Source organism: Shinella sp. HZN7, assembly GCF_001652565.1.
Lineage (GTDB): Bacteria > Pseudomonadota > Alphaproteobacteria > Rhizobiales > Rhizobiaceae > Shinella > Shinella granuli.
Window position 1 is genome coordinate 3,662,501 of sequence record NZ_CP015736.1, and the last position, 55,404, is coordinate 3,717,904.

Annotated in this window: 59 protein-coding genes, 1 tRNA gene and 1 pseudogene (2 of these 61 only partly in view); 24 read left to right on the forward strand and 37 right to left on the reverse strand. The window is 64.9% G+C overall.

The window, feature by feature from the left end; genetic code table 11:
* A protein-coding gene (locus tag shn_RS17600) for a M23 family metallopeptidase (protein ID WP_064331560.1) crosses the window boundary here: on the forward strand, positions 1-1,186 show its 3' portion. 770 nt of this gene lie to the left of the window's left edge; only the last 1,186 of its 1,956 coding nucleotides appear in the window; the start codon falls outside the window, past its left edge; the stop codon is at positions 1,184-1,186.
* A gap of 93 nt (positions 1,187-1,279) precedes the next feature.
* On the opposite strand, the gene shn_RS17605 is transcribed toward shn_RS17600, so the two are convergent.
* The 5 genes from shn_RS17605 to shn_RS35890 all read right to left on the reverse strand — a co-directional run bounded on the left by shn_RS17605 (position 1,280) and on the right by shn_RS35890 (position 5,353).
* A complete protein-coding gene (locus tag shn_RS17605; protein ID WP_064331561.1) occupies positions 1,280-1,528 on the reverse strand; it encodes a sulfurtransferase TusA family protein in 249 nt (82 codons plus the stop codon).
* Positions 1,525-3,027, reverse strand: a complete 1,503-nt coding sequence (locus shn_RS17610) for a murein L,D-transpeptidase family protein (protein WP_064331562.1) — start codon at positions 3,025-3,027, stop codon at positions 1,525-1,527. The genes shn_RS17605 and shn_RS17610 overlap by 4 nt, the downstream gene beginning before the upstream one ends.
* Before the next feature lie 203 nt (positions 3,028-3,230).
* Entirely contained in the window at positions 3,231-4,184 is a 954-nt protein-coding gene (locus shn_RS17615) for an acetyl-CoA carboxylase carboxyltransferase subunit alpha (protein ID WP_064331563.1), read from the reverse strand.
* Between the two features lie 75 nt (positions 4,185-4,259).
* Positions 4,260-5,207, reverse strand: a complete 948-nt coding sequence (locus tag shn_RS17620) for a site-specific tyrosine recombinase XerD (protein WP_064331564.1) — start codon at positions 5,205-5,207, stop codon at positions 4,260-4,262.
* A complete protein-coding gene (locus shn_RS35890) occupies positions 5,204-5,353 on the reverse strand; it encodes a hypothetical protein (RefSeq protein WP_133034593.1) in 150 nt (49 codons plus the stop codon). The genes shn_RS17620 and shn_RS35890 overlap by 4 nt, the downstream gene beginning before the upstream one ends.
* A gap of 153 nt (positions 5,354-5,506) precedes the next feature.
* Between shn_RS35890 and shn_RS17625 the strand changes: the two genes are divergently transcribed.
* The 3 genes and pseudogenes from shn_RS17625 to shn_RS17635 form a co-directional block, all read left to right on the forward strand.
* On the forward strand, positions 5,507-6,088 hold the full coding sequence (locus tag shn_RS17625) for a shikimate kinase (RefSeq protein WP_064331565.1): 582 nt from the start codon (positions 5,507-5,509) through the stop codon (positions 6,086-6,088).
* Between the two features lie 10 nt (positions 6,089-6,098).
* The gene (gene aroB, locus shn_RS17630) at positions 6,099-7,226 is read left to right on the forward strand and encodes a 3-dehydroquinate synthase (protein ID WP_206362184.1); all 1,128 of its coding nucleotides are present in this window, start codon (positions 6,099-6,101) and stop codon (positions 7,224-7,226) included.
* Positions 7,227-7,444: 218 nt separating this feature from the next.
* Positions 7,445-8,143: pseudogene (locus shn_RS17635) on the forward strand (transporter associated domain-containing protein); the annotation flags it as partial.
* On the opposite strand, the gene shn_RS17640 reads toward shn_RS17635, so the two are convergent.
* Complete coding sequence (locus shn_RS17640; protein WP_064331567.1) at positions 8,144-8,425, reverse strand: BolA family transcriptional regulator; 282 nt, start codon at positions 8,423-8,425, stop codon at positions 8,144-8,146.
* A gap of 118 nt (positions 8,426-8,543) precedes the next feature.
* Between shn_RS17640 and shn_RS17645 the strand changes: the two genes are divergently transcribed.
* The 4 genes from shn_RS17645 (at position 8,544) to shn_RS17660 (ending at position 13,237) form a co-directional block, all read left to right on the forward strand.
* Positions 8,544-9,167, forward strand: a complete 624-nt coding sequence (locus shn_RS17645) for a DnaJ domain-containing protein (RefSeq protein WP_064331568.1) — start codon at positions 8,544-8,546, stop codon at positions 9,165-9,167.
* A 120-nt stretch (positions 9,168-9,287) separates the two neighbouring features.
* Complete coding sequence (cobS, locus tag shn_RS17650; protein ID WP_064331569.1) at positions 9,288-10,286, forward strand: cobaltochelatase subunit CobS; 999 nt, start codon at positions 9,288-9,290, stop codon at positions 10,284-10,286.
* A 16-nt stretch (positions 10,287-10,302) separates the two neighbouring features.
* Positions 10,303-12,204: a cobaltochelatase subunit CobT gene (gene cobT / locus shn_RS17655; RefSeq protein WP_064331570.1), complete on the forward strand. Its 1,902-nt coding sequence runs from the start codon at positions 10,303-10,305 to the stop codon at positions 12,202-12,204.
* A gap of 31 nt (positions 12,205-12,235) precedes the next feature.
* The gene (locus shn_RS17660; RefSeq protein WP_168168953.1) at positions 12,236-13,237 is read left to right on the forward strand and encodes an esterase-like activity of phytase family protein; all 1,002 of its coding nucleotides are present in this window, start codon (positions 12,236-12,238) and stop codon (positions 13,235-13,237) included.
* 158 nt (positions 13,238-13,395) lie between these two features.
* Here shn_RS17660 and shn_RS17665 read toward each other — a convergent pair whose 3' ends face one another.
* Together shn_RS17665 and rpmB are read right to left on the reverse strand one after the other, a co-directional pair.
* On the reverse strand, positions 13,396-14,034 hold the full coding sequence (locus tag shn_RS17665) for a VUT family protein (protein WP_064331572.1): 639 nt from the start codon (positions 14,032-14,034) through the stop codon (positions 13,396-13,398).
* A gap of 151 nt (positions 14,035-14,185) precedes the next feature.
* Positions 14,186-14,476, reverse strand: a complete 291-nt coding sequence (rpmB, locus tag shn_RS17670) for a 50S ribosomal protein L28 (protein ID WP_064331573.1) — start codon at positions 14,474-14,476, stop codon at positions 14,186-14,188.
* Between the two features lie 241 nt (positions 14,477-14,717).
* Here rpmB and shn_RS17675 point away from each other — a divergent pair, with 241 nt between their 5' ends.
* Both shn_RS17675 and shn_RS17680 read left to right on the forward strand, forming a co-directional pair.
* Complete coding sequence (locus shn_RS17675; RefSeq protein WP_371328569.1) at positions 14,718-15,509, forward strand: DUF3108 domain-containing protein; 792 nt, start codon at positions 14,718-14,720, stop codon at positions 15,507-15,509.
* A 40-nt stretch (positions 15,510-15,549) separates the two neighbouring features.
* Complete coding sequence (locus shn_RS17680) at positions 15,550-16,431, forward strand: DMT family transporter (protein ID WP_064331574.1); 882 nt, start codon at positions 15,550-15,552, stop codon at positions 16,429-16,431.
* Here shn_RS17680 and shn_RS17685 read toward each other — a convergent pair whose 3' ends face one another.
* Together shn_RS17685 and gloB are read right to left on the reverse strand one after the other, a co-directional pair.
* On the reverse strand, positions 16,432-16,854 hold the full coding sequence (locus shn_RS17685; protein ID WP_064331575.1) for a cupin domain-containing protein: 423 nt from the start codon (positions 16,852-16,854) through the stop codon (positions 16,432-16,434).
* On the reverse strand, positions 16,854-17,618 hold the full coding sequence (gene gloB / locus shn_RS17690) for a hydroxyacylglutathione hydrolase (RefSeq protein WP_064332682.1): 765 nt from the start codon (positions 17,616-17,618) through the stop codon (positions 16,854-16,856). The genes shn_RS17685 and gloB overlap by 1 nt, the downstream gene beginning before the upstream one ends.
* 90 nt (positions 17,619-17,708) lie before the next feature.
* Between gloB and shn_RS17695 the strand changes: the two genes are divergently transcribed.
* Together shn_RS17695 and shn_RS17700 are read left to right on the forward strand one after the other, a co-directional pair.
* Complete coding sequence (locus shn_RS17695; protein WP_064331576.1) at positions 17,709-18,458, forward strand: class I SAM-dependent methyltransferase; 750 nt, start codon at positions 17,709-17,711, stop codon at positions 18,456-18,458.
* A 64-nt stretch (positions 18,459-18,522) separates the two neighbouring features.
* On the forward strand, positions 18,523-19,452 hold the full coding sequence (locus tag shn_RS17700) for a prephenate/arogenate dehydrogenase family protein (RefSeq protein ID WP_064331577.1): 930 nt from the start codon (positions 18,523-18,525) through the stop codon (positions 19,450-19,452).
* 2 nt (positions 19,453-19,454) lie between these two features.
* Here shn_RS17700 and shn_RS17705 read toward each other — a convergent pair whose 3' ends face one another.
* Positions 19,455-20,462: a DUF2125 domain-containing protein gene (locus tag shn_RS17705; RefSeq protein WP_064331578.1), complete on the reverse strand. Its 1,008-nt coding sequence runs from the start codon at positions 20,460-20,462 to the stop codon at positions 19,455-19,457.
* An 85-nt stretch (positions 20,463-20,547) separates the two neighbouring features.
* Between shn_RS17705 and shn_RS17710 the strand changes: the two genes are divergently transcribed.
* Positions 20,548-21,099, forward strand: a complete 552-nt coding sequence (locus shn_RS17710) for a gamma-glutamylcyclotransferase (RefSeq protein ID WP_064332683.1) — start codon at positions 20,548-20,550, stop codon at positions 21,097-21,099.
* Here the strand turns inward: shn_RS17710 and shn_RS17715 are convergent, their stop codons facing one another.
* The 4 genes from shn_RS17715 to ftsE form a co-directional block, all read right to left on the reverse strand.
* A complete protein-coding gene (locus shn_RS17715) occupies positions 21,100-21,888 on the reverse strand; it encodes a 1-acyl-sn-glycerol-3-phosphate acyltransferase (RefSeq protein WP_064331579.1) in 789 nt (262 codons plus the stop codon). It abuts the gene before it with no gap.
* Between the two features lie 135 nt (positions 21,889-22,023).
* Complete coding sequence (locus shn_RS17720; RefSeq protein WP_064332684.1) at positions 22,024-22,737, reverse strand: YdcF family protein; 714 nt, start codon at positions 22,735-22,737, stop codon at positions 22,024-22,026.
* Between the two features lie 70 nt (positions 22,738-22,807).
* Positions 22,808-23,815: an ABC transporter permease gene (locus shn_RS17725; protein WP_064331580.1), complete on the reverse strand. Its 1,008-nt coding sequence runs from the start codon at positions 23,813-23,815 to the stop codon at positions 22,808-22,810.
* Entirely contained in the window at positions 23,808-24,467 is a 660-nt protein-coding gene (ftsE, locus tag shn_RS17730; protein WP_064331581.1) for a cell division ATP-binding protein FtsE, read from the reverse strand. Before ftsE ends, shn_RS17725 begins: the two co-directional genes overlap by 8 nt.
* Positions 24,468-24,670: 203 nt before the next feature.
* On the opposite strand from ftsE, the gene shn_RS17735 reads away from it, so the two are divergent.
* The 3 genes from shn_RS17735 (at position 24,671) to shn_RS17745 (ending at position 26,522) form a co-directional block, all read left to right on the forward strand.
* Entirely contained in the window at positions 24,671-25,345 is a 675-nt protein-coding gene (locus shn_RS17735) for a hypothetical protein (RefSeq protein WP_064331582.1), read from the forward strand.
* A 91-nt stretch (positions 25,346-25,436) separates the two neighbouring features.
* Positions 25,437-25,985, forward strand: coding sequence for a hypoxanthine phosphoribosyltransferase (gene hpt / locus shn_RS17740; protein ID WP_064331583.1), 549 nt, complete (start codon positions 25,437-25,439; stop codon positions 25,983-25,985).
* 177 nt (positions 25,986-26,162) lie between these two features.
* On the forward strand, positions 26,163-26,522 hold the full coding sequence (locus tag shn_RS17745) for a response regulator (protein WP_064331584.1): 360 nt from the start codon (positions 26,163-26,165) through the stop codon (positions 26,520-26,522).
* Positions 26,523-26,529: 7 nt separating this feature from the next.
* On the opposite strand, the gene shn_RS17750 is transcribed toward shn_RS17745, so the two are convergent.
* The 4 genes from shn_RS17750 to argH form a co-directional block, all read right to left on the reverse strand.
* The gene (locus shn_RS17750) at positions 26,530-29,154 is read right to left on the reverse strand and encodes a TIGR02302 family protein (protein ID WP_064331585.1); all 2,625 of its coding nucleotides are present in this window, start codon (positions 29,152-29,154) and stop codon (positions 26,530-26,532) included.
* A gap of 118 nt (positions 29,155-29,272) precedes the next feature.
* On the reverse strand, positions 29,273-30,541 hold the full coding sequence (lysA, locus tag shn_RS17755) for a diaminopimelate decarboxylase (RefSeq protein WP_064331586.1): 1,269 nt from the start codon (positions 30,539-30,541) through the stop codon (positions 29,273-29,275).
* A 12-nt stretch (positions 30,542-30,553) separates the two neighbouring features.
* Positions 30,554-30,739 (reverse strand): lipoprotein, encoded by a 186-nt coding sequence (locus shn_RS17760; protein WP_064331587.1) that lies wholly within the window; start codon positions 30,737-30,739, stop codon positions 30,554-30,556.
* Positions 30,740-30,843: 104 nt separating this feature from the next.
* Positions 30,844-32,247: an argininosuccinate lyase gene (argH, locus tag shn_RS17765; protein ID WP_064331588.1), complete on the reverse strand. Its 1,404-nt coding sequence runs from the start codon at positions 32,245-32,247 to the stop codon at positions 30,844-30,846.
* Between the two features lie 22 nt (positions 32,248-32,269).
* Here argH and shn_RS17770 point away from each other — a divergent pair, with 22 nt between their 5' ends.
* The gene (locus tag shn_RS17770; protein WP_064331589.1) at positions 32,270-32,944 is read left to right on the forward strand and encodes a TlpA disulfide reductase family protein; all 675 of its coding nucleotides are present in this window, start codon (positions 32,270-32,272) and stop codon (positions 32,942-32,944) included.
* Between the two features lie 59 nt (positions 32,945-33,003).
* Here the strand turns inward: shn_RS17770 and shn_RS17775 are convergent, their stop codons facing one another.
* The 11 genes from shn_RS17775 to shn_RS17825 form a co-directional block, all read right to left on the reverse strand.
* Positions 33,004-34,026 (reverse strand): sulfate/molybdate ABC transporter ATP-binding protein, encoded by a 1,023-nt coding sequence (locus tag shn_RS17775; protein ID WP_064331590.1) that lies wholly within the window; start codon positions 34,024-34,026, stop codon positions 33,004-33,006.
* On the reverse strand, positions 34,023-34,919 hold the full coding sequence (gene cysW / locus shn_RS17780) for a sulfate ABC transporter permease subunit CysW (RefSeq protein WP_064331591.1): 897 nt from the start codon (positions 34,917-34,919) through the stop codon (positions 34,023-34,025). The genes shn_RS17775 and cysW overlap by 4 nt, the downstream gene beginning before the upstream one ends.
* A 2-nt stretch (positions 34,920-34,921) precedes the next feature.
* Complete coding sequence (cysT, locus tag shn_RS17785; RefSeq protein ID WP_064331592.1) at positions 34,922-35,743, reverse strand: sulfate ABC transporter permease subunit CysT; 822 nt, start codon at positions 35,741-35,743, stop codon at positions 34,922-34,924.
* A gap of 133 nt (positions 35,744-35,876) precedes the next feature.
* A complete protein-coding gene (cysP, locus tag shn_RS17790) occupies positions 35,877-36,860 on the reverse strand; it encodes a thiosulfate ABC transporter substrate-binding protein CysP (RefSeq protein WP_064331593.1) in 984 nt (327 codons plus the stop codon).
* 141 nt (positions 36,861-37,001) lie between these two features.
* Complete coding sequence (locus tag shn_RS17795) at positions 37,002-37,874, reverse strand: 3-hydroxybutyryl-CoA dehydrogenase (RefSeq protein WP_064331594.1); 873 nt, start codon at positions 37,872-37,874, stop codon at positions 37,002-37,004.
* Between the two features lie 147 nt (positions 37,875-38,021).
* Positions 38,022-38,951 carry an electron transfer flavoprotein subunit alpha/FixB family protein gene (locus tag shn_RS17800; protein ID WP_064329059.1) on the reverse strand — a complete coding sequence of 310 codons (930 nt, stop codon included), beginning with the start codon at positions 38,949-38,951 and terminating at the stop codon, positions 38,022-38,024.
* 23 nt (positions 38,952-38,974) lie between these two features.
* Complete coding sequence (locus shn_RS17805; protein ID WP_064331595.1) at positions 38,975-39,724, reverse strand: electron transfer flavoprotein subunit beta/FixA family protein; 750 nt, start codon at positions 39,722-39,724, stop codon at positions 38,975-38,977.
* Positions 39,725-39,907: 183 nt separating this feature from the next.
* Positions 39,908-40,693 carry a rhomboid family intramembrane serine protease gene (locus shn_RS17810; protein WP_064331596.1) on the reverse strand — a complete coding sequence of 262 codons (786 nt, stop codon included), beginning with the start codon at positions 40,691-40,693 and terminating at the stop codon, positions 39,908-39,910.
* Positions 40,694-40,726: 33 nt separating this feature from the next.
* Entirely contained in the window at positions 40,727-41,305 is a 579-nt protein-coding gene (locus tag shn_RS17815) for a cob(I)yrinic acid a,c-diamide adenosyltransferase (protein WP_064331597.1), read from the reverse strand.
* Positions 41,306-41,312: 7 nt separating this feature from the next.
* The gene (locus shn_RS17820; protein ID WP_064331598.1) at positions 41,313-41,510 is read right to left on the reverse strand and encodes a twin transmembrane helix small protein; all 198 of its coding nucleotides are present in this window, start codon (positions 41,508-41,510) and stop codon (positions 41,313-41,315) included.
* Positions 41,511-41,610: 100 nt separating this feature from the next.
* Entirely contained in the window at positions 41,611-42,459 is an 849-nt protein-coding gene (locus tag shn_RS17825) for an SDR family oxidoreductase (RefSeq protein ID WP_064331599.1), read from the reverse strand.
* Between the two features lie 193 nt (positions 42,460-42,652).
* Here shn_RS17825 and shn_RS17830 point away from each other — a divergent pair, with 193 nt between their 5' ends.
* A complete protein-coding gene (locus tag shn_RS17830) occupies positions 42,653-43,597 on the forward strand; it encodes a YihY/virulence factor BrkB family protein (protein WP_064331600.1) in 945 nt (314 codons plus the stop codon).
* On the opposite strand, the gene gluQRS is transcribed toward shn_RS17830, so the two are convergent.
* Positions 43,544-44,467 carry a tRNA glutamyl-Q(34) synthetase GluQRS gene (gene gluQRS, locus shn_RS17835; RefSeq protein ID WP_084438125.1) on the reverse strand — a complete coding sequence of 308 codons (924 nt, stop codon included), beginning with the start codon at positions 44,465-44,467 and terminating at the stop codon, positions 43,544-43,546. The genes shn_RS17830 and gluQRS overlap by 54 nt on opposite strands.
* 139 nt (positions 44,468-44,606) lie before the next feature.
* Between gluQRS and shn_RS17840 the strand changes: the two genes are divergently transcribed.
* Both shn_RS17840 and shn_RS17845 read left to right on the forward strand, forming a co-directional pair.
* Positions 44,607-45,257: a DNA-3-methyladenine glycosylase gene (locus shn_RS17840; RefSeq protein WP_064331602.1), complete on the forward strand. Its 651-nt coding sequence runs from the start codon at positions 44,607-44,609 to the stop codon at positions 45,255-45,257.
* Positions 45,258-45,362: 105 nt separating this feature from the next.
* A complete protein-coding gene (locus shn_RS17845) occupies positions 45,363-45,920 on the forward strand; it encodes an HNH endonuclease (RefSeq protein ID WP_064331603.1) in 558 nt (185 codons plus the stop codon).
* A gap of 70 nt (positions 45,921-45,990) precedes the next feature.
* Here the strand turns inward: shn_RS17845 and shn_RS17850 are convergent, their stop codons facing one another.
* Positions 45,991-46,506 carry a disulfide bond formation protein B gene (locus shn_RS17850; RefSeq protein ID WP_064332685.1) on the reverse strand — a complete coding sequence of 172 codons (516 nt, stop codon included), beginning with the start codon at positions 46,504-46,506 and terminating at the stop codon, positions 45,991-45,993.
* A gap of 360 nt (positions 46,507-46,866) precedes the next feature.
* On the opposite strand from shn_RS17850, the gene shn_RS17855 reads away from it, so the two are divergent.
* Positions 46,867-46,953 (forward strand) — tRNA-Leu (locus shn_RS17855).
* A gap of 188 nt (positions 46,954-47,141) precedes the next feature.
* On the opposite strand, the gene shn_RS17860 is transcribed toward shn_RS17855, so the two are convergent.
* The 4 genes from shn_RS17860 to shn_RS17870 all read right to left on the reverse strand — a co-directional run bounded on the left by shn_RS17860 (position 47,142) and on the right by shn_RS17870 (position 50,913).
* A complete protein-coding gene (locus tag shn_RS17860) occupies positions 47,142-48,170 on the reverse strand; it encodes a murein L,D-transpeptidase family protein (protein ID WP_145925957.1) in 1,029 nt (342 codons plus the stop codon).
* A gap of 229 nt (positions 48,171-48,399) precedes the next feature.
* Positions 48,400-48,534 (reverse strand): DUF2474 family protein, encoded by a 135-nt coding sequence (locus shn_RS35090; protein WP_084438127.1) that lies wholly within the window; start codon positions 48,532-48,534, stop codon positions 48,400-48,402.
* The gene (gene cydB, locus shn_RS17865; RefSeq protein ID WP_064331605.1) at positions 48,515-49,513 is read right to left on the reverse strand and encodes a cytochrome d ubiquinol oxidase subunit II; all 999 of its coding nucleotides are present in this window, start codon (positions 49,511-49,513) and stop codon (positions 48,515-48,517) included. Before cydB ends, shn_RS35090 begins: the two co-directional genes overlap by 20 nt.
* Positions 49,513-50,913, reverse strand: a complete 1,401-nt coding sequence (locus shn_RS17870; RefSeq protein ID WP_064331606.1) for a cytochrome ubiquinol oxidase subunit I — start codon at positions 50,911-50,913, stop codon at positions 49,513-49,515. The genes cydB and shn_RS17870 overlap by 1 nt, the downstream gene beginning before the upstream one ends.
* A gap of 288 nt (positions 50,914-51,201) precedes the next feature.
* On the opposite strand from shn_RS17870, the gene shn_RS17875 reads away from it, so the two are divergent.
* The 3 genes from shn_RS17875 to shn_RS17885 all read left to right on the forward strand — a co-directional run bounded on the left by shn_RS17875 (position 51,202) and on the right by shn_RS17885 (position 53,743).
* Positions 51,202-51,816, forward strand: a complete 615-nt coding sequence (locus shn_RS17875; RefSeq protein WP_064331607.1) for a peroxiredoxin — start codon at positions 51,202-51,204, stop codon at positions 51,814-51,816.
* On the forward strand, positions 51,813-52,208 hold the full coding sequence (locus shn_RS17880) for a metalloregulator ArsR/SmtB family transcription factor (RefSeq protein WP_064331608.1): 396 nt from the start codon (positions 51,813-51,815) through the stop codon (positions 52,206-52,208). Before shn_RS17875 ends, shn_RS17880 begins: the two co-directional genes overlap by 4 nt.
* An 83-nt stretch (positions 52,209-52,291) precedes the next feature.
* Positions 52,292-53,743, forward strand: a complete 1,452-nt coding sequence (locus shn_RS17885; RefSeq protein ID WP_064331609.1) for a bifunctional UDP-sugar hydrolase/5'-nucleotidase — start codon at positions 52,292-52,294, stop codon at positions 53,741-53,743.
* A gap of 25 nt (positions 53,744-53,768) precedes the next feature.
* Here the strand turns inward: shn_RS17885 and shn_RS17890 are convergent, their stop codons facing one another.
* Positions 53,769-55,404: the 3' portion of a cation-translocating P-type ATPase gene (locus tag shn_RS17890; RefSeq protein WP_064331610.1), read on the reverse strand. Its footprint extends 530 nt past the window's final position; the window shows 1,636 of its 2,166 coding nt (coding positions 531-2,166); the start codon falls outside the window, past its right edge; its stop codon occupies positions 53,769-53,771.

Genomic DNA, 55,404 nt, shown 5'->3' on the forward strand with positions numbered 1-55,404 from the left:
TTACGATACGCTGACGCCGGACGACACGGAATATGCCGACGACGTGATCCCCGTGCGCCGGGCGGCCGATATCGGCGAGATCATGACCGCGGCCGGCTATACCAAGGCCCAGGCCGAAGATCTTTCCTCCTATCTCGAAGGCCCGCTCGGCGGCAAGCAGTTGGCCGAGGGCGACGTGCTGCGCATCTGCATCGCGCAGAAGGGCAAGGAAGCCAGCATCGTGCGCGCCAGCGTCTATTCGCGCGGACGCCATGTGACGACCGCCGCACTCGACGACAAGGGCCGTTTCGTCAATGGCACCGAACCGCCGGTGCTCGACGCCGTCGCCACCGCCTTCGACAACGACGACCGGCCGGCGATCATTGCCGGACGCGACCTGCCGCGCGTCTATGACGGCATCTATCGCGCCGCGCTCTCCTACGGCATGGGCAAGGACATGACGGCGGAGGTCATCCGCGTCCTTGCCAGCAATGTCGATTTCCAGGCGCAGTTGCGGCCGACCGATTCGCTCGAAGCCTTCTTTTCCGTCACCGACCAGAACGGCGCGGCGACGGAGGAATCCGAGATCCTCTTCCTCGACGCCAGGTTCGGCGACACGGAAACCCGTGTCTACCGTTTCCAGAACCCGGAAGACGACTCCGTCGACTATTACGACGAGAACGGCAAGAGCATCCGGCAGTTCCTGCTGCGCAATCCCGTCCCGAACGGCACCTTCCGCTCGGGTTTCGGCATGCGCCGTCACCCGATCCTCGGCTTTTCGCGCATGCATACCGGCGTCGACTGGTCCGCGCCGCGCGGCACCCCGATCATCGCGGCCGGCAACGGCGTCGTCGAGAAGGCCGGCTGGGACTCGGGCGGCTACGGCAACCAGACGCTGATCCGCCATGCCAATGGCTATGTCTCGTCCTACAATCACCAGAACGCCATCGCCAAGGGCATCAAGCCCGGCGTCAAGGTCCGCCAGGGCCAGGTCATCGGCTATGTCGGCTCGACCGGGCTTTCGACCGGCCCGCACCTGCATTACGAGATGATCGTCAACGGCAACAAGGTGGATGCGCTGAAGATCCGTCTGCCCGGCGGCAAGTCGCTGGAGGGCAAGGCCCTTGCCCAGTTCGAGGTCGAACGCAAGCGCATCGACGACCTGCTCGGCCGCGGCGCGCCGACGGAAGTCGCCGAGACGCGTTGAGGCTGCGGGAAATCCCGGAGGCCGCAATGCGCAGGCGAACGGCACCGTCGTTCGCAATCAGATCAATCGAGGAAAAAACGCGTCCCCGCAGGTTCACGCCTTCTTGCGGATCAGGAAACGATGCCCCGCCTCGACGCGCTCGCTCGCTTCGAGCGCGTGGCCGTCCTCGTGGCAGAAGTGGGGAATGTCGATGACGGCGAGCGGGTCGGTGGTTTCCACCCAGAGCGTGCTGCCGGCATCCATCGTCGAAAGGCGCTTGCGCGTCTTCATCACCGGCAGCGGGCATTTCAGGCCGCGCAGGTCGTAGACCTCGGCGTCGTCGCGGGCCGCCGTCGCGGTCATTTCTGCCAGAACTTCCAGAACGGCTTTTCCGCCGTCTTCTCGACGACCTGGACGCTCGGATTTTCCTCCGGCACCGGCAGGGCATCGGCGCCCGCGGCCGGCTTTTCGACACGCTGGCCGGTGGTTGCGACGGCGGTGGTCTGCGTCGTCTGCGCCGCCTGCCGGCCGGCATCCTGCTGGCTCTCCCGCGTCACGCCGGCAACGGGTTCAGCCTTGCGCGGCGCGGTCTTGCTGTTCCAGAATTTCCAGAAGGGCTTTTCCGCCGTCTTCTCGACGACCGCGACGCCCGGATTTTCCTCCGGCACCGGCAGGGCGCCGGCGCCGCGCGCCTGCTTCTGCGCCTTCTCGGCGGCGACGTCGGCAGCGAAGGCTTCCGCTTGCTTGATCTTCGCCTGCTCGGCCGCAAGCTTTGCCTCTTCGGCCTCGCGCACCGCGCGTTCGGCCGCCTCGACCTTGCGCCTTTCGGCCTCCTCCGCCTTGCGCTTCTGCTCGGCGATCTCCCGGGCGGTCATCAGCTTGCCGGCGTCCAGCGAATTGCCGGTCGGCGCATAGGCGAGCTCGCGCCCCTTGCGCTGGTCGGCGACGATCGCCTTGCGCTGGGCCTCCGAAGGCTCGACCCAGACCGTGCCGTCATATTTCTGCATCGCCTTGGCATAGGCCGCGGCATAGGTCTTGTTGTAGCTGCCGAGCGCCACTTCGAGGGCGGCGGGCGTCGTCATCGCCGGGCAGGCACCCGTCGGCGAGAAGGGTTTGTCGGCCTGCTGGTTGAAGACATATTTCTTCTCGCAGACATTGACCTCCGGCGGACGCTTGGTCAGCTCGAAATGGTCGTAGCCGACCTTCAGCATCTTCCAGAATTCGATGTTCGGATTGTCGCGGTGGCGCGCCATGTTTTCCGCGGTCATGCGGAAGGGGAAGGCCTGGAGCTGGATCGTCGACTGGCCGCCGTTGAAGGCGTCGCGCGCGAAGGCGAAGATTTCCACCATCTGCTCGTCGGTCATCGAATAACAGCCGGACGACGAACAGGCACCATGGATCATCAGATGGCTGCCGCTCGCCTTGTTGGCGCGGTCATAGGCGTTCGGAAAACCGGTATTGATTGCCAGGAAGTAGCTGGAATTCGGGTTCATATGCGCCCTGGACAGCGGATAGAACCCTTCCGGCGCCTGGCGATCGCCTTCCTTCATCTTCGGGCCGAGCTTGCCCGACCAGGCGCAGATCTTGTAGTTGCGCACCAGCTGGTAACGGTTCGAGCGGTCGGCCTTCCACAATTCCAGCCGGCCCTCCTCCTTGAAGATGCGCAGCATCATCGGCGAGGAGCGGTCGATGTTCATCGAGGAAAGCTTGCCGAGCACCGCCGAGGAAAGCTGGTAGTCGGTCTTCTTGGAAACCTTGCTGATGTCGACGTCGACCTTGTCGAACGAGTCGAGCGTCTCGTTGGTGCAGCCGGCGGCTGCCACAGCAAGAAGCGATACGGCGGCAAGAACAGTCAGGCGCATTCCAGAAGTCCGTCAACAATCGTCAGATCGCAAGCCGTCGCGCCGGCGGGCGGACGCGCAGTGGTAACCGGCTTATACTTCATAAAGTGTTAACCGGAAATTCTTTCGCGAGGCTGCCGGCACGCCGCACCGTTTCAGACACAAGGATTATGGCCGAGATGGGGCAGAAGGCGGCCAAGGGACGCCGATCGGCACGAATCCACTCAGAGCTGACGGCCGATATTGAGATAGCGCTGGCGGCGATCCTTGCGCAGCTGGTCGCCGGGCTTGGCGGAAAGCTCCTTGAGCGCGTCCGCGATGACGTCGCCGGTGCGCGCGATGACGGCCTGCGGATCGCGATGCGCGCCGCCGACCGGCTCCTGGATGATGCCGTCGATGATGCCGAAGGCCTTCAGGTCCTCGGCCGTGATCTTCATGTTGCTGGCCGCTTCCTTGGCGCGGGTGGAATCGCGCCAGAGGATGGAGGCGGCGCCTTCCGGCGAGATCACGCTGTAGATCGCGTGTTCGAGCATGTAGACGCGGTCGCCGGTGGCGATCGCGATGGCGCCGCCCGAGCCGCCCTCGCCGAGCACCACGGAAACGATCGGCACGCGGACGTTGAGGCACATCTCGGTCGACCGGGCGATGGCTTCCGCCTGGCCGCGCTCTTCCGCACCGATGCCGGGATAGGCGCCGGCCGTATCGATCAGCGTGATGATCGGCAGGCCGAAGCGGTCGGCCATTTCCATGACGCGGATCGCCTTGCGGTAGCCTTCCGGGCGGGCACTGCCGAAATTGTGTTTCAGGCGCGACTTGGTGTCGTTGCCCTTCTCCTGGCCGATGATGGCGACGGGCTCGCCGTTGAAGCGGCCGAGGCCGGCCTGGATCGCCTCGTCCTCGGCGAATTTGCGGTCGCCGGCAAGCGGCGTGAACTCGTCGAAAAGCTGGCCGGCGAAATCGAGGAAATGCGGGCGCTGCGGATGGCGCGCGACCTGCGTCTTCTGCCAGGGCGTCAGCTTGGCGTAGATATCGGCCATCGCCTCGCGGGCGCGCACTTCCAGCCGGCCGACCTCATCCGTCGTGTCGATGCTCTCATCTTCCTCGGCGAGCTTGCGGAGCTCGTGGATCTTGCCTTCAAGATCCGAGATGGGCTTTTCGAAATCGAGGTAGTTGTGCATGAGATGCGTTTCCGATCGTTTGCTCAAACCGCGTCAGGATGCCGTCGGCCGGGACCAGCGGCATGAAGAGGGGTCCTAATCCGGTTTTTTTGCCTGTTTGGCAAGGGGGTGATGGGTCTGAACGAGCTGGTGGAGCCGTTCTTCCAGCACATGCGTATAGATTTGTGTCGTCGAAATGTCCTGATGGCCGAGGAGTTCCTGCACCGCGCGCAGATCCGCGCCGTTCTGCAGGAGATGGCTGGCGAAAGCATGGCGCAGCACATGCGGCGAGAGCGTCGAGGCGCGGATTCCCGCCCGCCCCGCCAGCGCCTTCAGGTCGCGCGCGAACACCTGGCGCGGCAGATGGCCCTCCTTGCTCTTCGCCGGAAACAGGAAGGCGCCCGCCGCCGGATCGTCGCCGATATCGGCCGCCAGCGCCTCGCCATAGGTTTCGAGGGCCGCGACGGCGGCGCGCGACAGCGGCACCAGCCGCTCCTTGTTGCCCTTGCCCTTCACGACGAGGAAGCGACCCGTCTGCGCCAGCACGCTCGCCGGCAGCGAGACCAGTTCGCTGACGCGCAAGCCCGTCGCATAGAGAAGCTCCACCAGGAGATGCATGCGGCGGCGCTGGAGAAGCGTGTCGCCCGGTTCCGCCGCCTCCGTCTCCGCCCGGTCGATCAGGCGGCCGACATCCTCGACGCTCAGCGTCTTCGGCAGCGGCCGGCCCTTGCGGGGAGCATCGAGAATGCCGGTCGGGTCGTCGCCGCGCAGCCCCTCGCCATAGAGGAACTTGAAGAACTGCCGCAGCGCCGAAAGCCGGCGGGCCTGCGAGGAGGCGGCAAAGCCCTGCCGGGCGAGATGGGCGAGATAGGCGCGCAGGTCGTCCGCCGTCGCCTCCACCAGGCGCACGCTCCGTTCGTTGAGGAAGGAGCGCGCATCCGCGAGGTCCCGCTCGTAGGACTGCAGCGTGTTCGTCGCCGCGCCGCGCTCGGCGCTCATCATTTCGAGAAAGGATTCGACCTGAAGGGCGGATGGATCCCTCATTGTTGCGGGTTCACCCGCTCGGAAGGAATGCGGATCGTCACCTCGCGCTCCGTCGGCTCCACGAAGGTCACCAGCGCCACCATCGTGCCGTAGATCGAACCGGCGATCACGGCGCAGAAGAACAGGAATCGGAACAGGGTCGGCATGGCGCTCTCCGGGGCGATGGTCCCTATATCGCCCCGCCATCCGCCGAGCGCAAGGCCGGCCACGGGCCGACACGAACGATGGATCGGCACCAAGGCTTGACGCTTCCGGCGCTTTTGTCGATACGGAAAGGGACGAAACCCCGGAAAACACGCATGACCGAGCTGACCGACCAGGCCCCTCTCACGCTTGCCGCTGAGGCCCGCGCCGCGCTCGGCAAGCGCAACCTCGTGCTGATCGGCCTGATGGGCGCCGGCAAATCGGCGATCGGCCGCATGACTGCGCAGGCGCTCGGCATTCCCTTCATCGATTCCGATCACGAGATCGAGCGCGTCTCGCGCATGTCGATCACCGACCTGTTCGCGGCCTATGGCGAGGCCGAGTTCCGCGCGCTGGAGACCCGCGTCATCAAGCGCCTGCTGCGATCCGGCCCGCGGGTCGTGTCGACCGGCGGCGGCGCCTATATCAATGAGAACACCCGCAAGCACATCAAGCGCGGCGGACTGTCGGTCTGGCTGAAGGCCGACCTCGACGTCCTGTGGGAGCGCGTCAACAAGCGCGACACCCGCCCGCTGCTGAAGACGGAGAACCCGCGCCAGACGCTCGAAAACCTCATGAACGCCCGCTATCCGATCTATGCGCAGGCCGATCTCACGGTCCTGTCGCGTGACGTTAAGAAGGAAACCATGGTGGAGGAGGTGCTCACCGCGATCACCGCCGCCACCAAGAAAGCCTGACGAGATGACGATGACTGCACCTGCCACCACCCGCCGCACCGTACGGGTAGACCTCGGCGACCGTTCCTATGACATCCTGATCGGCCCGGGCCTCATACCCGCCGCCGGCCGGGAGATCGCCAGCCGCCTCAAGGGCCGCAAGATCGCCGTCATCACCGACGCGCATGTCGCCCCCCTCTATCTCGACGATTTCATGGCCGCGCTGAAGGCGGAAGGCATCGAGGCCGTCTCGCTCGTGCTGCCGGCCGGCGAGAAGACGAAGAGCTTCGAGCACCTGATCAGCGTCTGCGACAGCGTGCTCGCCGCCCGCATCGAGCGCAACGACGCGGTCGTGGCGCTCGGCGGCGGGGTCATCGGCGACCTCACCGGCTTTGCCGCCGGCATCGCGCGCCGCGGCTCGCGCTTCATCCAGGTGCCGACCTCGCTGCTCGCGCAGGTCGATTCCTCCGTCGGCGGCAAGACCGGCATCAACTCTTCGCACGGCAAGAACCTCATCGGCGTCTTCCACCAACCAGACCTGGTGCTCGCCGATACGGACGTGCTCGACACGCTTTCCCCGCGCGAATTCCGCGCCGGCTATGCCGAAGTCGCCAAATACGGCCTGATCGACAAGCCGGACTTCTTCGCCTGGCTGGAAAAGAACTGGCGCGCCGTCTTTGCCGGCGGCGAGCCCCGCATCGAGGCGATCGCCACGAGCTGCCAGGCGAAAGCCGACGTCGTTGCCGCCGACGAGCGGGAGAACGGCCAGCGCGCCCTGCTCAATCTCGGCCACACCTTCGGCCATGCGCTGGAGGCGGCGACACACTATGATAGCGCCCGCCTCGTGCATGGCGAGGGCGTCTCGATCGGCATGGTGCTCGCCCACCAGTTCTCCGCCCGCATGAACCTTGCCAGCCCCGACGACGGCAAGCGCGTCGAGGCGCATCTGCGCGAAGTCGGCCTGCCGACCGCCATGGACCAGATCCCGGGCGGCCTGCCGCCAGCGGAGGTGCTGATGGATGCCATCGCCCAGGACAAGAAGGTCAAGGGCGGCAAGCTCACCTTCATCCTGACGCGCGGCGTCGGCCAGTCCTTCGTCGCCGATGACGTGCCGCAATCCGAAGTCGTCGCTTTCCTCAAGGAAAAGCTGCCGAAATGAACAGCGACACGCCCGCCGCGCTCGCTCCCCTCCCCTGGCCGCTGATTGTTGTCCTCCTCGGCCTGATCGTTCTCGCCGCCGTTCTCTTTCGCCGGCGCAGATCGATCGCCGCGCGCTGGCACGCGCACCGGGAGACGCGCGAGGCGGACGTCGATCGCCGGGGCGGCCAATCCCCCCGCGACGGCGCGGCGGCAAGATCCGATCGCGAAAAATCCTCCGGCATGCTCGACCTCGATGCCCTGGAAGTCTCCGACATCATGATCCATCGCACGACCATGCGGGCGCTCAATGCCGGCGACCCGCCGGAGGAGATCGTCAAGGCCGTGCTCGAAAGCCCCTATACGCGCATGCCGCTCTGGGCGGGTTCCGTCGACAACATCGTCGGCGTCGTGCACGCCAAGGATCTCTTGCGCGCGCTGGCGGAGCCGGGCACCGAGCCGAAGAACCTCGACATCACCAGGGTGGCGCAAAAACCCTGGTTCGTGCCCGATACGACGACACTCAAGGAGCAGCTCGCCGCCTTCCTGCGCCGCAAGGAGCATTTCGCGACCGTGGTCGACGAATATGGCGAGGTGCAGGGCCTCGTCACGCTGCAGGACATCCTGAAGGAGATCGTCGGCGACATCTCCGACGAGAAGGCCGTCGACATGCAGGGCGTGCGGCAGGAGGCGGACGGTTCGCTCGTCGTCGACGGCGGCGTGACGATCCGCGACCTCAACCGCGCCTTCGACTGGAATCTTCCCGACGAGGAGGCGACGACCATTGCCGGCCTCGTCATCCACGAATCGAAATCGATCCCGGAAGAGCGCCAGGCCTTCACCTTCTACGGCAAGCGCTTCATCGTGATGAAGCGGGTGAAGAACCGCATCACCAAGCTGCGCATCCGCCCCGTCGAGCCGGAAACACCGCGAACCTGATTACCAGCGCGTCGCCTCGCCGGGCGCGGCCGCCTCGACGGCCAGCGCATGCAGCCCCGCATCGAACTCCGCCTTCACCAGGTCGTTGATCGCCCGGTGGCGCGCCACGCGGCTCATGCCGGCAAAGGCGGCAGCGACGATGCGCACACGCATATGCGTCTCCCCCGCGCCGTTGAAATCCGGCTGGTGGCCGGCATGCAGATGGCTCTCGTTGATGACATCGAGCCGTTCCGGCGCGAAGGCGGCGGTCAATTTTTCGCTGATGCTGGACTTCATGGACATGGCAGACCTTCGGCGGCGGAAACCGTGCGCCGCGATGCACAAAATGGTTCCACAAAGCCAGCAACAATCCGCTTTGTCAATTCTTGTTGCGGGCCCTCCGGAACCCCATAATGGGGCCATGAAACTCGATTCCAAATACTTCGACCGCATCCGCACGAAGCGGCGCGTGGAGCGTCCCGAACGCTCCGCGCCGACCTGTCAGTGGGATGGCTGCGAGGAGAATGCCGTGCATCGCGCGCCCGTCGGCCGCAATGCCGAAGGCCAGTATTTCATGTTCTGCTTCGAGCACGTCAAGGAATACAACAAGGGCTACAACTACTTCTCCGGCCTCTCCGACGGCGAGATCGCCCGCTACCAGAAGGAGGCGATCACCGGCCACCGCCCGACCTGGACGATCGGCGTGAACAAGGCGGCGAAGAACGGCCCGACGCAGGGCACGGCGCGCTCCGGCACGGCCGGGGCAAATCAGCGCATCCGCGATCCCTTTGGCTTCTTTGCCGAGGGGAAAGGCCGAAGGCCGCAGATGGAGCCGCGCGCCAGGAAGCTGAAAACGCTGGAGGCGAAGGCCTACGACACGCTCGGCCTTGCCGCCACCGCAACGGCCCAGGACATCAAGACCGCCTACAAAGCCCTTGTCAAAAAGCATCACCCCGATGCAAATGGCGGAGATAGAGGCTCGGAAGAGCGTTTTCGCGCGGTCATCCAAGCATATCAATTGTTAAAGCAGGCCGGCTTCTGCTAGAGCATTTTGCGGCCGGACGGAATCGCCCGGTTTCGCACGATGCTATCAGGCAAAGGGCGCAGTCGGCGTGCACTAGGATATTGGGGTGGAGGCGAAGAACCCGCCGCCCGCGGAGACGTGATGAGCAAGATGGATCTCGATATTTCCAACCTCCCCGATACCACGGTATCCGTCCGGGAGGTTTTCGGCATTGATACGGACCTCAAGGTTCCGGCCTATTCCAAGGCGGATGCCTATGTGCCGGACCTCGACCCGGACTACCTGTTCGACCGGGAAACCACCCTCGCCATCCTCGCGGGCTTCGCGCACAACCGCCGCGTCATGGTCTCCGGTTATCACGGCACCGGCAAGTCGACCCATATCGAGCAGGTCGCGGCCCGCCTCAACTGGCCCTGCGTGCGCGTCAATCTCGACAGCCATGTCAGCCGTATCGACCTCGTCGGCAAGGACGCCATCGTCGTCAAGGACGGCCTGCAGGTCACAGAATTCAAGGACGGCATCCTGCCCTGGGCCTACCAGCATAATGTCGCGCTCGTCTTCGACGAATACGATGCCGGCCGCCCGGACGTGATGTTCGTCATCCAGCGCGTCTTGGAATCCTCCGGCCGCCTGACGCTGCTCGACCAGAGCCGCGTCATCCGCCCGCACCCCGCCTTCCGCCTGTTCGCCACCGCCAACACGGTCGGCCTCGGCGATACGACGGGCCTCTACCACGGCACGCAGCAGATCAACCAGGCGCAGATGGACCGCTGGTCGATCGTCACCACGCTGAACTACCTGCCGCACGACAACGAAGTCAGCATCGTCGCCGCCAAGGTGAAACGCCTTGCCGCCGGCAAGGACGGCCGCGACACGATCTCGCGCATGGTCCGCGTGGCCGACCTTACCCGCGCCGCCTTCATCAACGGCGACCTCTCCACCGTGATGAGCCCGCGCACGGTCATCACCTGGGGCGAAAACGCCGAGATCTTCGGCGATCTCGCCTTTGCCTTCCGCGTCACCTTCCTCAACAAGTGCGATGAGCTGGAACGCACGCTGGTCGCGGAACTCTACCAGCGCGCCTTCGGCGTCGAGCTGAAGGAAAGCGCCGCCAACATCGTGCTGGAGGCGACGGCCTGAGGCCCGGGAAAAGCGCATGGCAGCTCGCGGAGACAATTCGAAGCCGAGGCCCGGCGGCGTGGTCGACATGGAGCCCTTCCGCCGCGCGGTGACGGGCTGCGTGCGCGCCGTCGCCGGCGATGCGGAGGTGGAGGTTTCCTTCGCCAACGAGCGGCCCGGCATGACCGGCGAGCGCATCCGCCTGCCGGAACTCACGAAGCGCCCCTCGCCCACCGAAGTCGCGATCACCCGCGGCCTCGGCGATTCGATGGCGCTGCGCAAGGCCTGCCACGACGCGCGCATCCACGCAACGATGTCGCCGCAGGGCGCCGACGCCCGCGCGATCTTCGACGCGGTCGAGCAGGCACGCGTCGAGGCCATCGGCTCCAACCGCATGCCGGGCATGGCGCAGAACCTCACCACCATGCTGACGGAGAAATACGCCAAGGCGAATTTCGGCGCGATCACCCGCCAGGCCGATGCGCCGCTCGAAGAGGCCGTTGCCCTCATCGTGCGCGAGAAGCTGACGGGCCAGGCCCCGCCGGCCTCCGCCGGCAAGGTGCTTGATCTCTGGCGCGACTTCATCACCGACAAGGCCGGCAAGGACATGGACGGGCTTTCGGCCGCCATCAACGACCAGCAGGCCTTCTCCCGCGTCGTGCGCAACATGCTCGCCTCGATGAACGTCGCCGAACAGTATGGCGAGGACGAAACCGAACCGGATGATTCGGAGACGCCCGAGGACGAGGACCAGCCGCGCAGCGACGAGCAGGAAGACAACGAGAGCCAGGAAGACGCCGGCGACGACGCGGCGCCCGCCGACGAGAACGAGACGTCCGACGAGCAGATGGACGAAGGCGAGATGGACGGCGCGGAGATCTCCGACGACGATCTCGTCGACGACGACGGCGATGACAGCGAGACGCCCGGCGAGGTCCGCCGCCCAAACCATCCCTTCAGCGATTTCAACGAGAAGGTCGACTACACGGTCTTCACCGAGGAATTCGACGAGATGATCACGGCGGAAGAGCTGTGCGACGAGGCGGAGCTTGATCGCCTGCGCGCCTTCCTCGACAAGCAGCTCGCCCATCTGCAGGGCGCCGTCGGCCGCCTGGCGAACCGCCTGCAGCGCCGCCTGATGGCGCAGCAGAACCGCGCCTGGGAATTCGACCTCGAAGAGGGCTATCTCGACAGCGCCCGCCTGCAGCGCATCATCATCGACCCGATGCAGCCGCTCTCCTTCAAGCGCGAGAAGGACACGACCTTCCGCGATACGGTCGTGACGCTCCTCATCGACAATTCCGGCTCGATGCGCGGCCGGCCGATCACTGTCGCCGCCACCTGCGCCGATATTCTCGCGCGCACGCTGGAGCGCTGCGGCGTGAAGGTCGAGATCCTCGGCTTCACCACCAAGGCCTGGAAGGGCGGCCAGTCGCGCGAGAAATGGCTCGGCAGCGGCAAGCCGCAATCCCCCGGCCGCCTCAACGACCTCCGCCACATCGTCTACAAGGGCGCGGACGCCCCCTGGCGGCGCGCGAGGCGCAATCTCGGCCTGATGATGCGCGAGGGCCTGCTCAAGGAAAACATCGACGGCGAGGCGCTGATCTGGGCGCACAACCGCCTCTTGGCCCGCCCTGAGCAGCGCCGCATCCTGATGATGATCTCGGATGGCGCGCCGGTCGATGATTCGACGCTCTCGGTGAACCCCGGCAACTATCTGGAACGGCACCTGCGCGCCGTCATCGAGCAGATCGAGACGAAGTCGCCGGTCGAGCTTCTCGCCATCGGCATCGGCCACGACGTCACCCGCTACTACCGTCGCGCCGTGACCATCGTCGATGCCGACGAACTGGCCGGCGCGATGACGGAACAGCTTGCCTCGCTCTTCGCCGACGAGGCCACCAGCCGACGACCAGCCGGCCGCCGCCGTGCCGGCTGAGCCGGCGCGACGCCGGCGCATAGGGAGCCTTCTGCGAGGCCTCCCTCTTCTCGCCGTCACCATAGCGCTTTCGCTGCCGTTGCCGGGGTCTGCGACGGCGGAGGGCGTCGCGCTTCCCGTCACCAGCCGCGCCATCACGCACTTCACTTTCGGCTCCGACCAGCGCATCTTCGGCAAGCTCGAATTCCTCGGCGGCATCAGCTATTCGTCCAGCAATCCCCTGCTCGGCGCCGTCTCGGCGATCCGTTTTCGCGCCGACCGGCAGGATTTCGTCGCCGTGCTCGATACCGGCCACTGGTTGACCGGCCGCATCGAGCGGGACGCCGAAGGCCGCCTGAGCGGCCTTGCCGATCTCAACATACGCTCGATGCTCAACGAGGAAGGCCAGGACGAGAACGTCAAGTACCAGATGGATGCGGAGGGCCTTGCCCTCGGCGAGGGCGAGGTTCTGGTGAGCTTCGAGAACGTCCACCGCATCGACGCCTATCCCGACCCCGGCTTCATGGACGCAAGGCCCGCGCGCCAATTGCCGCTCCCCTTCCCCCGGCGCGAGCTGCGCAGCAACCGCGGCATGGAGACGCTGGCGATGTCACCGGAGGCGGGACCGCTCGGCGCCGTGCCGGTCACCGTCACGGAACGCAGCCTCGATCCCGACGGCAACGTCTTCGCCGCCGTGCTCGGCGGCCCGCGCACCGGCACCTTCGCGGTCACGCGCAACGACCCCTGGGACATCACCGACGGTGCCTTCCTGCCGAATGGCGACCTCCTGCTGCTGGAGCGCCGCTTCCGGCTCTCCGACGGCGTCGGCATGCGCATCCGCCGCATCGACGGCGAGAGTATCCGCCCTGGCGCGGTGGTCGATGGCGAGGTGCTGATCGACGTCGATCTCAGCCACCAGATCGACAATATGGAGGGGCTGGACGTCGTGGTGATGGGTGAGGACGATATCCGACTGATCGTCGTCTCCGACGACAACCACTCGATTCTCCAGCGCAACCTGATGCTCGAATTCCGCCTGCCACCCGGAAAGTAAGGCCACCCGCCACCCCTCCGCCAAAAGCCCGGCCTTGAAACCGGGCATTCACGCTCCAGGCGCGGCGATGGGCCCTCGGCTCAAGGCCAAGGGATGAAGACGGCGGGTGGGGCAAGGCGTGTCCGTCAACCTGTTCGCCCGTCGGCTGTGCTTTCTTCTCAGGCCAGCTTTTCGACGCCCGGCATCGGCTTCAGCTTGCTCATCAGCGCACCATAGGGCAGCAGCATGACGAAGCCGACCAGAACCTTCACCGAAAAATCGCCGAGCGCCCAGGAGATCCAGCGCGGGGCTTCCGCGGCAAGAACGCCCAGGATCGGTGCCCATTCGATCGCGAAGGCATCGTTCGGGCCGAAGACGGAAAAGGCCGGCGCGAAGGCGAAGGAGAAGAACAGGATCGTGTCCAGCAGCGAGCCGATCAGCGAGGCGATCAGCGGCGCGCGCCACCAGGCCTGCCGGCGGAGCGTGTTGAAGACCGAGATGTCGAGCAACTGGCCGAAGAGGAACGCCGAGCCGGATGCGATCGCGATGCGCGGCGAGGCGACGGCGAAGGAGAAGGCCACCGCCACGACGAAACCGGCGGCGACGACGCGGCGCGCGACGCGCGGGCCGAACTGGCGGTTGGTGAGGTCGGTGATGAGGAAGGCGACCGGATAGGTGAAGGCGCCATAGGTCAGGAGGTCGCCGAGGTTGATGCCCAGCAGCACGCCCGAAAGCGGATACTGCACCAGCACGTTGGAGGCGACGACCACGGCCGTCATCAGGAGGACATAGAGAAGGGTAATGCGGTTCGCGAGCATTTTTTTATCCTGGGTGATGCCACCAGTTGGAGGGATGAGGCGATTCCGGGAAAAGCGGCTTTCCGCAGGAATTGCGTTTTAGCGCAAAGCATTGAGGCCTGCCCGGGACCCGGTCAAGCCTCAATGAAACGGTCTGACGTGACGCCTTGGATCAGGCGGCTGCAGCGGTCTTCTTGGCGATCTGGCGGCGCAGCAGGCGAGCGCGCATCGACAGTTCGTTCTCTTCGGCCTTCAGCAGGAAGGCGTCGAGGCCACCGCGGTGCTCGACCGAGCGGAGGGCAGCGGCGGAAACGCGAAGACGGAAACGCTGGCCGAGGGCGTCGGAAATCAGCGTGACATTGCACAGGTTCGGCAGGAACTTGCGCTTCGTCTTGTTGTTTGCGTGGCTCACATTGTTGCCCGACTGGACGCCCTTGCCGGTCAATTCGCAACTACGGGACATGGTACACCTATTTTTCTTGGTTCAGGACAATACGTTTCCGGCACCGAAACCGGCCGCAGTCCGTCTGGCCTTTTTGGAAAGTCGCGGTTCTATAGTCACAGGCGGCGCCGACGTCAAGCCAAACCTGCCGTTCACCCTGAATTCAGTTGCCAAAGGCCATGATTTGCAGGCAAGAGCAAGTGGAACGGACTTTTGCCGCGGCGTAGAATCGCCGCAATGGCAGACTAGGCGGAGCGTCTCAATGGGAGTCGTGAAGATGAGCAGGCGGGTTTGGGTTGCTGGCGCTGTCATGTCGCTTGCCCTTGCGGGTGGTGCAACGCCGCTTTCGTCGGCGGAAATCGAGCATCGCACGGATTACAGCATCCGCCTGTCCGGCCTGCCGGTGGCCACCGCCACCTTCCGCTCGGCCTTCAACGGCAACCGCTACACGATTTCCGGCAGCCTGCAATCGGCCGGCCTTGCCGATATCTTCTCGAGCACCAAGGGCACGACCTCGGTCTCCGGCACCGTGAGCCGCGGCCGGCTGCACGCCACCAACTATTCGGTGAACTACAAGAGCGGCAAGCGCAGCCGCGCCATCGACGTCACCTTCCACAACGGCAATGTCATCACCGCCAGCATGACGCCGCCGCGGCGCAAGCCGAAGAACTGGGTGCCCGTCTCCACCGCCGACATGCGCGCCGTGCTCGACCCGATTTCCGGCCTCATCATCCCGGAGGGAAGCCGCGTCTGCCCGAAGACGCTGCCGATCTTCGACGGCGAGAGCCGCCTCGACCTGAAGCTGAGCTCCAAGGGCACCAAGCCCTATTCCACCAAGGGCTTCGAGGGCGAGGTCGTCGTCTGCGGCATCCGCTTCGTGCCGAAATCCGGCTATCGCAAGGGCCGCGACGACGTGGAATACCTGCGCAAGCTGCAGACGATGGAAATCTGGTTTGCCAAGGCCGAGGGCGCGAAGGTATATGCTCCGGTCTATGTACAGATTCCGACCAAGCTCGGCCCTGTCACCGTCTCGGCCACGCGCTTCGGCGGCTGACGCGCCCGGCCCGTCGGCGGACCGGCGGGAGTGATCGGCCTTGAAGACGCGTGCGACCCTGATTGGCTTTTCGGCGATCCTGATGTGGTCGCTGCTCGCGCTCTTTACCGCGGCCTCCGGCAAGATGCCGCCCTTCCAGCTCTCCGCCGTCTGCTTCCTGATCGGCAGCCTGCCCGGCATCCTCGTGCTCATCGCCCGGCCCGAGCGCACCAGGCTTCTGCGGCAGCCGGCCAAGGTCTGGCTCACCGGCATTCTCGGCCTCTTCGGCTACCACTTCCTCTATTTCACCGCGCTGCGCAACGCGCCGGCCGTGGAAGCCGGCCTCATCGCCTATCTCTGGCCGCTGCTCATCGTCGTCGGCTCGGCGCTGCTGCCGGGCGAGCGGCTGAAATGGAACCATGTCGTCGGCGCGTTCCTCGGCCTCGGCGGCACGGTGCTCATCGTCGGCCGCAACGGCTTCGCCTTCGACGATGCCTATCTCCTCGGCTATGGCGCGGCCTTCCTCTGCGCCTTCACCTGGTCGGGCTATTCGCTGCTCACCCGCCGCTTCGAGGCGGTCTCGACGGATGTGGTGACCGGCTTCTGCCTCGCTACCGCCCTCCTCTCGCTTGCCTGCCACCTGATGCTGGAAACCACGGTCTGGCCGCAAACGGGCTTCGAATGGTTCGCCGTCGCCGGCCTTGGCCTCCTGCCCGTCGGCGCGGCCTTCTATGCCTGGGATTTCGGCGTCAAGAACGGCGACATCCAGATCCTCGGGGCGGCCAGCTATGCCGCACCGCTGCTCTCGACGCTCGTGCTGATCCTTTCCGGTTTTGCCGAACCGTCCTGGCGCATCGGCCTTGCCTGCCTGCTGGTCACGGGCGGGGCCATCCTCGCCGCCAAGGACATGATCTTGCGCAGGGCGGCGGCAAGCCCGGCCTGATCACGCGCCCGGCTCCCAGCCGGGCGGCGCCATCTCGAAGGAGGAGAAGAGGAAGCCCGGCGAGACCGTGCAGCCGACCAGCGTCCAGTCGCCGAGCGGTTCGGCCGATTGCCACCAGTTCGCCGGCACGATGACCTGCGGCCGTTCGCCCGCCGCAAGATCCGGCCCCAGCACCTGCACCGCCGCCCGCTCCGCACCGTCGCTCACCGACAGCGCCAGCGGCCCGCCGGCATAATGATGCCAGATCTCGACGGCATCCCTCACCCGATGCCAGTGCGAGCGCTCGCCCCGCTCCAGCAGATAAAAGATGGCCGTCGAATGCCCCCGCGTCCCGCCCGCCGTGTCGCGAAAGGTCTGCACATACCAGCCGCCTTCCGGATGCCGCTCCATGCCGAGCCGGGCGATGATATCCTGCGGCGTCATCAGAACCGGTCCTTGCGCGCACGAATTTCCGCAAAGACCTCGGCGTCGCTCGCCTTTTCCATGCGAAGATGACGGCGGATCGCCGGATCGGCAGCCCGCAGGAAGGGGTTGGTCGCCTTTTCGAGGCCGATGGTCGTCGGCGCGGTGAACGCGCCTGCCGCCCGAAGCGACTCGATCTCCGCCACGCGGCTTGCGAGCGCGGCATTGTCCGGATCGACGGTTATGGCAAAGCGCGCATTGGAGAGCGTGTATTCATGGCCGAAATAGACGGTCGTCTCCTCCGGCAGCGCGGCGAGTTTCGACAGCGAATCCCACATCTCAGCCGGCGAGCCCTCGAAGAGCCGGCCGCAGCCGAGCGCAAAGAGCGTATCGGCCGCAAAGAGTAGCCTTTCCCCGGGCAGATGGAAGCAGATATGTCCCGCCGTATGCCCCGGCGTCAGGATGACCTCGACAGGCTTGCCGGCGAAGTCGAAACTGTCGCCGCCATCCACCTTGCGGTCGATACCCGGGATCGTCTCGCGCGCCGGCCCGATGATCGTGACGCCGAAGCGGTCCTTCAGCGCGAGATTGGCCTCGACATGGTCGTTGTGGTGATGCGTCGTGAAGATATGGCTGAGCGTCCAGCCGCGACGGGCGAGCGCATCGAGGATCGGCTTTTCCTCCGGTGCATCGATGCTCGCGGTCGCCCCCGTCACAGGATCGTGCAGCAGCACGCCGAAATTGTCGCTGCGGCAGGGAAAGAGGTCTATTTCCAGCGGGGTCATGGCGCATTCCTCATCGCATTGGCGGGCGGTCGGCGGGAATGTAAGGCAATCGGCCTTGAAGTCCACCGGCCCGTCGCGCACATTCAGGTCATGCATGCCGATATCGTCGACCTTCGTGAATTCTATCACTCGCCGCTCGGGCGCCTCGCCGACCATTCGATCGCCATGGCGCTCGCCTCGCTCTGGGCGCGCCTGCCGGACGAGCGGCTGGTCGGGCTCGGCTATGCCGTGCCCTATCTGGAACGGTTCCGCGCCGATACGGAGCGCACCTTCGCCTTCATGCCGGCCGGCCAGGGTGCGGTGAACTGGCCGCCGGGCGAGCTCTCCTCCACGGCCCTCGTCTTCGACGAGGAACTGCCGCTGCCGGATGCCTCGGTGGACCGCGTGCTGATGGTGCATTCGCTGGAATTTGCGGAAAACCCGCGCGAGACGATGAAGGAACTCTGGCGCGTTCTGGCCCCGGGCGGACGGCTCGTCATCGTCGTGCCGAACCGGCGCGGCGTCTGGGCGCGCATGGAGCACACGCCCTTCGGCTCCGGCCGGCCCTATTCGCGCGGCCAGTTGACCGCGCTGTTGCGCGAGACCAACTTCACGCCCGGCGCCTCGGCCGAAGCGCTGTTCTTCCCGCCCTCCAAGCTGCGCAGCGTGCAGAAACTGCGCGGCGCCTTCGAGCGGCTGGGGCGCACGCTCTGGCCGATGTTCTCCGGCGTCATCATCGTGGAGGCGCAGAAGCGGCTCTACCAGGGCCTGCCCGTCGCCGCCCGCGCCTCGCGCCGCGTCTTCGTGCCCGTGCTCGCCCCGCACGGCGTACCGACGACGCGCGAGCGCGCGGCGCGCTGATCCCCTCGACAAATGCCGGCCCGCCCGCTAGAGCGGGCCCAAGCGGAAACGAAGGGCAAAGGGCATGACGGACGGACATTTCGACAAGATCGCGCTGATCGGCATCGGCCTCATCGGCTCCTCCATCGCCCGCGCCGTCAAGGCGAAGGGCCTTGCCAAGGCCGTCACCATTTCGAGCCGCAGCCAGGAGACGCTCGACCGTGCCCGCGAACTCGAGCTCGGCACCGATTACGTCCATGACGCCGGCAAGGCGGTCGAGGGCGCGGATCTCGTCATCGTCTCGGTGCCCGTCGGCGCCTCCGGCAAGGTGGCAGAGGACATCGCCCCGCACCTGAAACCCGGCGCCATCGTCACCGATGTCGGCTCCACCAAGGCCTCGGTCGTCGCGCAGATGCTGCCGCACATGCCGAAGACCGTGCATTTCATCCCCGGCCACCCGCTGGCGGGCACCGAGCATTCCGGCCCGGACGCCGGCTTCGCCGAACTGTTCCAGAACCGCTGGTGCATCCTCACCCCCGTGCACGGCACGGACAAGGAGGCCAAGCGCCGGCTCGCCGCCTTCTGGGAAGCGCTCGGCTCCAAGGTCGACGAGATGGATACGGAACACCACGACAAGGTGCTCGCCATCGTCTCGCATCTGCCGCACATCATCGCCTACAACATCGTCGGCACGGCCGACGACTTGGAGACCGTGACGGAATCCGAAGTCATCAAATATTCCGCCTCGGGTTTCCGCGATTTCACCCGCCTCGCCGCCTCGGACCCGACGATGTGGCGGGACGTCTGCCTGCACAACAAGGACGCGATCCTCGAAATGCTGGCGCGTTTTTCCGAGGACCTCGCCTATCTGCAGCGCGCCATCCGCTGGGGCGACGGCGAGAAGCTCTTCGATCTCTTTACGCGCACCCGCGCCATCCGCCGCTCGATCATCGATGCGGGCCAGGACACGTCCGCGCCGAACTTCGGCCGGCCGGTGGCCGACAGGAAGAGCTGAGATCAGATCGGCGGGATGAACGCGATCGGGAAGAGGCCAAGATAGACCGTCCCGTCCTGGACGTTGAGTTTCACCACCGCCCGGTCGCCGCCCTTCGACAGGCCCTCGATCGCCTGCGCGACCTGCGTGGCCGTCGCCGCGATCTCCGGGAACGCCTCGGAGATCCGGTCGCGCCACAACGTGATGCCGGCAATGTCGAGATCGAGCGTGCCCGAGAGATAACCGTCGTCGCCCACTTTGAGCGGACCGGAAAGGGTCGCCACCTTGCCGTCGCCGAGATCGAGCGACAGGCGGCGCAGTTCCACGCTTGCACCGAGCGGCGCACCGGCCGGCGGGCCTTCGGCGGAAATCCACGTCGCCGCATCGGCAATCGTCATGTCGGCCGAAACGTTAAGCGGTGGCAGCACCCGGTCGCCAAGATCGAGCGAGAGCGCGTCGAAGGAAGCGGCGACATCGAGCGCGTCGCCGGACTGGCGGATATGCTTCTCGCCATGGGCAGCGGTCAGACCGAGCGAAACGGCTTCCGAGGGCACGTTGAGCCGACCCTTCAACCCGTCATAGGCGACAGAGGCACGGTCGAGCCCGTTCGTCCAGGCAGTGCCGCTCGCCCGCAGGAGGTCCCAGTCGGCATCGAAGACGAGATCGGGCGTCACGCGCACCTGCGCCGGCCCGTCGAGTTCGATCACCGCATGACCCGGTCGATAGACCTGCGCGGCCGAGCGCAGCGCCCCGAAGGTCGCCGACAGGCCCGTCGGGCGGTCGTCGATGTCGACCGCATCGCAGAAAAGGCCGATGCGGAACGGGAAGCCGCGGACGGAAAGGTTGCGGCACGAGGCCGAATGCAGGCTTTGCGCGGACGCGGCGAGCTGCCGGTCCAGCGTGTCCTTCAGCCAGCTTGCGGCATAGAACCATCCGCCCGTATAGAGCACGGCGACGAGAACGACGGCAACGGCGAGCCGGACGAGTTTGCGCGTGACGCCGGACGTGCCGGCGCGGCTTGACGATGCCATGTTGTTCTCCAATGGTGGCGGACATGATTTGCCCGCAAGCGCGTCAAAGCCGGCAATTGCGGCGGCTTTTTGAGAGATGGTCCAGGTGACGGTGGATATGAACGAATTCTGGGTTTTTGGCTACGGTTCGCTGATGTGGAATCCGGGCTTCGAATTCGAGGAACAGCAGCCGGCCCATCTCTTCGGCTTCCGCCGTTCGCTCTGCGTGCGCTCCTGGGTCCATCGCGGCACGGAGGCGAGACCCGGCCTGGTGCTGGGCCTCGATCGCGGCGGCTCCTGCCGCGGCGTCGCCTTCCGCATCGCGCCCGCAAGCCGGGAGGCGGTGGTCGATTACCTGCGCGAGCGGGAGCTGGTGACCCATGTCTACAAGGAACGCACGCTCGCCGCGACGCTCGGCGACGGCCGCCGGGTCTCGACGCTCGCCTATATCTGCGACCGCGCCCACCACCAGTTCGCCGGTGCGCTCTCCATCGAGGAGGCGGCCGCGACCGTCAGCACCGCCGTCGGCAAGTCCGGCCACAATATCGACTATGTGCGCAACACGCTGGCGCATCTGCGCGAAATGGGCATCCGCGACCATTGGCTGGAGGATGTCGGCCGCACCGCGGAAAACCTCCACGCGCGAGGCTCCGCCTGATCAGGCGGCATGCGCCTTCAGCTCCGCCAGCCGCCGCTCGGCCGTCGGCGGCAGCGGAAGGTTCGGGTTCGCCGCCGCGGTTTCCACCAGCAGCCGGTCGCTCGCCGTTTCCATCACCTCGACGAGATGGGCGAGGAAGGCATCGGGATCCATGCCCGGCTCGATCGCCGGCAGGATGCGCACCTTGAAGTGCCCGGGATAGCGGATGAACTTGCGCCGCGGCCAGAACAGGCCCGGATGCATGACGACGGGCACGACCGGCACCTGCAGATCGCGATAGAGCCGGGCGATGCCGTATTTGTATTCCGGCGTGGCGCCCGGCGGGCGGCGCGTGCCCTCGGGGTAGATGATGAGCTGGCGGCCGGAATTCATCTCGTCCTTGGTGCGCTGCATGACCGCGGCCATGACCTTGCCGCGCGCGCTGCGGTCGACCGGCACCATGCGCTGCTTCTTCAGATACCAGCCGAAGAGCGGGATCCAGGTGAGTTCGCGCTTGAGGATGTAGAAGGGATCGTCCAGCCAGGGCAGCAGCGCATAGGCATCCCAGAAGGACTGGTGCTTCGGCGCGAAGATGTAGCCGCCCTTCGGGATGTTCTCCAGCCCTTCGATCTCGAAGGTCGTGCCGACGATCACCTCGAAGAGCCAATGGTTGCTCCTCACCCAGTTCTTTGCGATGCCGTAGGCCTTCTTGCGCGGCAGCAGGAAATAGGCCGGCGTCATGACGATCATCTGCACGATGAGATTGAAGTAGAAGAGGGCATTGAAAAGCACGGAACGGAAAACGATCATCGGGCAGCCTGTCAGCGGGACGCGTTTCTTCGCCCTACACGATATTCAAAACCGTGTCGCGCAAAAGTGTGTGCGGTTTTGCAATGACGAGATGCGGAAAATAAAGGGCCTGAAAGGAGACTCCCGCCGCTGTGCTCAACCGCCGGAAAGGCCTGCCATGTCGCCGCGAAGGCCGGACCAGCTGCGTGCGCCGGCAAAGGCGCGGATATGCGCAAAGCTGTATTTGATATATTCCGACAGCATCGCCTTCATGATGCCCGGCTGGCGCAGCCAGTTGCCGTTCTTCAGGTCCGAATTGACAACGGGATAGGCGATGAACTCGGTCCTTGGATCGCTGACCTTCAGCTCCAGCAGGCTGCGCGGCATGTGGTAATTGTTGGTGACGACGAGCACGCGGCGGAACTGGTGATCACTGATCCAGCGCGCCGTTTCGTTGGCATTGCCGATCGTGTCCACCGCCTCGTAGCCCATGTCGACGCAGCATTCGAAAAGCGTGGAGGAACTCTGCGTGAGCTTGCGAAGCTGGTTGCCGCTCGTCGCCGGGTTGACGCCCGAGATCAGCAGCCGCTCGCCGGCCCCCTGCTTGAGAAGGTCGATCGCCCGGTCGATGCGCTGGTAGCCGCCGGTCAGGACCACGATGGCATCGGCCTTCGGATCGCTCGGCGCTTCGAGCGCGGCGACGGTTTCGGCGAAATAGAGGAAGCCGCCCGTGCCCGCCACGGCGGCAAGCAGGAGGAGCGCGAGAACCACGCGCACAGCGAGGCGGACGGGGCCCTTGCGCCGCCGCCCTGCCCCGTCAGACCGGGCGCCCTGCGGCACATCCGGCTTTCCCCGTTCAAGCGCGTTCATGATTCCGTCCATAAAACGCGATTGCGGCAACGGATAGTCCGTTTCGCTGCGACGGTTCGTCCGGCCCACGTCATGGGTCGGGCAACTGGTCGGTACGCGAGGGATCGGAACGGATCTGGTCGATCTCGTGGATGGTCCGCATGACGGTGAAACGGGCCGTCAGCGTGGTCAGGAGCGCGATGACGACGATGGTTCCGGCAATGCCGAGATAGCCCATGGCCCCCATGGAGAAGGTGCCGAACAGCGCCGTCGCCTGGTCGCTCTGGGGCGTCGCGATGGAGCGCCCCTGCCAGAAACCGGCAACGGCGAAGAACAGCGCCGCCAGGAACCCGCCGGCCACCGAGCCCTTCAGGCTGATCTTCAGAAAATGCTTCTGGAATTCGGAGGCGACGAAACTGGCCTCGGCGCCGACGAAATGCAGCACCTCGACGATGTGCCGGTTGCCGGAAAGCGCGCCGCGCGTCGCGAAGATGACGGTCAGCACCATGGCGGAAAAGACCAGCACCAGCACGCCCGTGCCGATGAACGCCGTCGTGCGCGCCATGGCAACGAGACGGTCGACCCAGGTGCGATGATCGTCGAGGAAGGCCGTCGGGATCTTCTCGGCCAGCGCCGCCCGCATCGCCGAAAAATCGGGCGGGGCCTGCTCGTCGATGGTGACGATGACGAGGCGGGGCACCGGCAATTCATCGATGTTCAGCCCCTCGCCGAGCCAGGGTTCGAGCAGCCTTGCCGTCGCCGCCTTGTCGACGATCGTGCCGTCGCGCGTGCCGGAGAAGGTGAGCGCGAGGTCGCGCGCCTCCGTGAGCGCCTTCTCCATGTCGAGATCGTCGTCCGGCTTGATCTGGATGGTGATCTCGCGGGAGATCTGGCTCTGCCAGCTCGCCGCCGTCGCCCGCACCATGCTGACGGCGCCGAAGGTGAGGCAGGCGAGGAAGGCCATGATGGCGATGACGAGCATCAGCGCATTGCCGGAGACGTTTGCCGGCGGCACGATGGGCGCCGTCGGGCGCACCTTCATTTCCGGCCGGCGGGCGGGCTGGGCCTCCTGGGCGGTCTCACGGGGCGCGTCAGTCATAGATGTCGAGCCGCCCCTGCGAGAGGATCATGCGCCGCGCCTCCACCTGGTCCATCAGCGAGAGGTCGTGCGTGGCGATCACCACGGCGGTGCCGAGCCGGTTCAGTTCGAGAAAGAGGCTGAGCAGCCGCCGCGCCATCGGCGGATCGACATTGCCGGTCGGCTCGTCGGCGAGCAGCAGTTCCGGCCGGTCGATGAGGGCGCGGGCAATGGCCGCACGCTGCTTCTCCCCGCCCGACAGAACCGGCGGCAGGACGTTGATTCGCTCCCCCAGCCCGACCCATTTCAGGAGTTCGAGCACATCAGCACGGTAACTCGATTCCTCCTTGCCGCGCACGCGCAGCGGCAGGGCGACGTTCTCATAGGTCGTCAGGTGATCGAGCAGGCGGAAATCCTGGAAGACGATGCCGATGCGCCGACGCAGCATCGGCAGCTCGTCGCGCGGGATGGCCGAGATTTCGCGGTCGAAGGTGCGGATGATGCCGCGCGTCGGCTGCAGGGAGAGGAAGAGCAGGCGCAGCAGCGTCGTCTTGCCGGCACCGGACGGCCCGGTCAGGAACTGGAAGGAGCGGCGCGGAATATCGAAGGTCAGGTCGCGGAGAATCTCCGGGCCCATCCCATAACGCAGTCCGACATTCTCGAAGTGAATCAATGATCAATCCGGTTCTAGAAGCGGGTTACCCTTGCCCGCCGAAGCAGGTCCGCTGGCGAGGTCGCACAGGAAAACGGCTCTTTCACGGTCGGGTTTCCGAAGCATTAACCAGTATGGTTTACGTTTGGTAAGGATTTCATTCAATGCCCGACTTTTCGCCGATGATTTGCGCGGAAGGGCACTGGTAAAGCGAGGAGGTCGCGATGAACGCCTTCAGAGCAAGACGCGAGGCGAAAGGCCGGATCGACCTTCTGCCGCCGGAACCGAAGACGCCGGCCCGCAGGAACGCAAGGCCGTTCCCGGCGCGTCTCGAAGTGGTCGACGCCGATTTCGTCGTCATCCGCAGCACCGCCGCCCGCACCTCCAACGACAATCATCGTCCCATCCGGCCAAAGCCGGCCGAGGCACAGCAGCATCCTCTGCCGCTTCGCATCGCCGCAGCCGGCGCCCGGCTCTGCGAGGCCGGCCTGCAACTGCTTCCGGGCCGCGCCTTCGCCGGCCTCGTCACGGCAGCGTTCATCTTCGTCTTCGCCTATGCCGGCGGCCTTTCCGCCCTCAAGGCGGCGCTTCCCACGGGCGAACCGGGCGAGACACTGCGCATCGCCGATGTCATCACCACGGTCGACGACCGCAACGGCATGAAGGTGCTCGCCGTCTATGGCCGCCTCACCAATGGCGGCGACACCGTTGCCGCCGTCCCGCCGATCGACATCGTCTTCGAAGGCGCGGACAAGACGCTCCGTCATCGTCTTGCGCTCGAAACCGCGACGCTCGCCCCGGGGGCCAGCGAGACCTTCGCGCTGCGCATTCCGCACAGCGGCGGAAAAGTGCCGAAAGTCTCGGTTTCGCTCGCCGCCGAGGGTGCGCCCGCCCGCTGACTGTGCTAATCGGCTCCTTTGTTTCCCGCAATTCCGCACGCAGAACCAAGAGATTTGCCGGACTTGCCCACGACCAAGGAGCCGCCTCGCGATGCAGATTGTCCGCGGAAAGAAGATCGAAACGCTCTACGACGCCGCTACGATCGCCAAGCGCAACGAAGAACTGGCAGCCGCGATCGCCAGCGGCCCGACGAAGGACCTTCTCGTCATCGCCGTGCTCAAGGGCTCGTTCATCTTCGCAGCCGACCTCACCCGCGCCCTCCATGCGGCCGGCCTTGCCCCGGAAGTCGAGTTCATCACGCTGTCGAGCTATGGCGCCGGCACCGTCTCGCAGGGCGTGAAGGTCATCAAGGACATCGACAGCGACGTGCACGGCCGCGATATCCTGCTGATCGACGACATCCTCGAATCCGGCCGCACGCTCAGCTTCGCCAAGGAGCTGATGTATGAGCGCGGCGCCCGCAACGTCACGATCGCCGTGCTGCTCGACAAGCGCGAGAAGCGCAAGACCGATCTGGAGGCCGACTATGTCGGCTTCGAATGCCCGGATCATTTCGTCGTCGGCTACGGCATGGACGTCGCCTATGCCTTCCGCGAACTGCCCTTCGTCGGCGTCGTGACGGGCGACGCGGACACCTGACGCCGGCCTGACCGCAGATTCCCCCATCGGTCGTTTACCGATCGACAAGGAAAGTCTGGTCTTTTCGTTCACGGAGCGGCACCGGAGAATCGGTCTGCCGCTCGGCTTCCTGTTCCATTGCCCTCAATCGGCAGCGCTTTGGAACAAGGCCGGATGAACGGACCGAAAGGGGAACCGATGGCCAAGATCCTGATCACCGAGGACGAGGATTCGCTCCGCACCTTCGTGGCGCGGGCGCTGCGCATGGACGGCCACGAGACCGTCGAGGCGCCGGACGGTGCCGCCGGGCTCGACGCCCTGACGGAAGGCGGCTTCGATCTCCTCCTGTCCGACATCCGCATGCCCGTGATGGACGGCATCGAGCTTGCCCACAAGGCGTCCGCCGCCCATCCGGCACTGAAGATCCTGCTGATGACCGGTTATGCCGAGCAGCGCGAGCGGGCCGACGACCTCGCCTCGAAGATCGTCGACGTGGTGAGCAAGCCCTTCAGCCTGCCGGACATCCGCCGCGCCGTGGCGACGGCGCTGGCGGCCTGACCGCGCCTCAGCGGATCCCGAGCAGCCGTTCCAGATAATCCCGTTCGAAGCCCGGCGCCGACCCGGTGCCGAGACGGCGGCGGATCTCTTCCAGGATTTCGCGCGCCCGCTGGATATCGATCTCTTCCGGAACCTTGGTCGGCCCGCCGAAATCCGGGCCTTGCCCGTTGAGGGTGCGCTCGCGGCCCAGCGGATCGCGGCCGTTGCGGCCCGCCTGCGGCATGCCTTCGCCGGGTCCCTGGCCCTGCCCCATCATGGCCTGCATCTGGCTCATCATGTTCTGCGCGCCCTGGCGCAGCGCTTCCAGCGCGCGGCCCTGGCTGCCGACGGCCGAATCGCCCTGGCCCTCGCCGAGCGCTTCCGAAGCGCCCTTCATCTCGCGGCCGGCCTGGCCAAAGCCTTCGCCGGGCTCCAGCCCCATGCCCTTCAGCGCTTCCTGGATCTCGCCGAGCTGCTTGCCCAGCGCGTCCTGCTGCTCCTGAAGCTTCTTCAGCGCCTCGCGAAGCTCATCGGCCGTCATCTGGTCTGTGGGCCGCTGGCCGGCGCCGTTGTCGCCCGGCTGCTGTTCGCCCTCCTCGCCTGGCATCGGATCGCCGCGCTGCTGGCGGTCGCGCAGCGCCTGGTCGAACTGGAAGGTCTGCTCCATCAGCTTCTGCTGCTGCTGCATCAACTGGCCGAGCTTGTCCATCTGCTGGCGCATTGCGTCGTTCTGCTGGCCTTGCTGCCCCTGCTGCGGCCGACCGGCCTGAAGGTTGTTCATCAGGCGCTGCAGTTCGGAGAGCATCTGCTGGGCCTGGTCACGCGCGCCGGAGCGGGCGAGATTCTCGATCTGGTCCATCATGCGCTGCAAATCCTGCTGGCGCAGGATCTGGCCCTGCTGCTGGGCGTTCTGCTGCATCTGGCCATTCTTGGCCGCCTGGCGCGCAAGCTCCTCCATATAGGCCTGCATCGCCTCCCGTAGCTCCTTCATGAGCGCGGCGATCTCCTCGTCGGAGGCGTTGCGCTCCAGCGCCTCGGAGAGCGCCTTCTGCGCCTCGCGCAGCCGGCGGTCGGCCAGCGACAGGTTGCCGTCCTCGATGCCGAGGGCGATTTCCCAGAGATAGTCCGCCGTCTCGCGCATCTGGTCGTCCGAGCGGGAAAGCTTCATGCGCGCATTGGCCGATTGCAGCAGCAGGTAATGCGTGAGGTTGGGGATCGTCTCTTCCGGCCGGATCGTCAGCGCCTCGTTGAGCGCAATCGCATGCGGAAGCTGGTTGGCATCGAGCGCGAAGACCTGCCGCTGCTCTGCGACGGCCGCGGCGAGCGGCTCGAAGAAGGTCTTGGCCGGCAGGATCATCTCGACCGGCTGGCTGCGCCCCTCCTGCCCGGCGGCATCCTTGGCGACGAGCGTGATCTTCACGCGCTTGCCGGCAAGCGGATGTTCGGAGAGGTTGCGGCTCGTCGTGCCCTTGGCATCGCGCGCGGCGCGGCGCGGCAGGTCGAGCCTATATTCCGGCAGCGGATAGAGCGGGCGCGCATCCTTAGGCTGTTCGACCGGCACGATCTCCGCATGGGCTTCCTGGATGCCGTAATCGTCCTTGGCGATGAAGCTGATCTCCAGCGCCGAGGCGACGGTCTTCTTCGGGATGCCGTCGAAGGCGATCTCCGGCACGCGGTCCGGAATGACCGCAAAGGTCCAGGTCTGGCCCGCGACCGAGAGCGTGCCGTCCTTCAGGATCTTGTAGCGCATGGTCTTGGCGCCATTGGCCATCGCGACCGGCACCCTGGCTTCGGCCTTCGCGCCCTCGGCCTTCTCGTCCTTCGGCTTGTCCGCCTCGGGGCGGATGGCCGTGGCCGCGGCTTCCCCGGTCACCTGATAGCTCACCGGTTCATCACCGCTGCCGCCGGTGACGCGCACGGTCAGTTCGCTGAACTGCGGAATGCGGATCTCGCCCTTGTCGGCCTCGCCCGGCTGGCCCTGCGTGTTGCCGGTGAGGAAGACGGGCGCGCGCGCAGTATGCGCAGGCGGCGTCACCCAGGCATCGATGCGCACGTCCGGCGCGGTTTCGGCGGGTGCACGCACGGTAACCACATCCGTCAGAAGCCCGCCGCGGTTGGAATAGGAGAAGGCAAAGGCGATGGCGACGAGGAGGAGCGGCACGGCACGCAGGGCATGGCGGTCGTGGCGGGCGATGTCCGGCTCCGGCGTGCCGGTCCTCAACGCGCCGATCATCCGCGCCATGCGCGCCTGGTGCTCGTGCCACAGCGCTTCGGCAACGGCACCGCCGCCGGCCGGCCGGTCGTCCTGCACGCGGATCGCCTGGTGGGCGAGCGCATTGCGCGCCTCCAGCATGCGATAGGCCCTGTCGGTCGACGGCCAGTCGATGCCGCGCAGGCGGACGAGCAGGCCGACAAGGCCGAGCGCGAAGGCGGCGAGCGTCGCAAGATGCAGCCAGGCCGGCACATGGCGGAAATAGCCGAACCAGGTGAGCGCCAGGAAAGCGGCGACAAGAAGCAGGATCGGCAGCACCCGCGGGGCGAGCGCCTCCATATAGAGAATGGCTTGGGCGGCAAGGCGTTTTCCCGCAAGCCGGCGGGCCACCGGATTGCCGGTCGCCTCCTTCTCGCGTTGTCCTCGCGTGTCAATCGCCATCGGTTGCCGCTCTCCGCTGCAGGTTGTCACCGCTAAAAGATAACATGCTTTGTGGCGAAGACGAGGGCACGCGCAAAATCGTGATCGCGCGGGCGGCCGGTTTTAGCGCTTCCGGGGGTCAGACGAGCCAGTCCGGCACCGAATCGAGACCGATCAGGTCATCATAGGTAAGCCGCGGCCGCACGACGTGGAACCGGGACCCGTTGACCAGCACTTCCGGCACAAGCAGGCGGCTGTTGTAGGTGCCGGCCTGCACGGCGCCATAGGCGCCGGCGGAGCCGACGGCGATGAGGTCGCCGGGCTTCGGCTGCGCCATTTCGCGGTCCTGCGCCAGATAGTCGCCGGTCTCGCAGACCGGGCCTACCACGTCCGCCCGGATGCGCGGCGCACTGGCGGCGGAGATGACGACCGGCTGGATCTCGTGCCAGGCCTCGTAGAGCGTCGGGCGGATGAGATCGTTCATCGCCGCATCGACGATGACGAAGGTTTTTTCACCGCCATCCTTCACATAGATGACCTCGGTGACGAGGATGCCGGCATTGCCGACGATCAGCCGGCCGGGCTCGGTCACGATCTTGCAGTCCAGCCCCTTGAGCTGGTTCTTGACGATCTCGGCATAGGCATCCGGCAACGGCGGCGGCGCATTGTCCGTTTTGTAGGGAATGCCGAGCCCGCCGCCGACATCGACGTGATCGATGGTGTGACCGTCGGCGCGCAGCGTGTCGACGAGTTCGCGCAAGAGCTTGAAGGCGTCCTCGAAGGGCTGCAGCTCGGTGATCTGGCTGCCGATATGCATGTCGATGCCGGTCACCTTGATGCCCGGCAGGCTGGCGGCACGGGCATAGACGGCGCGGGCGCGCTCCCAGGAGATGCCGAACTTGTTTTCCTTCTTGCCCGTCGAGATCTTGGCATGCGTGCGGGCATCGACGTCGGGATTGATGCGGAAGGAGACGTGCGCCACCTTGCCGGCCTTCACGGCGCGGGCGTTCAGCACCTCCAGTTCCGGCTCGGATTCGACGTTGAAGCAATAGATGCCGGCCTCAAGCGCCAGATCCATCTCGCGCGGCGTCTTGCCGACGCCGGAGAACATGATGCGCGAAGCGGGAACGCCGGCGGCCAGCGCCCGGCGCAGCTCGCCCTCCGAGACCACGTCGATGCCGGCGCCGAGCCGGGCGAGCGTCTTCAGCACCGCCTGGTTCGAATTCGCCTTCATGGCATAGCACACCATGGCATCGACGCCGTCGAAAGCCTTGGAGAAAACCTTGTAGTGGCGCTCCAGCGTGGCCGTCGAATAGACGTAGAAGGGCGTGCCGACGGCCTTGGCGATTTCGGGAATCGGCACGTCCTCCGCATGGAGGATGCCGTCGCGATGCTCGAAATGGTTCACAGTGCTGATCCTTCAGAGAAGGGGGTCGAGGATGAAGGGCTTGTCTTCGACCTGCTCGACCTTCTTGCCGTCGACGGTTTTGTAGACCGGCTGCGCGCCGCCCGGCAGGTCGAGATCGCCCTTGCGGCCGCAGCCGGCAAGAACCGCTGCCGAAAGGCCGAGCACGAAAGCCAGCCTGCCGATATCGATGCGTGTCATAAGCGTTCCCTGGAAATGCCGGTGATCGAGTGGGCACCATCCTTAGCGAATTCGCCCGCCCTTGTGCACCCTGATTCTGTTCATGAGTCCTGCAAGCGGCCGGATCAGTTCCGCTGCCGCCACCAGGCGATCTGCTTGCGCACCTCCAGGGGCGCGGTGCCCCCGAAACTCTTGCGGCTCGCAACCGAGGCCTCGACCGTCAGGACGTTGAAGATGTCGGCGGTGATGGCAGCGTGGATCGCCTGCAGCTCCTCAAGTGACAGGTCGGCAAGGTCGCAGCCCTTGCTCTCGGCCAGCGCCACGGCGCGGCCCGTCACATGGTGGGCGTCGCGGAAGGGAAGCCCCGCCTCGCGCACCAGCCAGTCGGCAAGATCGGTGGCAGTGGAATAGCCGGACCCGGCCGCCGCCTTCATCCTGTCGGTGCGGATGGTCATGTCGCGCACCATGCCGGTCATCGCGGCAATCGCCAGCTCGATGCTCTCGGCCGCGTCGAAGACCTGTTCCTTGTCTTCCTGCATGTCCTTGGAATAGGCGAGCGGCAGGCCTTTCATGACCGTCAGGAGCGCGATCAGCGAGCCGTTGATGCGGCCGGTCTTGGCGCGCACAAGCTCGGCGGCATCCGGGTTCTTCTTCTGCGGCATGATGGAGGAGCCGGTGGAGAAGGCATCCGACAGGCGGATGAAGCCGAATTGCGGCGTCGACCAGATGACGATCTCCTCGGCAAGGCGCGACAGGTGAACGCCGGCGATCGCGGCGATCGACAGGAATTCCAGGGCGAAATCGCGGTCCGACACGGTGTCGATGGAGTTGCGGGTCGGTTCGCGGAAGCCGAGCGCCTTCGCCGTCATGTGCCGGTCGATATTGTAGCCCGTGCCGGCGAGCGCGGCGGCACCGATCGGGCTTTCGTCTAGATGCTCGATGGCGTGGCGCACGCGCTGGCGGTCGCGGCCGAACATCTCGACATAGGCCATGCAATGGTGGCCGAAGGTCACCGGCTGGGCGGTCTGCAGGTGGGTGAAGCCCGGCATGACGGTCTCGGCGTGCTCCTCGGCACGATCGAGGAAGGCCGCGATGAGACCCGTCAGCGCCTTCTCCGTCTTCTGCAGCTCTTCCTTCACCCAGAGGCGGAAGTCGAGCGCCACCTGGTCGTTGCGCGAGCGGGCGGTGTGCAGGCGGCCGGCCGCGGGGCCGATCAGCGTCGCCAGCCGCGCCTCGACATTCATGTGGATGTCTTCCAGCCGGCGGGAGAACTCGAAACTGCCGCTTTCGATCTCCGACAGGATCGTGTCGAGACCGTGAACGATCTTTTCCTTATCGTCCGCCGAAATAATGCCCTGATGGGCGAGCATCTCGGCATGCGCCTTTGAGCCGCGGATGTCCTGGGCATAAAGCTTCTTGTCGAAGCCGATGGAGGCATTTATCTCCTCCATGATCGCATCCGGTCCCGAGGCGAAGCGGCCGCCCCACATCTGGTTCGAGGATTTCGTCTCGGAAGTGCCGTCAGCCATGGGTCCCGTCCTGGAGAATGAAATGACAGTGAAGAAGAAACTCGGCCTGCCGGCAGGAAAGCTCATCGCCATTGCCGGACTCGCCGGACTTCTCGCCGGTGGTGCTGCGATATACGTGAAGGAAAGCCTGTCTGGCAATGGCGCGGTCGCTTCCGCCGATCCCGCCGCCTGCGCGGCCGCCGCGGCGAAGGCCGAGGCCCTGACGCCCTTTTCCAGGGGGCAGGTCGCCGCCATGCGCACGGTGGACGAGCACCGCCCGCTGCCCGATCTCGTCTTCGACGGCCCCGACGGCAAGAAGAAGACGATCGCCGATTTTTCCGGCAAGACGCTGCTCGTCAACCTCTGGGCCACCTGGTGCGTGCCCTGCCGCGAGGAGATGCCGGCGCTCAACGCGCTCGAAAAGGAGCTCGGCAGCGACAGGTTCGAGGTCGTGGCGATCAACATCGACACCGGCGACGACGAGAAGCCGAAGGCCTTCCTCACCGAAACCGGCGTCAACGAGCTCGGCTACTACCGCGATGCCTCGATGGGCGTCTTCAACACGCTGAAGAAGGAGGGCCTCGCCTTCGGCCTGCCCGTCACCCTGCTGATGGACGACAAGGGCTGCCTGATCTCGGCCATGAACGGCCCCGCCGCCTGGGACAGCGACGACGCCAAGGCGCTGATCAACGCCGCGCTGGCGGCGCCGGGAACTTAAGCGCGGGCCTCTTGTCGATTCCTCCTTGAGGGGGAGATGGTCGGCATTGCAGAAGGGGGTTACGCCGCCGGATAGGCGCGCGGCCCTCGGATGTCGAGGAACCCCGCTTCGCCCTTGCGGTGGGGGAATTCCGGCGCCGTGTCGAACTCGACCGGCTGGCCGCTGCCCGTCAGCGCCAGCACGCGACGTGAATCCGGCCGGTCGATGACCCGCACGATCCTCGCGGCGATGCCGTGCCCGTCCTCGCGCCAGGTGACGTCGGCCGGGCGGAACAGGATCTGGCCGCTGCCATCCGCCACGCCGCCCGCCTCGAAGGCCACGTCGTCGACATAGGCCTTGCCACCGCGGATATCGGCATCGAGCCGGTTCGCATCGCCGAGGAAGTTCATCACGAAGGCATCGGCCGGATTGCGGCACACCGCCTCGGGCGTGCCCTCCTGCACGATCTTGCCCTTGTTCAGGATGACGACCCGGTCGGCAAGGTCCAGCGCCTCTTCCTGGTCGTGCGTGACGAAGAGCGTGGTAATGCCCAGTTCGTCATGAATTTTCCGAAGCCAGCGGCGCAGGTCCCGCCGCACATTGGCGTCGAGCGCGCCGAAAGGCTCGTCGAGCAGCAGCACGCGCGGATCGACGGCGAGCGCCCGGGCGAGCGCCACGCGCTGGCGCTGGCCGCCGGAGATCTGGCCGGGAAAGCGGTCCTTGAGGCCGCCGAGCTGCACGAGATCGAGCAGTTCGGCAACACGTCTGGCGATCGCCTCGGGCGAACGCTTGACCTTGGAGACCTTCATGCCGAAGGCGATGTTCTCGCCGACGGTCATGTGCGGGAAGAGGGCATAGTGCTGGAAGACGAAACCGACGCCGCGCTCGCGCACCGGAATGTCGGTCGCATTCTCCTCGCCGAAATAGATCGCGCCGCCATCGGCATATTCAAGGCCGGCGACCATGCGCAGGATCGTCGTCTTGCCGGAGCCGGACGGGCCGAGCAGCGCCACCAGCTCGCCGCTTTCGATATCGAGCGACACGCCGTGCACGGCGCGAAAGGTCTGGAACTCCTTGACCACATTGTCGAGGCGGATCTTCACGGCTTTACCTCCGGAGTGATGCTGTCGGCGCCGGCCAGTTGAGAGGGGCGCTGGACGCGGCCCGCGCCCTGCCGCTCCAGCGCCACCTTGGCGATGAGCGTGACGATGGCAAGGCCGGCGAGGATGGATGCGGCGGCAAAGGAGCCGGCCGCGTTGTAGTCGTGGTAGAGCAGCTCGATATGCAGCGGCAGCGTGTTCGTCTGGCCGCGGATATTGCCCGAGACGACGGAGACGGCACCGAACTCGCCCATCACGCGCGAATTGCAGAGCACGACGCCGTAGAGCAGCGCCCACTTGATGTTCGGCAACGTGACGGAGACGAAGGTGCGCCAGCCGCTCGCCCCCAGCGACGTCGCCGCCTCCTCCAGATCGCGCCCCTGCGCCTGCATCAGCGGGATCAGTTCGCGCGCCACGAAGGGCGCCGTCACGAACATGCTGGCCAGCACGATGCCCGGCAGCGCGAAGAGGATCTTGATCTCCGCCGATTGCAGCGCCGGGCCGAACAGGCCCTGCAGGCCGTAGACGAAGAGATAGGAGACGCCCGCCACGATGGGCGACACGGAGAACGGCAGCTCGATGACGACGGTGAGCAGCCGCTTGCCCCGGAAATCGTGCTTGGTGATGGCCCAGGCCGCCGCAACGCCGAAGGCCGTGTTGACCGGCACCGCGATCAGCGCCGTGACGACCGTCAGCAGGATCGCGTGCCGCGTATCCGGATCGGCGATCGAGGCGGCAAAATAGCCGACGCCCCGCGAGAAGGCCTCGACGGCGATGACGACGAGCGGCGCGACGATCATCAGCGCGACCAGCACGAGCACGAAGGCGAGAAGCGTGCGGCGGAAGACCGGATTGTCGCCGACGCGAGGCGGCTTGCCCTTTCCAGGATGCGCCATGCTCAGCCCCTTGCCGTGTAGCGCAGGGCCCGGGCCTGCATGAGATTGGTGACCGCCAGCATGACGAAGGCCGTCAGCAGCATGACGGAGGCGATCGCGGCGGAGGCCGGGTAGTCGTATTCCTCCAGCCGGATGAAGGCGAGCAGCGCCGTGATCTCCGTGGAGAACGGCTGGTTGCCGGCGATGAAGATGATGGCGCCGAACTCGCCGAGGCTGCGGGCGAAGGAGAGCGAGACCCCGGCCAGAAGCGCCGGCGCCAGGAGCGGCAGGATGACGCCGGTGAAGATCGACAGGTCGCTCGCCCCCAGCGTCTGCCCCGCCTCTTCCAGCGCCGGATCCAGCTCTTCCAGCACCGGCTGCACCGTGCGCACGATGAAGGGGATGCTGGTGAAGCTCATGGCGACCATGATGCCGAGCGGCGTATAGGCGACCTTGATGCCGAGAAGCGAAAGCGGCCCGCCGAACCAGCCGTTGGTGGCGAAAAGCGTGGTGAGCGCGATGCCTGCGACGGCCGTCGGCAGCGCGAAGGGCAGATCGACAAGCGCATCGACCAGCCGGCGGCCGGGAAAGCGGTAGCGCACCAGAACCCAGGCGAGCGACAGGCCGAAGACGAGATTGAACGCGGTGGCCGCCAGCGCGCAGAGCACCGTGACGCGGTAACTGGCGACGGCGCGGTCCGACGAGACGATGCGCCAGTAATCCTCCGGCCCGAGGCTCGCCGCCTTGAAGACGAGCGCGGCCAGCGGCAGCACGACGATGATCGCCACATAGACGAGGGTGATGCCGAGCGCGAGCGGCAATCCGGGCAGTACACGCCGTCTCAAGAGGCGCTTCCTTTCTCAAGCAATGTCATGAAAAGCGTGAAACGCTGTTTCCACCGGGAACAGCGCGGACACCTTTCATGCCACAACCGGCGGACTTGCGGCCGCCGGTTGCGATAAATCGAAGGTCGATGGATCAGCGGCTGCCGTAGATCTTGTCCAGCGTGCCGCCTTCGGCGAAGTGCTCTTCGGAGATTTTCTTCCAGCCGCCGAAGACATCGTCGACATTCACGAGGCGGATCTGCGGGAACTGGTCCTTGAACTCGGCGGCGACCGTCTCGTCAAGGACGCGGTGGCCAAATTCGGCGGCGATCTTCTGGCCTTCCGGCGCATAGAGGAAGTCGAGATAGGACTTTGCAAGATCCCGGCTGCCCTTGGCATCCGCCACCTTGTCGACGATGGCGACCGGGAATTCGGCGAGCAGCGAGACGGAGGGCACGATGTTCTCGAACTTGTCCTCGCCATACTGCTTGGCGATCGACTTGGTCTCCGCCTCGAAGGTGATGATGACGTCGCCGATCTCGCGCTCGACGAAGGTCGTCGTCGCCGCGCGCCCGCCCGTGTCGAAGACCGGCACGTTGTCGAAGATCTTGGTGACGAATGCCTCGACCTTGACCGGGTCGTTGTCGAAGGCTTCCTTGGCATAGGCGGTCGCGGCGAGATAGGTGTAGCGCGCGTTGCCCGAGGTCTTCGGGTTCGGGAAGATGACCTTCACGTCGTCACGGGCAAGGTCGGACCAGTCCTTGATGTTCTTCGGATTGCCGGCGCGAACGAGGAAGGACGGGAAGGAGTAGAAGGGCGAGGCGCCGTTCGGGAACTTCTGCTGCCAGTCTTCCGCGACGAAGCCGTTCTTCACGAGGAAGTCGATGTCCGTCACCTGGTTGAAGGTGACCACGTCGGCCTCGAGACCCTCGACGATGGCGCGCGCCTGCTTGGAGGTGCCGCCATGCGACTGGTCGACGGTGACGCCCGGATGCGCCTTCACGAAGGCCTCGTTCTCGGCGGCGAAAAGCTCGCGCGCCACGTCATAGGAGGCGTTGAGCAGCTTGTCGGCGGCCTGCGCGGAGAACGGAGCGGCGAGGCCGAGGAGAGCCACGCCGAGAAGGAGCAAACGTTTCATCTGAAAAACCCCGAATGGAACCTGAATTCGGGCAGACAATAGCGACCGGCCGGTCCCGATCCGAGGCATGGCCTGCCGCGGCGCCTGCGGCAGGCGAAACATTTTTCCCTGAAAGGCCGGGCTCGGGGAATGTCCCGCTGCTCAGCGCGTCGGGACGGGGACGTCGCCGCGATAATCGTAGAAGCCGCGGCCGGACTTGCGGCCGAGCCAGCCGGCCTCGACATACTTCACCAGCAGCGGGCACGGACGATATTTCGAGTCGGCGAGCCCGTCATGCAGGACCTGCATGATCGACAGGCAGGTATCGAGGCCGATGAAATCGGCGAGCTGCAGCGGGCCCATCGGATGGTTGGCGCCGAGCTTCATGGCGGTATCGATGGCCTCCACCGAGCCGACGCCCTCATAGAGCGTGTAGATCGCCTCGTTGATCATCGGCAGCAGGATGCGGTTGACGATGAAGGCCGGGAAATCCTCCGCGACGGTGATCGTCTTGTCGAGCTTGGCGACGAATTCCTTGGCGGCGGCGAATGTGCCTTCCTCGGTCGCGATGCCGCGCACGAGCTCGACCAACTTCATGACCGGGACCGGGTTCATGAAGTGGATGCCCATGAAGCGCTCCGGCCGGTCGGTGGCGGAGGCGAGCCGCGTGATCGACAGCGAGGACGTGTTGGTCGCAAGGATCGCTTCCGGCTTCAGCACGGAACAGACCTGGCCGTAGATCTTGCGCTTGACGGTCTCGTCCTCGGTCGCCGCCTCGATGACGAGATCGGCGTCGGAGAGGTCGTTGATGTCGGCGGAGCCCTTGATCAGGGCGAGCGCGCTCTTGCGCTCCTCGTCGGTCATCTTGCCGGAGGAAACCTGGCGGGCGAGGTTGCCGTTGATCGTGGCGAGCCCGGTCTCGATGCGCTCCGGCGACAGGTCGTAGATATGGACCTTGTATCCGGCCATGGCAGAGACGTGCGCGATCCCGCATCCCATCTGGCCCGCACCGACAATACCGACGTTCTTGATCATAGCGCCAATCGCCCCATCACAGCGTCTGCGCCCCTACGCGCAGGCAGAAAAACACCGGGCCGGTCGAGCCGGCCCGGTGAAGTGATAAAGCGCCGCGACGCATTTTTCCAGTGAAATCATCGTCGCAAAAACCAGGCCAAAGCCGGCTCAAAGCGCCTTTTCGAGTTCCGGGAGGGCCTCGAAGAGGTCTGCGACGAGGCCGTAGTCGGCGACCTGGAAGATCGGCGCCTCCTCGTCCTTGTTGATCGCGACGATCACCTTGGAGTCCTTCATGCCGGCAAGGTGCTGGATCGCGCCCGAGATGCCGCAGGCGATGTAGAGTTGCGGCGCGACGACCTTGCCCGTCTGCCCGACCTGCCAGTCGTTCGGCGCGTAGCCTGCATCGACAGCCGCGCGCGACGCACCGACGGCGGCACCGAGCTTGTCGGCAACCGGAAGGATGACTTCCTGGAACTTCTCCGACGAGCCGAGCGCACGGCCGCCCGAGATGATGATCTTCGCGGACGTCAGCTCCGGACGATCGGAGGACGACAGGGCGTCCTGGACGTGGGTCGAGAGGCCCGGATCGGCAGCGGCCGAAACGGTCTCCACCGAGGCGCTGCCGCCTTCGGGGGCAGCGGCGAAGGAGGCCGTGCGCACCGTGATCACCTTCCTGGCGTCGGTGGACTGCACCGTCTGGATCGCATTGCCGGCATAGATCGGACGCTTGAACGTGTCGGGGCTGACGACCTCGACGATTTCCGAGACCTGCGCCACGTCGAGAAGGGCGGCGACGCGCGGCAGCACGTTCTTGCCGACAGAGGTGGCGGCCGAGACGATCGCATCGTAGTTGCCCGAAAGCGAGACGATGAGCGCAGCCAGCGGTTCGGCGAGGTTGTTGGCAAGGCTGGCGTCGTCGGCGACGAGCACCTTGGATACGCCCGAGAGCTTTGCCGCCTGTTCGGCCGCAGCCTTCGCATTGCTGCCGGCGACGAGCACATGCACGTCGGAACCGATCTTGGAGGCTGCCGTCAGAGCCTTGGCGGTCTGGTCGGAAAGGTGTGCGTTGTCGTGATCTGCCAGAAGAAGAATGGCCATGGTTTAGTTCTCCCTTTCCGTTCTCAGAGCACGCCGGCTTCGGTCTTGAGCTTCTCGACCAGCTCGGCGACCGACTTGACCTTGACGCCCGCCTTGCGGCCGGACGGCTCCTCGGTCTTCAGCACCTTGAGGCGCGGGGCGGTATCGACGCCGAAGTCGGAAGGCGTCTTCTTGTCGAGCGGCTTCTTCTTCGCCTTCATGATGTTCGGCAGCGAGGCATAGCGCGGCTCGTTGAGGCGAAGATCGGTCGTGACGACGGCCGGAAGCTTCACGTCGATCGTCTGGAGACCGCCGTCGACTTCGCGCGTGACCTGGGCCGAACCGTTGCCGATCTCGACCTTGGAGGCGAAGGTCGCCTGCGCCCAGCCGAGCAGGGCCGACAGCATCTGACCGGTCTGGTTGCTGTCGTCGTCGATCGCCTGCTTGCCGACGATGACGAGGCCGGGCTGCTCAGCCTCGGCGACGCCCTTGAGGATCTTGGCGACGGCGAGCGGCTCGACGGCGTCGTCCGTCTCGACCAGCACGGCGCGGTCGGCGCCCATGGCGAGCGCGGTGCGCAGCGTCTCTTCGGCCTTCGCAGGACCGATCGACACCACGACCACTTCCTCCGCCTTGCCGGCTTCCTTCAGCCGCAGCGCCTCTTCCACCGAAATCTCGTCGAACGGGTTCATCGACATCTTCACGTTGGCAAGCTCGACGCCCGAGCCGTCCGCCTTCACGCGGATCTTAACGTTGTAGTCTACGACCCGCTTTACAGGGACCAGGATCTTCATGGCTTCCTTCCTTCAAATGCCCGCGAGGGAAAATGCGCCTTTCAAAGGCGCCCTGATTGTCGGTTGGCGACATCGATACGCGTTTTTTTCCCAATTACAATGCGCCACGACCCCTCCCGGCGTGAAAACGGGCAGGTTATAAATTACCTTTACGTCCACGTCAATTTTCCCATCACGGCACGCTCATCGTCCCCAATGGGTCGGCCGCGCGGAGGGGCGCGCGGCCGTCTCCTCGGTGGCGACGGGCGTCGCCTCGACATGCCGCACCGCCTTCGGCGTGACGATCGTCCGGTCGAACAGCGGCACGCCCCGCCGCCGCAGCACGAGCACGAGAAGCGCGCCCGCGAGGATGCCGCCGACATGGGCACCCCAGGAAACGCCGCTGTCGCTGTCGACCACCAGCATGTAGAACTGCTGGGCGATCCAGAAGGCGAGCGGAATGACCGCCGGCAGCGGCAGGGGAATGCGGAAGAACACCAGCACCCAGACGCGCACCTTCGGATGCAGCAGGAAATAGGCCGCCACCACGCCGGAGATCGCCCCCGAGGCGCCGATCAGCGGCGCCTCCGAATCCGGCTGCACGAGGCCGTGCACCAGCGCGCCGGCCGCCGCGCAGAGCAGGTAGAAAAGGAGGAAGCGGACATGGCCGAGCGCATCCTCGACATTGTCGCCGAACACCCAGAGGAACAGCATGTTCGAGGCGAGATGCATGAAATCGCCGTGCAGGAACGCATAGGTGATATAGGTCGCATCCTCCGGCACCAGCACGAGGCTCGGCTCCAGGTCGGCGAAATCGAAGACGACCGCGGGGATATAGCCGAGGCCGACCACCGTCGCATCGGAAAAGGCCTGCGTCGAGGCAAGTCCGGTCACCAGCCAGACCGCGACATTGATCACGATCAGGCTGATCGTGACATACTGCACCTTGATGTATTTGAGGGCGTTCGCGTCGTGCAGCGGTATGAACATGAATCCCCTTCCCCAAGGCGTCTGGAAGCGAGCTTACCTGTTCTTGCCCGGAACCCACAATATGTCCGTACGCCCCTTGTCGTTGACCCAGCGCGCGGCAACGAAGAGGAAATCGGAGAGCCGGTTGATATAGGCCGCGGCGGCAGCCGAGACCGCTTCGCCCTCGATATCCTGCAGGGCGACGATGCGCCGCTCCGCTCGGCGCGCGACGGTGCGTGCAAGATGCAGCGCCGCCGCAGCGGGCACGCCACCCGGCAGGACGAAGGAGCGCAGCGGCTGAAGATCGGCATTGAGCAGGTCGATTTCCCGCTCCAGCCGGTCCACCTGGACCTGCGCGATGCGCAGAGGCTCGTAGTCGAGCTTCCTGCCGGTCTCCGGCGTCGCGAGGTCCGCACCGAGATCGAAGAGATCGTTCTGGATGCGCACCAGCATCGCGTCGAGCTCGGGATGATCTGCAAGATGCTGGCGCACGAGGCCGATGCAGGAATTGGCCTCGTCCACCTCGCCATAGGATTCGACGCGCAGGTCATGCTTCTTGCGGCGCGGCCCGGCGACGAGGCCGGTCGTGCCGTCGTCGCCCGTGCGCGTGTAGATCTTGTTGAGCTTGACCATGTTCCCCTCAGCGCCCGCCGCCCGTGATCCAGAGCGTCAGCATGATGAGGACGATCGCGATCGCCTGCAAGAGCACGCGAAGCTGCATCAGCTTGTTCGACGTGTTGCCGCTGCCGCCCCTGGCCATGTTGACGAGACCGCGCACGAGCACGATGGCGACGAGGCCCATGACGAGCAGGGTCATGAAGGTGAGGAAGGAAGACATGCAACGATCCGATTTGATTTCCGTCAGCCCTATTCACATAGGGCATTTCGCGCAAAGTGCACGCTTTTTGCAGGCTGAAACCCTGCGACGCCGCGCCGCGTCAGCCGAGCCTGCCGATGATCCGGTAGAAGAGCGCCGCCGGCAGCAGCTTTTTCAGGAGCACGCCCTGCTTGGCCGGCGTCGTCACGACATAGTGCGGCCGCGGCGTCTTCGCCGTCAGCGCGTGGCGCAGCACCGCATGCACCGCCTCGGGACCGAGCTTTCCGCGTGCCGGTTTTGCCTCGCCGCGCAGCCGCTGCAACTGGCGGCGATACTCGTCCGCATGCACGGAATTTTCGAGGTCGATGTTCCGCTCGATATGCGTCAGCGCATTGGCCGTGAAGCGCGAGGCGATCGGCCCCGGCTCGATGAGACTGACATGTATGCCCGAACCCGCAAGCTCCATGCGCAACGTCAGCGACAGGGCCTCGAGCGCGAATTTCGAGGCATTGTAGGCGCCGCGCCAGCGATAGGGCACGATGCCGAGGATCGACGAGCACTGCACGATGCGCCCAGAACCCTGCCGGCGCATGACGGGGATCACCCGCCGCGTCAGGTCGTGCCAGCCGAAGACATTGGTCTCGAACTGCATCCGCAGCGCCTCGACCGGCAGGTCCTCGACGGCACCGGCCTGGCCATAGGCGCCGTTGTTGAAGAGCGCATCGAGCCGGCCGCCCGTTCGCGCCAGCACCGTCTCGACAAGCGCGGCGATCGTGTCGGGCTTCGTATAATCCATCAGAAGCGCCTCGATGCCGTCGGCCTCAAGGCTCGCGAGATCCTCCTGCCGGCGCACCGTCGCGAAGACCCGCCAGCCCTCCGCCTTCAGCGCCCGGGCGCAATGGGCGCCGATGCCCGAGGAGCATCCCGTGATGATGATGCTCGGCGGCGTTGTGGCATTTGAAGAAGGCATGGCGGTTTCCTGTACAAATCCGTTCGTGTTTCCCATATTCACCACCAGCGCGCCGCATGTCGTTCCCGATGCGCGGGCGCGTGGCAGACCATTGAATCCGGGTCCCCCCTGAACCGATCCCGATGTAAGGGGTTATACCCGGGCAGACAATGCAAGAGACGGCCGGAGACGGCCGCGAGGGACGAGATTGCCGATGCCGACCGCCATCCGCCTTGCCTACAAGGTCGTCTTCGATGCGATCTGGCACTTTTCCGAAGACGACGGCTGGGCGATGGCAAGCCATGTCGCGCTGTCGACGCTGCTGGCCATCTTCCCCTTCCTGATCTTCGGCACCGCGCTCGGCTCCTTCCTCGGCGCCGACCAGTTCGCCGAAACCGCCGTGCACCTCATCTTCGATACCTGGCCGGAATCGATCGCCGCGCCGATCTCGCGCGAGGTGGTGGCGGTGCTCACCATTCCGCGCGGCGGCCTGCTGACGGTCTCCGTGCTCGCCGCCGCCTATTTCGCCTCGAACGGCGTGGAGGCGCTGCGCGTCTCGCTCAACCGCGCCTACCGGGTGGCCGAGACACGCTACTGGTACGTCACGCGCCTTGCCAGCCTCGGCTTCGTCATCGCCGGCGTGCTGGCGCTGGCGATCCTCAGCATCGTGCTCGTGGCAGCGCCCCTTGCGGTGCGGGCAACGGGCGATTGGCTGCCCTGGCTCACCTATGTCTATTCCTGGGTGGAAAGCTGGGGGCTCTTCGGCACCGTCCTGGTGCTGCTCGTCGGCCTCCTGATCGCCCATCTCTGGCTGCCCGCCGGCCGGCGCAAGATCGCCGACGTGCTGCCCGGCATCCTGGTGACGCTGATCGCCTGGGGCATCGGCGCCTATGCCTTCGCCTCCTACCTCGCCACCTTCGCCAACTACGTCTCGACCTATGCCGGCCTCGCCTCGATCATGATCGCGCTGGTGTTTCTCTACATCGTCGGGGCGATCTTCATCATCGGCGCGGAAATCAACGCGGCGCTGATGAAGTACCGGGTGAAGCACGTGATCCTCGACCGGATCCGCGGCGTGCGCAAGCAGCCGCAACCCGAGGAGGATTCAATGGAGGACGAAGCCATAGCCCGCGAGCAGGGCGCGAATGCCGGCAGGTGACACGCCCCTTTCCCGGTAGGCGGCAAGGCCGGTATCCTCGTTGCTCTTGGAAAGCTTTCGCCCGTCCGGCCCCGGCACCAGCCCATGGTGACGATAGCAAGGCGCCGGCAGGCCGAGCAGGCTTTGCAGCAGGCGGTGCAAGGCCGTCGCATGAAACAGATCCTGCCCGCGCACCACGTCGGTGATGCCCTGTGCCGCATCGTCGAGCACCACGGCAAGGTGGTAGCTCGCCGGCGCATCCGGGCGGGACAGGATGACGTCGCCCCAGCGCTCCGGCCGCGCCACGACGGCGCCCGTCTCACCGTCCGGCCCCTCGCCCGCCTCCGACCAGGTGAGCACCTCCGGCACGAGCGCCAGCGCCTTCTCCATGTCGAGCCGCCAGGCATGCTGCCGCCCCGCCGCGATCCAGCCGAGCGCCAGGTCCCGGTCGAGCGAGAGCTCTTCCGTCGGGTAGAGCGGCGCCCCGTCAGGATCGCGCGGCCAGGTTCCACCTGCAGCCTCCTGCGCCAGAACCCGCGCCTTCACTTCTCCGCGGCTGAGGAAACCCGGATAGAGCACGCCCATCGCCGTGAGGCGCTCCAGCGCCGCGCCGTAGAAGGCAAGATGCTCCGACTGGCGCCGCACCGGCTTTTCCCAGTCAAGGCCCAGCCAGGCGAGATCGCGATAGATCGCCTGCTCGAATTCGGGTCGCGAGCGGGCGGGGTCGATGTCTTCCATGCGCAGCAGGAACCGCCCGCCGCAGGCCGCGGCAAGCTCGTGGTTGAGCATCGCCGAAAGCGCATGACCGAGATGCAGGAGGCCATTCGGGCTGGGCGCGAACCGGAAGACACGATTTTTTGACAAAGCGGTGTGCATGAGGTCTTCTGGCATGAAGAGGCGCGTTACGCCAATAAAGCATGTCGCGCAAAGGTGCGCAGCGGTTTTGCGTCAACGGCATGCGGAAAATCAGGGACCTGAGGCGCAAGGGTTGCCGTGGCAGCAAGGGTCGAGGCCACTCGGGAAAATGCAGTTGCACATGATCAGGACGGATGCGGATGTCGCGGCGGGTCTCGTCGATCTCGCCCTGCTCGACGCGCGTCTTTTCACCGTCATCGACAAGGCCGGCCCCGTGCCGCTGCGGCGCCTTTCGCCCGGCTATCGCGGCCTTGCCGGCATCATCGTCGCGCAGATGGTCTCGCGCGCCAGCGCCGATGCCATCTGGCACCGGCTCGAGGAGGCGGCCGGCGACATCACCCCCCACCACATCCTCGCCCTGTCCGACGAGGACTGTCGCACGGTGGGTCTGTCGCGCGCCAAGGCGGAGACGCTGCGCCGCGCCGCCGAGGTGGTCGATCGCGGAGAACTCGACCTCGACGCCGTCTGCCGCATGGAAGCGGCGGCGGCCACGCGCCGGCTGACCGCCATCAAGGGCATCGGCCGCTGGACGGCGGATGTCTACCTGCTCTTTTGCGGCGGCCATCCGGATATCTTCCCATCCGGCGACATCGCGCTGCAGAATGCGGTCGCCCATGCGCTCGGCCTTGCCGTACGCCCGAGCCCGCAGGAACTCGACCGGATCGCGGAGGGCTGGTCGCCCTGGCGCGGCGTCTCCGCCCGGCTGTTCTGGGCCTATTATTCGCGGGAGATGCGACGCGAGGCGGCCCCGGTGCTCGAAGGCTGAGCCTTCGCGAAATAGCTTGTTTTCGCTTTTCCTTTCCCGCTTCACAATGCTGTAACAACGGGCCTAATATAGAAGGGCAGATGCCGAATCGATCAGGAGAAGCCCTTGACGATTTCTGTTTCACCACAGGCCCTGCCAGCCCTTGTACTGAATGCTGACTACAGGCCGCTGAGTTATTACCCCTTGTCGCTCTGGTCCTGGCAGGACGCGATCAAGGCCGTGTTTCTAGACCGTGTAAACATCATCGCCGAATACGACCATTCGGTATCGTCCCCGAGTTTCACGATGCGCCTGCCGAGCGTCGTGTGCCTGAAAACATACGTGCAGCCGTCACGCCACCCGGCCTTCACCCGGTTCAACGTGTTCCTGCGCGACAAGTTCGAATGCCAGTACTGCGGGTCGCCGGACGACCTGACCTTCGACCATGTCATCCCGCGCGCCCATGGCGGCGAGACGACCTGGTGCAACGTGGTCGCGGCCTGCTCCCCGTGCAATTTGAGAAAAGGCAGCAAGCTGCCGAAGCAGGCGGGCATGCACCCGCATCAGAAGCCCTACCATCCGACGGTTCAGGATCTGCACAACAACGGGCGACTGTTTCCACCCAACTATCTGCACGAAAGCTGGATGGACTATCTCTACTGGGACGTCGAACTGCAGCCCTGATGCCGGAACCGCAGAAACGCCAGGCGTTTTTGCGGCACCCACAGGCATTTGCGACCGGGTTGCGGGGATATCAGGCTTTCGCCGACCGCACGCCCGAGAAGGCGATCGCGGCGAGGATGAGACTTGCGATCACATTCCAGCCGGCGAAGGACAGGCCGAGGAAACGGAAGGACGCTTGCGTGCAGGACGGCCCGTGCTTGGCGTTGAGGTCGGCGAGGAGATCGCCGGCATTCTGCGTGACGCCCTGCGCCGAGGTCGCGCAGGTCGCAGGCCCCTCCCAGAAACCCCACTCCACGCCCGCATGATAGACGCCCATGCCGGCGCCGACGAGCATCATGATGCCTGCGACAGCGAGCAGCAGCCGCGTCAGCCAGGCCGGGCCGCCGAAAAGCGCCGACAGCAGCGCGGCGATCGCGACCGGAATGCCGTAATAATAGGGATCGCGCTGCAACAGGCAGAGCGCGCAGGGAATGTAGCCGCCGATATGCTCGAAGCCGAGCGCCCCGCCCACGGTCGCCGCCATGCCGAGCGTCAGGAGACCTGCGGAAGTCCTGCGGGAAAGGTCGAGAGGTGCGGTCATCAGCATCATCCAATCGGGCCGGCGAGGATGCCGGCGAAACGGCGCCGAGTTCTATCAGGTGAGGCGGCGTTGTAAATCACCCGCACAAACAAGTGATCGTCCACGCAAGGGGGATTTGCCGGTTGCCGCCCGCGGATGCTTCGTGTAAACGGCGATGGCTGCAAGTGCCGTGCCCCATTGGCGGAACTGGTAGACGCGCTCGACTCAAAAAGAGGTTTGTCTACCAATTCACAGGAAATCACGATGAAGTGAAAACATCGTATTTTCAACGGGGTGGCGGTGTGGAAGGGAAGTGTGAGAATTCCGCCGAAATGGCGCTAGGGGCAGGCTAGGAGCCAAGGCCCAGGGTGACATCGGCGGCGAAGTGCGGGCGTGGCGGAATTGGTAGACGCAGCGGATTCAAAATCCGCCGTCCTTACGGATATGTCGGTTCGAGTCCGACCGCCCGCACCATCATCCTAGTGTACCGCTCGGGCACCGTGGTTTCGGGGACCGGCGCCGATCATAACTCGTGATCGACGCCGGGAGAGATGGTTGCGGGAGCATGCATCCATCTTAACTTGCTTTTCCGTACGGCAGCATAAGTGTTTCCAGAACTTCGGCGCCACGTCCATCGAGTCCAGGCGAAGGATTTCCAGGAATTATCGGCTGAAGCCGGTCTTACTAACGACTAGCTTTAGATTGCCGTGCTCATCGATAATTTCTCGCGGGCGCAATTTTGAGACCCAAGTCGGGTGCATTCCCCCATCGCGCCCGCTCTTGATCGGGGCAGTTTCCACGCCCTGCGAGACGAGTTGCTCGAACTCCTGGTCATCGCGTCGCTGCTTGTTCCGCACCGCCTGAGCGATCTCCGTTGGCACTTCATAGGCCGGGCATTCACCATATGGATCGAATTTCAACTGAAAGGCATGGTCTCCTGGCGCGAACGCGTTGAACACGTAGCGTTTGTTGCAGACATCGACTTTAGGTGGGCGGCTCGTCACCTCGAAATGATCGTTGCCCTCCTTGAGCATGCGCCAGAACGGCATGTGGGGGTTTCCGCGATGCCTGGCCATGTTGGCGGGGGTCATGCGGAACGGGAAAGCTTGCACTTGGAAAGACCTCTGTCCGCCGGAGAAGGACTCCCGGCCGAGTGCGAAGATTTCCAGGATTTGCGCGTCGGTCATCGCGTAGCAGCCTTGCGAAGAGCAATCACCATGCACCATGAGATGGGTTCCGGTGCGCTCATGGACACGATCGAAGGCGTTCGGGAAGCCGAGATTAAACGACAGATAGTACTCCGAGTTCGGATTCATCTGCGCCGGCGTGATGTCATAAAAGCCCTCCGGCGTCTGCCGGTCGCCTTCCCTGATCTTCGGGCCTAGATCGCCTGACCACTTACAGATTGGATAGATTTTTAGGAGCGCGAAGCGGCCTTTGCGATCCTCCTTCCATACTTCGAGCTCGGCTTCTACTTTGAACACGCGCAGAAGGATCGGCGATCCTAATTCCATGTTCAGAGTTGCCATTTTGGCTCGCAGCGTGCGCGGGACAGGAGCAATTGCCTTAGTGTCGGCGGTTGCCAATATGTCAGTCTGGCAGCCCCCAAGCGCCGCCGTCCCTAACAGAGCGGCCGAGTTCGCGATGGTCCGCAACGCGCTTCGGCGGGCGATCAGTTTGCCGGGCTTCAACGTCCTTCCCCCGTTTCCAATCGCCCGAGGCAACATCGCAAACTTAACGCAAGCTTAAAGCAGGAATTCTCGGCAAAGGAGACAGCGAGATAGGCAAATAGCGATATGGATGGATCATGGTTTTCGAGCGATCCGTATTGCATGAGCACCCGCGGGTTGAACCAACGGTATATCTGACTATTTCAGCCAAATGGTCCGATGTTCGCAGCGTAGACGCCCTGAGTTTGCATCAGGTTTTGAGAACCGCTCGGATAACGAAAGCGACCAGCGTCAGCATCAGGACGCTGGCCAGCCAGATGGCTCCGAACCACATCAGACGTTTCCAGAGCTTTGGCACAGTCTTGTCAGTGGTATCCGGTTTCATCTACTTTGCCTCGGAAGACCCAATAGGCCCAGGCTGTATATGCCAGGATAACCGGGACGAGCAGGCCCGCACCGATCAGCATGAAGACCTGGCTTCGTTCGGGCGCGGCGGCATCCCAGATCGAAACTCGGCCGGGGATCACATCGGGCCAGATCGAAATCGCCAACCCGGCCATCGAGAGACCGAACAGAATAAGCGTCATCGCAAACGGCAGCCAGTCACGGCCGCGGTCGATCGATCGCCAGAGAATAAATGCGGCAATGGTGACGAGCAGAGGCATCTGGGCCGCCGCGAGCACACCCGGCCAGCCGAACCAACGTTGGTAATAGCTGGCATCGAGAAAGGGTGTCGCTGCGCTGACAGCGACGATCGCCCCGACAAGCGCGATCGTGAGTAGGCGAGCATGTTTGCGCGCATGGGCCTGCGTTGGGCCGTTAGTCTTCCAGATCAACCACCCCGCTCCGAGTAGCGCGTACCCCGCCATGAGGCTGGCACCCGTAAGAAGGGTGAACGGGGTGAGCCAATCCCACCAGCCGCCACCATAGGCCCGGCCCTCAACATGGATGCCTTGAAGAAGCGCGCCGAGCGTGATCCCCTGAGCGAAAGTGGCGACAACCGACCCGCCGCAAAAGGCTATATCCCAGAACCGTCGATGGCCCGGATCACGCCACCGGAATTCGAAGGCGACGCCGCGAAACACCAGGCCAAGCAACATTGCGATGAGCGGAGCGTAAAGGGCCGGAAGCACGATCGCGTAGGCAAGCGGGAAGGCGGCCATCAGGCCGCCGCCGCCGAGGACTAGCCAGGTCTCGTTGCCGTCCCAGACCGGCGCGATGCTGTTCATCGCGCGGTCGCGCTCGCCGCCGACTCGAAACGTGGGGAACAGGATACCGATTCCGAGATCGAACCCGTCCATGACGACATAGGCTGCCACGGCAAAAGCGATGATCGCTGCCCAGATGATGGTGAGATCGATCATCACGACGCTCTCCCTTCGACGGCCACTGCCGGGGTGATGCCGGCGGCGCGGATAGGCTTTCCACCCGACGGATCGGCTGTCTCGTGGGGCTGCGGTGGTTTGGCCATTAGCTTCAGAATGTAGAAGGTCCCCGCGCCGAAAACCGCGAAGTAAACGACGATGAACGCGACCAATGAGGCGGCGACAGCGGGTGCCTCCAAGGGCGCCGCCGATTCCGCCGTCCTCAGCAGGCCGTAGACTGTGAAAGGCTGACGCCCGACCTCGGTTGTGACCCAGCCGGCGATCACCGCCACGAAACCGCTCGGCCCCATTGCGATCGCAGCGCGATGCAGCAACGGCCAATCGTAAAGGCGTTTGCGATACCGGGCGGCGAGGCTCCAAAAGCCAAGCCCCAGCATCGCGAAACCCAGAGCGACCATGATGCGGAAGGACCAGAAGACCACGCCAACCGGAGGATGCTGATCCTCGGGAATCGTGTCGAGTCCGGCCAGGGGCACATTAAGATCGTGCTTTAGGATGAGGGAGGACGCCTTCGGAATCTCAAGGGCGTAGTCGACGCGCTTCTCGGCGCTGTTGGGGATACCGAACAGGATGAGCGGCGCACCTTCAGGATGACTGTCGTAGTGCCCCTCCATCGCCATCACTTTGGCGGGCTGGTGCTCAAGCGTATTAAGGCCGTGCAGATCGCCGGCGAAGATCTGGATCGGTGCGACAATCGCCGCCATCCACATCGCCATGGAGAACATTTTGCGCGCGCCCGGATTCGTCTTGTCTTTGAGAAGATGCCAAGCACCGACCGCGCCGACCACGAACGCCGTTGTGAGGTAAGCGGCGATGACGGTGTGAACGAGGCGATAGGGGAAGCTTGGATTGAAAACGATCGCCCACCAGCTCGGGCCGGGCAGAAACTGGCCGTTGGCGCCGATCTCGAAGCCGGTCGGTGTCTGCATCCAACTATTGACCGACAGAATCCAGAAGGCGGAAATGAAGGTGCCGAGCGCGACCATGCAGGTCGCCACGAAATGCAGTCTCGGCCCGACCTTGTTGATGCCGAAGAGCATCACGCCAAGGAAGCCGGCCTCAAGGAAGAAGGCCGTCAGCACCTCGTAGGCCATCAACGGACCAATGACGGGACCGGCCTTGTCGGAAAAGACCGACCAGTTCGTGCCGAACTGGTAGGACATGACGATCCCCGATACGACGCCCATCCCGAACGCAAGTGCGAAAATCTTGAGCCAGTACCGGTACAGATTAGCGTAGACCCCGTTGCCGGTCTTCAGCCAGAGCGCCTCCAGAACCATGAGGTAGCTCGCCAAGCCGATGGAGAAAGCCGGGAAGATGAAATGGAAGCTGACGGTAAAGGCGAACTGGATTCTGGCGAGCAGCAGGGCGTCGAGCATCGCGATTTTCCTCGGATTGAGTAGGGTGCGGTCCCGACGCGCCGCCCTTCAACAACAGCCGACCCGTCGAGTACTGAAACTCCGCTCCGCGGCCGAGCTTCACGTTCATTGTCGAGCTTTCTGAAAGCTTTGAACGGGCGCGCCCAGCTCGACAACGGCAGCATTTGCTACCACGGCACGCAAATCACTTATGCTATTTTCGAACTATGTAATTATGTAAGCGTCTTGCGTCAACCCGAACGCCGTGCGACATAGAGGGTGAATGACTTTTGCGAGACCGCTTTTCGAATGGACAATGTGACCACGTATCCCAGGGCTTTGCGGATGGGCGACCCCGCTCCCGACTTCGAGGCACGTTCGACCCAAGGAGCGCTCCGGCTTTCCGACTACAGGGGCCGGTGGCTTGTCTTCTTTTCGCACCCTGCGGATTTCACCCCAGTCTGCACGACAGAGTTCGTGGCGTTGGCCAAGGCGCACGATCGTTTCGTCGCGCTGGACTGTGCCCTGGTGGGATTGTCGGTGGATAGCCTTTACGCGCACCTCGCCTGGACCCGAGCGATCCGCGAACTCTTCACCGTCGAGATTCCCTTCCCGGTCATCGAAGACCCGTCGATGCTCGTGGGCCGTGCCTACGGCATGATCGACGAGGCGGCTGAGAATAGCGCCGGCGTGCGGGCGACCTATTTTATCGACCCGGAGGGCGTGATTCGGGCGATCACGCACTATCCCCTGACGATCGGCCGATCGGTCGACGAGATGGTGCGGATGGTAGCGGCGCTGCAGGCCACCTATTCGGGTGAGAGGCTGGCGCCGGCCGACTGGAAGCCTGGTGAGTCACTGCTTCATCTCGCCGACGAAAAGGCTCAAAACGAAGCCGACTGGTTCTGCCGGAGGGAGGCATGAAAACGCTTTGGCAATCGCGGCCCCAAGCGGATATCGCCGCTGATAAGCTTCGCAGGTTCGCACAGCCCCAGCGTTTGATGATCCTGTCCCTCCTGCTTGAGGGGGAAAAGTCGGTCACCGAAATCGACATGGCGACAGGAATAGGCCAGCCAGCGTTGAGCCAGCAGCTTGCCGAGCTTCGCAAGGCAGAGCTCGTATTGACACGACGTCAGGCCAAGCAAGTCTACTATAGCCTCGCCGACGATACCGTCGTGCTGTGTGTGCGCAGCATCGAGGCTGTCTTCGGGGCCGGAGACCCCGAGCGAGCGCTCATGAGCATGGTCAGACCGGACGTGCGACCGGAGCGCAGCGGCGTGGTGCGTGGAGCGGCCAACTTCGCGCGAATTCGTTGATCTGACTTTTGGCCTTAAGCCGCTCTTAAGGTTGCAGGCAAGGCGCTCTTCCGAACAATCAGCGTCGGAGGAGAGTATTAGAAATGGCAGCAGAAGCACGCCGCAATATCACGCTTATACAGGTCAACGATACGCACGGATATCTGGAGCCGCATCCCGAACTGGTCTGGCACGGCGCCACCCCGCATCTCCCAACGCTTGGCGGTTATGCGCGTATCGCAGGCTATCTCAACAAGATCCGATCGGAATGCCCTGACGCAGTCGTCGCCCTCGACAATGGCGATACGTTTCACGGCACCTATGCAGCCGTTTCCTCCAAGGGAGAAGCCCTCGTTCCATTGACCAACGCGCTTTCCCTCGACGCGATGACTGCACATTGGGAGTTCGCGTGGGGTCCAGCGCACTTCAAAGCGCTTGCCAAGCGGCTCGATTATCCCGTCCTGGCGATCAACTGCTTCGACCAGAAAACTGGGCGTAGGCCGTTTGCTGCATCGCGTGTCATCGAACGCGGGGGCGTAAGGATCGGCGTCATCGGCGTCGCTGCGACCATCGTCGACAAAACGATGCCGCCGCATTTCAGCGAGGGCCTGCGGTTCACCAATGGCGACAAGGAGTTGCCGCGCGAGATACGTCGGCTCCGCCAGAAAGAGCGCGTCGAGCTTATCGTCGTTCTATCCCATCTCGGCCTGCCACAGGACATCAAGCTCGCCGGACTGGTTGACGGGATCGACGTTATTCTCAGTGGCCATACGCATGACCGGCTCGAACGACCCGTCCTGGCCAACGGTGCGATCATAATTCAGTCAGGATGCCATGGCGCTTTCATCGGCCGGCTGGACCTGAGCGTCGGCAAGGATGGTGTCCGAATGGAGGCCCACGAGTTGGTCGCCATGGATGAGACAATCGATCCCGATCCGTCGATGGCCGAGCTCGTGGAAGGCGTGATGGCTCCTTTGCGGGCGCATCTGTCAGTCGCTGTCGGCCACCTCGATATGGCGCTGCATCGCAACACCATCCTCGATTGCACGATGGACGACTTCTTGCTGGCAGCCCTTTGCGACACCTCCGGACGGAAAATCGCTTTCTCGAACGGGTGGCGCTACGGCGCGCCGATCCCGCCGGGCACGGTCACGATGAACGACCTCTGGAATATCATCCCGGTCAATCCTCCCGTCTCGAAGGTGACGATGACCGGCGCAGAGATCCGCGAGATGATGGAGCAGAATCTTGATCGGACGTTCTGCGCGGATCCATTCGGCCAGATGAGCGGCTATGTGAAACGCTTCTGCGGACTGACGATCTTCGCCAAACTCGAAAACCCCTTCGGCAGCCGCATAGTCCAAATCTTTGCCGGGGAGGAAAAGCTCGATCCGGAGGCAGGCTACGAGGTGGCATTCGTCACGGCCCAAGGCGTGCCCAGCCGGTTCGGTCGCGACCGAGGCCAGATGGAGGTTTCCGCAATCGAGGCGCTGCAAGCCTATCTGAAAAAGAGCCCGCGATCCGCCGCCACACCGGGACGTGTCATTCCGATCTGAGGCTAGAGCGCAGTGCGTTGACGCGCTACACGATCGCTTCTTTGCTTGTTCGTGCCGCTTCATACTTCTCGGTCTGCGGTCCGCGCTCTTCCAGCGATCGCATTGTCGACATTCTTGAAAGCCGCAGGCTATTTCCCGCCACGGAAAACGAGCTGGCGAGCATGGCCAGCGCGGCCATGGATGGTGTGAGTACGCCGGCGATCGCGACGGGAACGGCGATCAAATTGTAGACGATGGCCAGGCCGATATTCTGCCGCGCAACTCCCATCATACGGCGTGACAAGGCGATACCCGCCATGAGTTGGGCGATGCCGCCTTTGACGATGACCAGGTCAGCCGTCTGTGCGGCGGCGCCATGCGCTCCGGCGACAGACACGCCGCAATCGGCTGCGGCAAGCGCAGGTGCGTCATTGACGCCGTCTCCAACGAATAGAACCGGGCCAGCCACGCCCTTCAGCAGTTCGACCTTGTCAGCGGGCGAGGAGCCGTACACAGCCTGCTGCGGCGGGATGCCAAGCGCTGCCGCGATCCTGAGCGTCGGACCTGCAGCGTCCCCAGAAGCGATCCACACGTCGATATTCATCTGGCTCAGTCGATTGACGGTAGACAGCGCTTCGTCGGTCTGAACATCGGCCAGACCGAGCTTGCCGATAGGCTCATCGTCGAGGCTGACGGCAAGCCATGTCAGATCGTCATCTCCCCCAACACTGCAGACGGTAATCGACCGGCCATCCCGGTCGAGAGCCTCGGCGCCGCGATCCAGGCGGGTCCCGCCCGTTCCTTCTTCGCGGCCGTGTCGTGCGACGATCGCACGCGCCAGCGGATGATCGATGCCGGTCTCCGCGCAGGCCGCAAGACGCAACACCTCGTCTTCGGTCCAACCCTCGGCTGCAGAGACCGCGACAACCGTCGGGTGGCCGCCCGTCAGCGTTCCAGTCTTGTCAAAGATCGCAGTCGCCGGATTGGCCAGCGCTTCGAACGCAACAGGATCGCGCAGGCGAAGCCCACAACTGGCCGCGATGCTTGCAGCGCGCGCCTGCGCGAGGGGGCCAGCGATCGACAGGGCACAAGGACATGCGGCCGCCAGTACAGTCAGACCTCTGACCACCGCTTCCGTCCACGCTATGCCAGAGGTTGGAAGGACCGTCACTGTGGCGAATGCGAGGCAAGGAATTGCCCAGCTCAAGGCTGCTGCGAGCTGGTCGGCTTGTGACGCCGCCGTACCCTTCTGAGCAACCTCCAGCGCGATTGCCCCGCCCATCCGATCCAGGTCGCAATCGCCGAACGCGCGATCGACGGTTACGAGAATGCGACGTTGCAGGTTTATCGAGCCCGCCTCGACACGATGCCCGATCTCGACGGGGATTGCGCGGCTTTCCCCGGTCAGGACCGCGCGGTTGATAAGGCTTTGCCCGTCAAAAATCTCTCCGTCCATGCCGATGATGGAGCCGGCGTCGACAACGATCCTGTCACCGATCTCGATCTCTTCAGCCGGGATGGCCTCGTCGCCAGTCGCAGTTCGCCTGACAACCATTCGAACGGATGTGTCTTCGAGCGCCTTCAGGGCATCGATCGCGCTTCTTCGCGTGAAGAGATCGACGAGGCGCCCTATGAGCAGCAGCGTGATCAGCATCGTCGCCGTGTCGAAATAGACATGGGAG

Coding starts and splice junctions, on each gene's coding strand:
- shn_RS17645 (WP_064331568.1), top strand. CDS start 8,544: ATGAAACTCGATTCCAAATACTTCGACCGCATCCGCACGAAGCGGCGC.
- shn_RS17885 (WP_064331609.1), top strand. CDS start 52,292: ATGGCAGCAGAAGCACGCCGCAATATCACGCTTATACAGGTCAACGAT.
- shn_RS17875 (WP_064331607.1), top strand. CDS start 51,202: ATGGACAATGTGACCACGTATCCCAGGGCTTTGCGGATGGGCGACCCC.
- rpmB (WP_064331573.1), bottom strand. CDS start 14,476: ATGTCCCGTAGTTGCGAATTGACCGGCAAGGGCGTCCAGTCGGGCAAC.
- shn_RS17605 (WP_064331561.1), bottom strand. CDS start 1,528: ATGACCGCGACGGCGGCCCGCGACGACGCCGAGGTCTACGACCTGCGC.
- shn_RS17850 (WP_064332685.1), bottom strand. CDS start 46,506: ATGCTGATGACCGCACCTCTCGACCTTTCCCGCAGGACTTCCGCAGGT.
- shn_RS17625 (WP_064331565.1), top strand. CDS start 5,507: ATGACCGAGCTGACCGACCAGGCCCCTCTCACGCTTGCCGCTGAGGCC.
- cobT (WP_064331570.1), top strand. CDS start 10,303: ATGGCAGCTCGCGGAGACAATTCGAAGCCGAGGCCCGGCGGCGTGGTC.
- shn_RS17880 (WP_064331608.1), top strand. CDS start 51,813: ATGAAAACGCTTTGGCAATCGCGGCCCCAAGCGGATATCGCCGCTGAT.
- shn_RS17735 (WP_064331582.1), top strand. CDS start 24,671: ATGAACGCCTTCAGAGCAAGACGCGAGGCGAAAGGCCGGATCGACCTT.
- shn_RS17820 (WP_064331598.1), bottom strand. CDS start 41,510: ATGTCTTCCTTCCTCACCTTCATGACCCTGCTCGTCATGGGCCTCGTC.
- shn_RS17700 (WP_064331577.1), top strand. CDS start 18,523: ATGACGGACGGACATTTCGACAAGATCGCGCTGATCGGCATCGGCCTC.
- shn_RS17695 (WP_064331576.1), top strand. CDS start 17,709: ATGCATGCCGATATCGTCGACCTTCGTGAATTCTATCACTCGCCGCTC.
- argH (WP_064331588.1), bottom strand. CDS start 32,247: ATGGCTGACGGCACTTCCGAGACGAAATCCTCGAACCAGATGTGGGGC.
- shn_RS17725 (WP_064331580.1), bottom strand. CDS start 23,815: ATGACTGACGCGCCCCGTGAGACCGCCCAGGAGGCCCAGCCCGCCCGC.
- cobS (WP_064331569.1), top strand. CDS start 9,288: ATGAGCAAGATGGATCTCGATATTTCCAACCTCCCCGATACCACGGTA.
- shn_RS17675 (WP_371328569.1), top strand. CDS start 14,718: ATGGGAGTCGTGAAGATGAGCAGGCGGGTTTGGGTTGCTGGCGCTGTC.
- shn_RS17620 (WP_064331564.1), bottom strand. CDS start 5,207: ATGAGGGATCCATCCGCCCTTCAGGTCGAATCCTTTCTCGAAATGATG.
- shn_RS17770 (WP_064331589.1), top strand. CDS start 32,270: ATGACAGTGAAGAAGAAACTCGGCCTGCCGGCAGGAAAGCTCATCGCC.
- shn_RS35090 (WP_084438127.1), bottom strand. CDS start 48,534: ATGAAACCGGATACCACTGACAAGACTGTGCCAAAGCTCTGGAAACGT.
- shn_RS17610 (WP_064331562.1), bottom strand. CDS start 3,027: ATGCGCCTGACTGTTCTTGCCGCCGTATCGCTTCTTGCTGTGGCAGCC.
- shn_RS17815 (WP_064331597.1), bottom strand. CDS start 41,305: ATGGTCAAGCTCAACAAGATCTACACGCGCACGGGCGACGACGGCACG.
- shn_RS17830 (WP_064331600.1), top strand. CDS start 42,653: ATGCCGACCGCCATCCGCCTTGCCTACAAGGTCGTCTTCGATGCGATC.
- shn_RS17615 (WP_064331563.1), bottom strand. CDS start 4,184: ATGCACAACTACCTCGATTTCGAAAAGCCCATCTCGGATCTTGAAGGC.
- shn_RS17665 (WP_064331572.1), bottom strand. CDS start 14,034: ATGCTCGCGAACCGCATTACCCTTCTCTATGTCCTCCTGATGACGGCC.
- shn_RS17685 (WP_064331575.1), bottom strand. CDS start 16,854: ATGACGCCGCAGGATATCATCGCCCGGCTCGGCATGGAGCGGCATCCG.
- cysW (WP_064331591.1), bottom strand. CDS start 34,919: ATGGCGCATCCTGGAAAGGGCAAGCCGCCTCGCGTCGGCGACAATCCG.
- shn_RS17800 (WP_064329059.1), bottom strand. CDS start 38,951: ATGGCCATTCTTCTTCTGGCAGATCACGACAACGCACACCTTTCCGAC.
- shn_RS17805 (WP_064331595.1), bottom strand. CDS start 39,724: ATGAAGATCCTGGTCCCTGTAAAGCGGGTCGTAGACTACAACGTTAAG.
- shn_RS17640 (WP_064331567.1), bottom strand. CDS start 8,425: ATGTCCATGAAGTCCAGCATCAGCGAAAAATTGACCGCCGCCTTCGCG.
- hpt (WP_064331583.1), top strand. CDS start 25,437: ATGCAGATTGTCCGCGGAAAGAAGATCGAAACGCTCTACGACGCCGCT.
- shn_RS17705 (WP_064331578.1), bottom strand. CDS start 20,462: ATGGCATCGTCAAGCCGCGCCGGCACGTCCGGCGTCACGCGCAAACTC.
- shn_RS17715 (WP_064331579.1), bottom strand. CDS start 21,888: ATGATCGTTTTCCGTTCCGTGCTTTTCAATGCCCTCTTCTACTTCAAT.
- shn_RS17795 (WP_064331594.1), bottom strand. CDS start 37,874: ATGATCAAGAACGTCGGTATTGTCGGTGCGGGCCAGATGGGATGCGGG.
- gluQRS (WP_084438125.1), bottom strand. CDS start 44,467: ATGCCAGAAGACCTCATGCACACCGCTTTGTCAAAAAATCGTGTCTTC.
- aroB (WP_206362184.1), top strand. CDS start 6,099: ATGACTGCACCTGCCACCACCCGCCGCACCGTACGGGTAGACCTCGGC.
- cydB (WP_064331605.1), bottom strand. CDS start 49,513: ATGATCGATCTCACCATCATCTGGGCAGCGATCATCGCTTTTGCCGTG.
- shn_RS17750 (WP_064331585.1), bottom strand. CDS start 29,154: ATGGCGATTGACACGCGAGGACAACGCGAGAAGGAGGCGACCGGCAAT.
- shn_RS17825 (WP_064331599.1), bottom strand. CDS start 42,459: ATGCCTTCTTCAAATGCCACAACGCCGCCGAGCATCATCATCACGGGA.
- shn_RS17720 (WP_064332684.1), bottom strand. CDS start 22,737: ATGAACGCGCTTGAACGGGGAAAGCCGGATGTGCCGCAGGGCGCCCGG.
- shn_RS35890 (WP_133034593.1), bottom strand. CDS start 5,353: ATGCCGACCCTGTTCCGATTCCTGTTCTTCTGCGCCGTGATCGCCGGT.
- shn_RS17870 (WP_064331606.1), bottom strand. CDS start 50,913: ATGCTCGACGCCCTGCTGCTCGCCAGAATCCAGTTCGCCTTTACCGTC.
- shn_RS17810 (WP_064331596.1), bottom strand. CDS start 40,693: ATGTTCATACCGCTGCACGACGCGAACGCCCTCAAATACATCAAGGTG.
- gloB (WP_064332682.1), bottom strand. CDS start 17,618: ATGACCCCGCTGGAAATAGACCTCTTTCCCTGCCGCAGCGACAATTTC.
- shn_RS17760 (WP_064331587.1), bottom strand. CDS start 30,739: ATGACACGCATCGATATCGGCAGGCTGGCTTTCGTGCTCGGCCTTTCG.
- cysP (WP_064331593.1), bottom strand. CDS start 36,860: ATGAAACGTTTGCTCCTTCTCGGCGTGGCTCTCCTCGGCCTCGCCGCT.
- shn_RS17745 (WP_064331584.1), top strand. CDS start 26,163: ATGGCCAAGATCCTGATCACCGAGGACGAGGATTCGCTCCGCACCTTC.